Raw genomic sequence first — 56,172 nt, 5'->3', positions numbered from 1 at the left:
CCGTGCGCACCGCCGCCGGCAGCAGCGGCGTCCGCTGGGTGAAGTGGAACAAGGCACCCCTGACGAAGACCTCGTCCAGCCGGTCCCGGACCGTCGCCCGGCCCGACGACGGCACGCGGCTGCGCGTCCTCGACCGCGGCACGCACCGCCTCAAGGTGCGCACGCCCGCGGGCAAGGTCGGCTGGGTGTCGAAGAAGGCGGTCACGGCGACCAAGCTCAAGGACGTGTCCGGCACCCGCTACACCAAGGGGAAGGTCACGCTGACCAAGGACATCGGCTCGGGCTCGAAGAAGGTCACGAAGGCGCGCCTCGGCACCAAGGTCACCGTCCTGGCCCGCACCACCGGCCGGGACAGCAACCGCGTCAAGGTGCGCGTGCCTGGCGGCAGGACGGGCTGGATCTCCACCAGCCGCATCTCGAAGCGGAACGTGTGGGGCCAGCTCGCGCGCTGCGAGTCCGGTGGCAACCCGCGCACCAACACGGGCAACGGGTTCTACGGCATGTACCAGTTCACCGGCCGCACCTGGCACGCCGTCGGCGGCAAGGGCCTGCCGCACCGCCACGGCAAGTCCGAGCAGACCAAGCGCGCGCAGATCCTGCAGGACCGTGCGGGCTGGGGCCAGTGGCCGCACTGCACCCGCAAGCTCGGCCTCCGCTGACCACGACAGGTGGTGGTCAGCCGGCCAGGACCGCCTGCATCGCCCGGGACAGGTACCAGGGGTCGACGACGGCGGTGAGCTCGCGCGCGGAGTGCATCGACAGGATGGCGGCGCCGACGTCGACGACGCGGATGCCGAGGCGCGTCGCGGTGATCGGCCCGGTCGTGGAGCCGCAGGGCACCGTGTTGTTCGAGACGAACTCCTGGCTGGGCACCCCGGCGGCGGCGCACGCGGCCTGCCAGCGGGCGGCCCCGTGCGCGTCCGTCGCGTAGCGCTGGTTGGCGTTGATCTTGAGGATCGGGCCGGCGCCCGCGTGCGGGTGGTTGGCCGGGTCGTGCCGCTCGGGGTAGTTCGGGTGCACCGCGTGCCCGACGTCGGACGACACGCACAGCGACGCGGCGAAGGCGCGGGCCCGCTCGTCCTCCGACGCGCCCAGACCGGCCGACACCCGCCGCAGCACGTCCTCCAGGAACGGGCCGGCGGCGCCCGAGCGCGACCCGGACCCGATCTCCTCGTGGTCGAACGCCGCGACGACGCCGATCCCCGCGAGGTCCTCGGGCGCGACGGCGAGCAGCGCCGCGATCGCGGCGTGCGTCGAGAGCTGGTTGTCCAGGCGCGGCGACGCCCACAGCGCCTCGCCGATGCCGAAGGCGCGCGGCGGCTGCGTCTCGGCCAGGACGACGTCGTAGCCGAGGACGTCCGCGGCGTCGACGCCGTCGCCGGCCGCCGCGGCGAGCTCCGCCAGCACGTCGGACTGCGACACGTCGCCGAGCCCGACCACGGGCTGCGTGTGCCGCTGCTTGTCGAGCGTCAGCCCCTCGTTCGCGGACCGGTCCAGGTGGATCGCGAGCTGCGGGATGCGCGCGATCGGGCCGGTGCGCACCAGGTGCTCGACCGTGCCCCCCGAGCCGTCCGACGTCACCAACCGTCCGGCGAGCTCCACCTCGCGGTCCAGCCACGAGTTGAGCAGCGGCCCGCCGTACACCTCGACCCCGGCCTGCACCCAGCCGTCGCGGCCGGTGGTCGGCCTCGGCTTGAGCTTGAACCCGGTGGAGTCGGTGTGCGTGCCGAGGATGGTGAACGGCGTCGTCGCGCCCGCCGTCGGCGGCACCGCGACCGCGATCGCGGAGCCGTCGCGGACGACGACGTAGCGTCCGCCCGGCACGACGTCCCACGCGGCCGTCTCGTCCAGGCGCACGAAGCCGGCGTCCTCCGCGCGGCGGGCCACCTCCCGGGCGGCGTGGTACGACGACGGCGAGGCGGAGACGAACGCCCCCAGGTCCTCGGTGTGGGCGCGGGCGGCTGCGGGGACGACGTCGGGCATGACCGTCATCCTCCCACGCGGCCGGTCGTCAGTCGCCGCGCGGCGGCCCCAGGTACCCGTCGACGAACTGCATCCAGCCGCCGTCGCCACGGACGACCAGCCGCCAGCCTTCGTAGTCCGGTCGCGGGCCGTCGTTCCACTCCTGCGCCTCGCGTTCGGTGAGCGCGCCGGCGTCCACGGCGTCCCGCCAGTCCTGGGCGGTGGCCTGGCACAAGCCCCCGTCCATGCGCGGCCAGGCGTACGCCCGGTCGACGTCCTCGCTGCTGTCCGCTCCCATCTCGCAGGGCGTCGTGCCGGACAGCAGCCGGCCGAGGATCGCGTAGACGTCCTCGTCGTCCTCGGCCCCAGGCAGCCCCAGGAGCTCGGCCGGCGGCTGCCCGCCCCAGTTCAGCTCGTGCCGGTCGGCGGCCTCGGCGAGTGCGGTGAGCCCCTGGTCGTCGCAGTTCACGGCCGCCTCGAAGAGCGTCAGCACCGTGTCCCGCACCGGTCCGGGGAGCTCCGCGACGTCCGGCGCCGGAAGGGTGAGACCCGCCGCCGAGCAGGTGCCGTCCCCGGACGAGGGCTCGGCCTCGGAGGCGGCCCCCGGAGCGACGAGCGTCGCGCCGTCGGCATTCACGCGGACGTCGAGCCAGGGGCCGGCGACGACCACGGACTCCCGGAAGTCGTCCGACCACACGACGTCGTAGGGCGTGACCTGGTACTCGCCTGCGGGCAACGATGTGGCGTGCGCGGTCGTGCCCTCGGCCTCGCCGTCCGGCGCGCACGTCGTGAGGGTGGAGTCCTCGGCCGTCCGGTCGAGCCTCCCGGGCCGGACCTCGACCGGGTCCTCGGTCATGTCGATCCCGAGGTCGACCACCTGCCCGTCCTGCGCCCACAGCAGGGACGGGCCGACGAGGACGCCGTCCTCGGGCGGGGTCTCGTCGACCACGGTCCAGGTCGGCAGGCGGAGGATCGCCGGCTCGTCGGTAGCGGGACCGCCCAGGTGCGGGTCGTCCCCGGCGACGAGGATCTTGTAGCCCTCCGCCCGGGTGGTCGGCACGTCGTCGGCCGCCATGCCGCACGTCAGCCCGGTGCCCTCGAGCCAGCCCGGCTGGTACCCCGGCCGGATCAGGTCGGCGGCGCGCGCGCCGTCCGCCCGTGTGTCGTCGCCGGACGGCGAGGGCGACGGCGACGGGCTGGTCGCGGGGCCGGGCAGGGGCTGCGGCGCGTCGGGCAGCAGCGCGGCGCCGCCCAGCACGAGCCCGGTGGCGACGGTGAGCGCGGTGGCGCCGATGCCGGCCTGCTTGGCGGTGCGCCGGCGGCGTACGCGGTGCCGCACCGATCCCATCACGTCGTCGAGGGCCGACGCCGACGCCCCCAGGCCGGCGAGGGCGTCCAGCTCGCGGCGCAGCGTCTCGTCCGTGCGGGCGTCCGCCCAGCCGTCCCGCGCGTGGTGCGTGCTCATCGTCCGGCCCTCCGCCCTGCCGTGGTGGTCGTCGTGGTCGTGGTGCCGCCGGTGCCCGCGCGGCCAGCGGGGCCCGTGGCGCGCAGGTCGCCATCGTCGGCCACGCGCAGCACGTCGCGCAGCGTCGCCGTCGCGTCGGCGAGGTAGCGCTTGACGGTGCCCTGCGCGAGGCCGAGGGCGTCGGCCACCTGCGGCACGGTGAGGTCCTCGAAGTAGCGCAGGACCACGCACGCCCGCTCACGCGGGGCCAGGCGCCCCAGCGCGGCGGCGACGTCCGCCCGCGCCGTCGCGCCCGAGGCGGCGCCGCGCACCCGGTCGTCGCTGGCCACGAGCGGCCGCGCCGCCGCCCACCGCTTCGTGCGCCGGTGCTCGTCGAGGAAGAGGGTCAGGATCGCGCGCCGCACGTACGCCTCGCTCGTCCCGCCCCCGTCGAGCGGGTGCACGCCCGCCCCGCCCCGCGCCTCTCCGGAGCCCCGGCGCAGCCGCGCGAACACCTTGACCAGCGCGTCCTGCACCAGGTCCTCCGCGAGCCGCTGGTCCCCGCAGAGCACGTAGGCGTACCCGACCAGGGCACGGCCTCGCGCCCGTGCGAGCTCGGCGAGCTCGTCCTCCCAGCGACTCATCGTGCGACCACCAGTCCCTCCCGTGCCGTCCTCACCCGCTGGGACGGCCGGGGGACGGGAATCGTTGGGGTCAGGATTCCACGGTGGTTCGTGACGGCCGTCACATGTGGGTAGACTCCCCGGCATCCCGCCGTCAACGGCGACGGCGGGACCTTACCGACGGGCGGTCACCGCCGTCCCGCCGGGTCGAGGAAGCACGTCAAGGAGGACGGATGCTCACGTTCGGTTCCAGCAGCATCACGATCGTCGCGGTCATCGCCGTCATCGCGCTGGCCGCGCTCGTGTGTGCGGGCACCCTGCGGCGGCAGGTGCTCGCCGCCCCCGAGGGCACGCCAGGCATGCAGGAGATCGGGCGGGGCGTCCAGGAGGGGGCCTCCGCCTACCTCAACCGCCAGTTCCGCACGCTCGCGATCTTCGCCGTCGTGGTGTTCGCCCTGCTCTTCCTGCTGCCGGGCGACGGCGGGGTCCGGGTGGGCCGGTCGATCGCGTTCCTGTTCGGGGCCGCGTTCTCCGCGGCCATCGGGTACCTGGGCATGTGGCTCGCCGTGCGCGCCAACGTGCGGGTGGCGGCAGCCTCGACCCGTCCCGACGGGCGCGCGGAGGGTGCGCGGATCGCGTTCCGCACCGGTGGCGTCGTGGGCATGTCCGTGGTCGGGCTCGGGCTGCTGGGGGCGGCGCTCGTCGTGCTCGTGTACCGCACGGAGGCGCCGGCCGTGCTCGAGGGCTTCGGCTTCGGCGCCGCGCTGCTGGCCATGTTCATGCGGGTCGGCGGCGGCATCTTCACCAAGGCGGCCGACGTCGGCGCCGACCTGGTCGGCAAGGTCGAGCAGGGCATCCCCGAGGACGACCCGCGCAACGCCGCCACCATCGCGGACAACGTGGGCGACAACGTCGGCGACTGCGCCGGCATGGCCGCCGACCTCTTCGAGTCGTACGCCGTCACCCTGGTCGCCGCGCTCATCCTCGGCAAGGCCGTCATGGGGGAGCAGGGCCTCGTCTTCCCGCTGATCGTCACCGCCGTCGGCGCGTTCGTCGCGCTGCTGGGCGTGCTCGTGACCCGCGTGCGGGGCAGCGAGAACGGCCTCAAGGCCATCAACCGCGGCTTCTACCTGTCGGCCGTCGTCGGGGCCCTGCTGGCCGCGGTCGCCGCGTTCGTCTACCTGCCGTCGTCGTTCGCCGACCTGTCCGGCACCGCCGAGCTCGGCGAGGTCACCGCCGACCCGCGCGTGGTCGCGTCGCTGGCCGTCGTCATCGGCGTCGTGCTCGCCGGGATCATCCTGTGGATCACCGGCTACTTCACCGGCACGACGTCGAAGCCGACGCTGCACGTCGCGGCGACGTCGCGCACCGGCGCGGCCACCGTGGTGCTGTCCGGCATCGGGGTGGGCTTCGAGTCCGCCGTCTACACCGCGGGCGTCATCGCCGCCGCGATCTGCGGCGTCTTCCTGCTCGCCGGCGGCTCGCTCTGGCTGTCCCTCTTCCTCGTGGCGCTCGCGGGCTGCGGCCTGCTGACGACCGTCGGCGTCATCGTCGCGATGGACACCTTCGGGCCGGTGAGCGACAACGCGCAGGGCATCGCCGAGATGTCCGGCGACGTCGACGAGGAGGCCGCGCAGATCCTCACCGACCTCGACGCGGTGGGCAACACGACCAAGGCCATCACCAAGGGCATCGCGATCGCGACGGCGGTGCTCGCCGCGACCGCGCTCTTCGGCTCGTACGCCGACGCCGTGTCGACGGCGCTGGGCGAGGTCGCGGAGCGGGGTGCGGGCCTGGTCCCGGCGATGCTCAGCTTCGAGATCGTCTCGCCGGTGACGCTCGTGGGCGTGATCCTCGGAGCCGCCACCGTGTTCCTCTTCTCCGGCCTCGCCATCGACGCCGTGACCCGCGCGGCGGGCGCGATCGTCTTCGAGGTGCGCCGCCAGTTCCGCGAGCACCCCGGGATCATGACGTACGAGGAGCGGCCCGAGTACGGCCGTGTGGTGGACATCTGCACCCGCGACTCGCTGCGCGAGCTCGCCACCCCCGGCCTGCTGGCCGCGTTCGCCCCGATCGCCGTCGGCTTCGGCCTCGGTGTGGGGCCGCTCGCCGGGTTCCTCGGGGGCGCGATCGGCGCCGGGGTCCTCATGGCCGTCTTCCTCGCCAACTCGGGCGGCGCCTGGGACAACGCGAAGAAGATCGTCGAGGACGGCGCCTACGGCGGCAAGGGCTCCGAGGCGCACGCCGCCACCGTCATCGGCGACACCGTCGGCGACCCGTTCAAGGACACCGCCGGCCCCGCGATCAACCCGCTCATCAAGGTGATGAACCTGGTGTCGGTGCTCATCGCGCCCGCCGTGGTGATGCTGAGCGTGCCGGCCGACGCGAACCAGGCGGTGCGCATCGTCATCGCCGTGGTCGCGGCGGGCATCGCCTTCGGCGCGGTCATCATGTCCCGCCTCCGCGCGGCCCGCGTGGACCGCGAGCAGGCGGACGAGGCGGCGAGCGTCCCCGCGCGGTAGACCGCGCCCGGACGACGAGACGGAGAAGCTCGCGGAGGGCTACTGGCCGGTGCGGCCGTCGATGCACTCCCGCAGCAGGTCGGCGTGCCCGGCGTGGCGGGCGTACTCCTCGACGAGGTGCTCGAGGATGTCGCGCACCGTCGAGGTGGTGCCGTCGAACGGGACGACCCGCCCCATGTCCGCGTCGGTCAGGGTCGCGAGCCACTCGTCGGCGGCCGCCGACTCGCGCCGCCAGGCAGCCCACGCCTCCGCGACGACGTCCGGGTCCGCGACGGCGCCGTCGAAGTCCCAGTCCGGGCCGCCGTCGGCGACGTAGAGCTTCGGCAGGTCCATCGCGCCCTGCAGGACTCGGCGCGACCAGGAGTGCTCCACCTTCGCCAGGTGCCGCACCAGCCCCAGCAGGGACAGGGTCGACGGCGGAACGGAGCGGCGGGCGAGCTGCTCGGCGTCGAGCCCCTCGCACTTCATCTCGATCGTGGCGCGGTAGGACCGCAGGTAGGACCAATGGGTCTGCAGCTCGCCGACGGGGTCGGCCCACTGCTGGCGAGGGTCGTCCTCGGGGTCCACCCACAGGTCGGGGAACCGGCGTGCCTCGGGCGTGGGGGCGGGATCAGTCATGGCGACATCCGACCTCTTCGGGGGAGACGCACGCAAGCGGATAGTCCCCGTCGCCTGGCGTCCCCGGTGAACATCGTGTTTCCGGCCGTGCCGACGCCCCCGGGTCACGACATGCTGGTCCGGGACCGGCGCTCGGCGTCGGCTCCCGGGCGGGACGACGGAGTCCACGCCGACGACGACGAGAAGGAGACCCATGAAGCTCCCACGCACCGTCGCGGTGCTCGGCACCCTCACCCTCCTGGCGACGACGCTCGTCGGCACCGCCGCCGCCGACGACCGCCCCGACCGCCCGGGCCGCGGCCCCGAGCGGGACGCGACCGCGGTCGGGGCGGCGTCGTTCGCCGAGCTCGCGCGCACGGCACAGCGCTCGGGGCCCGGCCACGGCGGCGGGACGACGAGCGGCGCGATCGACATGCCCCGCGCCTACCCGTCCCAGCCCGACCTGACCGTGTACCCGCCGGAGGACGACGACGCGACCGACCTCAACGGCACGATCAGTCACGCCGAGATCGCCCCGCGGCTGACGGCCCTCATGGCCTCGAGCGACCGGGTCTCGACCCAGGTGGTGGGTCGCTCCACGGCGGGTCGCGACCTGTACCTGGTGACCGTGACGGCGCCGGAGTCCCGCCGCGAGACGGCGCAGCAGACCCGCTGGCGGGAGGAGATCCGCACGTCCCCGGAGCGGGCCGCGGCCGACCGCCGCCTCGCCGAGGGCTACAAGACGCCGCTGTGGATCAGCGCCAACATCCACGGCAACGAGTGGGAGGGCACCGACGCCGCGATGCAGGTCATCGACGACCTGGCGACGTCGGACGACGCGGCCACCGCAGCCCTGCTCGAGGACCACCGGCTGTACTTCTCGCTGACGCTCAACCCCGACGGGCGCACCCTCGGCACCAGGGCGACGAGCCTGAGCCTCGACGCCAACCGTGACATGATCACCGGGGCGACTCCGGAGTCGCGGTCCTTCGTCGCGACGGCGCAGGCGCTCCAGCCGCTCTACGCGGCCGACTTCCACGGGTACACCGGCGTGCTGCAGGTGGAGCCGTGCGGGCCGCCGCACGGCGAGAACTACGAGTACGACCTGTTCATCCCCCACGGGTACGCGATCGCGCGCCAGGTGGAGGACGACGTGGTCGCGGCCGAGATCCCCGGGAACACCTACTACGACCCGGCCACGGACGAGGCGGTCGACGAGAACACCGGCTTCATCAAGATCCCGTACCGCGACACGCCGTCCGGGTGGGACGACTACCCGCCGATCTTCACCGCCCAGTACGCGGCCTTCCACGGCGCCACGACCAGCACCGTCGAGCTGCCGAAGGGCCGCACCGGCCCGGCCACCACACCCGAGGACGCCGCCATCAACACGGCGGTGGCGAAGCGGACGATGACCTCGATGATCGACTACGTGGCCGGCCACGACGACGCCATGCTGGCCGACCAGATCGAGGCGTTCCGCCGCGGCGCGGCCGGGGAGCCGAAGGACGCGCTGACGGTCGACGACGTGGCGGCCGTGCCCGGACCGGACGAGTGGAAGCAGCACTGGGACGTGGTCGACGACCAGGACCCGGTCGACCTGCCGCGCGCCTACGTGATCCCCGTCGGCGACGGGCAGCGCTCCGCCGCCGACGCCGAGGCGCTGGTGGACCAGCTCCTGTTCCACGGCGTGGAGGTGGGCACGCTGACGCGCAGCACCCGCGTCGGCGGCACGACGTACCCCCGCGGGTCGTTCGTCGTCGACCTGCACCAGCCGCTGCGCGGCCTGGCGAACGCCCTGCTCGACCTGGGCACCGACATCTCGGCGAAGGTGCCGTCGATGTACGACATCTCGGCGTGGAGCCTGTCGTCCCTGTGGGGCGCGACGGTCGACAGCGTCGGGTCGACCACGGACCGGCCGGTCGGGAAGGTGGTGCCGCTGCGCGGTGAGCCGTCGGACGCGCGGGTGCCGCACGGGGCGCGCCACGTCGCGTTCGACGTCGCGGGGGTCGAGGACTACCGCGCGCTCAACGCGCTGCTGGAGGAGGACGTCCCGGTCTGGCTCCTGGACGACGGGCGTGCCGTCGTCGGGCGCGCCGACGGCCGGACGGTCCGCGAGGTCGCGCGCGAGCACGACGTCCCCTTCGAGGCCGCGACCCGGCAGGAGCTGCGCCGGCTCGACGAGGCGGCGGAGCTCGACGACCTCACGGTCGCGTACGCCGGCACCCAGGACGACCTGCTGTCCCTGACCGAGCTCGGCTTCGACGACCTGGTCCGGGTGTCGGCCGGCGGCATCGAGGCCGGCGCGGCCACCGGAACGACGGGGCTCGAGGACGCCGACGTCCTGTGGGTCGGGTCGTCGCTGACGCTCCCGGCCGGGAGCGCGGGCCGGGCGGCCGTGCAGGGCTGGGTGGACGACGGCGGCTCGGTCGTGGGCCGCACGGCGGCCGCGTTCGCCGTCGCCGAGACGTACGGGCTCGTGGAGGGCTCGGCGGTCACGGGCAACCGGTCGGGCAACGGGATCGTCGACGTCGACACCGCGGATTCGTCGTTCCTGTCCGCGCACCCGCAGGACCAGGCGTTCGTCTACCCGGCGACCTGGTTCACCGACCTCGGCGAGGGCACCACGGCCGAGCAGTCCTACGACGCGGACCGGCCGCTCCTCGCCGGCCACTGGGCGCCGTCGGACACGGGGTCCGGCGGCCCCGACGCGGCGGCGGGCCAGGCGGCCGTGGTCTCGGGCGAGGCGCAGTCGGGCGCGCGGGCCGTCGTCTTCGGCACGTCGGTGTTCTTCCGCACCCACCCGAAGGGCGGTCTGGGCCAGGCCGCCCAGGCCCTCTTCTGGGCGACCTCCGGCGACTGACCCGCACCTGCCGCCCGGGCCGACGCCCGGGCGGCAGGTCCGGGCCGAGGATCAGGCCGCGCGGCCGCGGCGCAGCACGCCGGCCGTGACCCCCGCGCCGACCCCCACCGCCGCGGCGATCCCGAACGCCCACCACAGCTGGGTGCGCAGTGGCACCAGCAGCGCATCGACGGTGTCGTCCAGCACCTGGCGTCCCGCCTCGCCGACGTCGAGCCCGGCGAAGCCCGCCTGCACGGCCTCCGGCAGCAGCACGAGGAGCACCAGCATCGCGACGGCGGTCAGTGCTCCCGTGGCGGCGACCGTGCGCAGGCGCCGGCCCGGCCGGGCGGCGAGTGCCGCCAGCACGGCGAGCAGCACCGTCGCCGGCAGCGCCCAGGGGGTCCACCGGTCCAGGACGGCGACGGCCGACTGGGCGGTGGCGAGGTCGTCGGACGCGTACAGGACGACGTCCGCGCCGGTCGACGCGAAGCCCTCGGGGACGGGCAGCCCCCGGTCGCGCAGCGCCTGACCGATCGACTCCAGGAACGGGTCGAGGGGCAGCGTCACCACGCCGTCCGCGGCGTCGACGACGTCGCTCTCGTCGCGCAGCACCGCCACGGTCGCGGCGTGCCCCTGCCGGGTGGCCTCCTCCCACGCGGGCGGGAAGGCGTCGGAGCGGACGAAGAGGTCCGCCACCTCGCCGATCACGGGCCGCAGCGCGCCGGCGAGCACCCCCGAGTCGATCTGGCCGACCACGGTGCCGGTCAGCACCTCGGCGACGGCGTCCTGCGTGGTGATCTCGTCCGCGAGCGGCGCCGTCGCCGCGACGTACGCCTCGGTGTCCAGCAGCGTGCCCTCGACGTACCGGGCGGGCACCGTGACCACCGCCGCCAGCACCGCGAGCAGGACCAGGACGCCGCTGAGGAAGCTCCGCACACCCGCCATGGTCGGCACGCTACGCGGCCCCGGGCGGGGCCACAGCGCGGGCTACAGCCCGGTGCGCCCGTCGATGCACTCGCGCAGCAGGTCCACGTGGCCCATGTGCCGGGCGTACTCCTCGAGCACGTGCAGCAGCACGTCGCGCGCCTCGACGGTGCCGCCGTCATAGGGCACCTCGCGGCCCAGGTCCTCGCCGGCGAAGCAGTCGTCGGCGACCTCGACGGCGCGGTGCCAGGCGTCCCACGCCTCCTCGACGCAGGTCGCGTCCGGGAGGGCGCCGTCGAAGTCGACGTCGGGGTAGCCGGGCAGCTCGAACGGGCCGCGCTCGTCGCGGCTCTGCAGCACCCTGCGGAACCAGTGGTGCTCGACGTTCGCGAGGTGCCGGACGAGCCCGAGCAGGGAGAGGGTCGACGGCGGCACGGCGCGGCGCGCGAGCTGGGAGGCGTCGAGGCCCTCGCACTTCATGACCAGGGTCATGCGGTAGCGGCAGAGGTACTCCCAGAGGGTCTCCTTCTCACCGACCGGGTCGACGCCCGTCGCTCGCGGGTCATTCTCGGGATGCACCCACAGGCCGGGCGTGGTAGAGGTCACGCGCGTAATCTGGCCGAACGCCCGCCACGGGTCAAGCGGCGCCCTCCCACCTGCGGCGACGTTCCGGCGCCGGGCGCTCTCCCGGTACCCTTCGGCAGCATGAGGGCCAGGACGAGACGCGCTTCCGGCGCCTCGCGCGGCCTGGTCGGTCGCCTGAGGCGACCGGTGCCGGGGCCCTGGCACCGTCGGTCCTCCCTCGCCGCGGCGGGCGCGCTGTCCCTGCTCCTGGGGCTCGGCGTCGGGGTGGCGGCCGGCTTCGTGGCGGACGCGGGCGCCCCCGCGGAGGCCGTCCTCGCGGCCGGCCCGCCCGACGAGTGCCCGGTGGTGCAGGCCGCATGGTCGCGGTCGGCGTCCCTGCAGATCGGGATGACGGCCGACGACCCGGCCACGCTGCGGCGCGGCTTCGTGGGTGCCCGCGACGCGCTCGCCGAGGTCCGTCCGCCCACGGAGGTGCGGGACGACTGGCTCACCGTCGCGACCTACGTCGGCGCGGTCGCCGACGAGATCGAGGCGGCCGGCGAGGACGAGGTCGCGTCCGCCGTCGCGGACGCGCTCGCGGACCTGGACACGGCGGCGATGACGGCCGCGTCGAACCGCGTCACGACCTACCTCAAGGCCGGCTGCGGCGCGGCCGACGCGCCGACCGACGCGCCGACCGACGCGGAGGGTGACGCGGGGGACGACACGGACGACGACCCCCAGGGCGACGTGCCCGCCGGCTGAGCGGTGATTTCCGCGCGCGCGGGCGGGTGACGCACCATAGGGGGATGCGCCGTGCCCGCCTCCTGCCCCGCCAGCTCCCGGTCGTCGTCGTGGGGATGCTCGTGACGGGCGCCGCGCTGGCCGGCTGCGGGCAGTCCGACGGCGGCGCGGAGCCGGTCGCGGAGCCCGCCCCGGCGGTCTCGATCCCGGGCGACCTCTCGATGGGCGTCGAGGGCGAGCCGAGCCGGTCGAAGGACTCCGGGTCGGCGTCGCCCGACCCGAGCGCGGACGCGACGGACGGCGGCAAGGACGAGTCCGGCCTCGACCACGAGACGTGCGCGGGGCTGCAGCAGGCCTGGTCCACGACGAACCGCGCGCTCGTGGACCTCAGCCCCGAGCATCCGCGCGCGCTGGTGCAGAGCTTCCGCACCGCGGACGAGGCGATGGCCGCGGTGGAGGCGCCCGAGGGGGTGGCGAAGCCCTGGGGCGTAATGGCCGACTACCTGGGCAGCGCGGAGACGGCGTTCGACGACGTCGACGAGGACGACGCGGACGCGGTCAGCTCCGCGATGGCCGGTGCGATCACGGCCGACGACACCGCCGCCGCCACGGCCGCGGCCAAGGACATCACCGTGTTCCTGTCGACGGAGTGCGCGGGCCGATGACGACGCGCGGCACTGCCTCGACACCTGCCTCGGCGCCTGTGCCCGGCGCGGCGGGGCACGCCGCGCCCCTGGTCGACGCGCTGCGGTCGGGCCTGACGGCGGCGGGCTACACCGTCGACGGCGTGGGCGAGGTGCTGGGCGAGGTCGCGTCCGCGGCGCTGCACCGCGAGCAGACCGTGCCCGCCCGCCGCGCCCTCGCGGACGTCGCCGCCGCGCACGAGCCGCGCGCGGCACTGGCCCGCCTCTTCCTGCTCGGCGACGACGTGCCGCGCGCGGCGCTCGACCGCGCGCTGCCCGGCCTCGGCACCGCCGGCGCCGCGCGCCTCGGCCTGGTGGCCGCCGCCGGCGAGGGTGACGACGACGCCGTACGCGCCGTCGTCGACCTGCGTCCGTACGCCGCCGTCGACGCGGCCGGCGACGCCTCGTGGTGGCTGGCGAGCGACCTCGCCGAGCTGGCCACGGGCGGCCGACTCGCGACCGACCACGTGCTGGGCGCCGGCGGCGCCTCGACGACGCTGGCCCAGGTCACGGCCCGCACGCCCGTGGGTCGCGTGCTCGACCTCGGCACGGGTTGCGGCATCCAGGCGCTGCACGCGGCGCGGCACGCCCGCCACGTCGTGGCGACCGACCTGTCCCGGCGGGCGCTGGGCTTCGCCCGGTTCAACCTCGTGCTCAACACCCCGGCGGAGGGGGTCGATGTCGCGCTGCGGCACGGGTCGATGCTCGACCCGGTGGCGGGGGAGAGCTTCGACCTCGTGGTCTCCAACCCGCCGTTCGTCATCACCCCGCACGCCGGCGCGGCGGGCGCCGCGGTGGCGGAGGCGCTGGGCGACTACGAGTACCGCGACGGCGGCCGCTCGGGCGACGACCTGGTGCGCGACCTGGTGCGCGACGTCGGCGGCGTGCTCGCGCCGGGCGGCGTCGCGCAGCTGCTGGGCAACTGGGAGCACCGCCGCGGCGAGCCGTGGGACGAGCGGGTGGGTGCCTGGCTCGACGCGGCCGGCCTGGACGGCTGGGTGATCCAGCGCGAGGTGCTCGACCCGGCCGAGTACGCGGAGACGTGGATCCGCGACGGTGGCACGACCCCCGAGCGCGAGCCGGGCGCCTGGGCCGCCGCCTACGGCGCGTGGCTCGACGACTTCGCGTCCCGCGACGTCGAGGCCGTCGGCTTCGGCATCGTCACCCTCCGCCGGCCCACGGGCGGCGCGCGCCCCACGCTGCGCCGCCTCGAGGAGCACACCGGGTCCGTGCACCAGCCGCTCGGCGCGCACGTCGCGGCGTCGCTCGCGGCGCACGACTGGCTCGAGGCGCGCGACGACGCCGCGCTGGCCGAGGCCCACCTCGTGGCGGCGGACGACGTCACCGAGGAGCGGTTCCACACGCCCGGGCAGGCCGACCCGAACGTCGTCGTGATCCGGCAGGGCGACGGGCTGGGGCGCGGGGTGCACGCCTCCACCGGCCTCGCGGCCTTCGTCGGGGTGTGCGACGGCGAGCTCGCCGTCGGGCAGATCGTCGGGGCGCTGGCCGCGCTGCTCGACGTCCCCGCCGACGACCTGCGCTCCGAGCTGCTGCCCGCCGTCCGCGGCCTGGTGCGCGACGGCTTCCTCCGTCCTGCCGACTGACCTCCTGCCGGGCCGACCTCCCCGCCTGGGAGCCTGCCGTCCGTGGGCTGTGCCACATGGGGAGCTCTCCCCGTCGTGCCGGGGCGCGTGAGCGACGCCGGTCGGTCACCATGGTCACCATGCGCAACCGACTGACCATGACCCGTGCCGCCGCCGTGGCCGCCGCCGCCCTGCTCTCCCTCGGCCTGGCCGCCTGCAGCGGCTCGGGAGACTCGGGTTCCGGCGAGGGCACGCCCGCCGCCGAGGAGCAGGCGGCCGAGGAGAGCCCGGCCGAGGAGAGCCCCGCCGAGGAGGCCCCGGCCGACGAGGCGGCCGGCGGCGACGTGTGCGGCGCCGTCCAGGCCCTCACCGAGGCGTCCTCGGCGATGGGCGACGTCGACCCCGCCGACCTGCAGCCCACCGTCGACAAGCTGGAGGAGCTCACCACCACGCTCGAGGGCGTGGGCGAGCCGCCCGCGGAGATCGCCGACGACTGGGAGACGCTGACCACGTCGTTCCGCACCGCGACGGACGGCCTGAGCGCCGCGGCCGAGGACCCCACCGACGCCGAGGCGATGACGAAGCTGCAGGACGCCATGTCCGCGATGACCGGCTCGGAGTTCCAGGAGTCCGCTCAGGCCGTCGGCACGTACGCCGGCACCCACTGCTGACGCCCTCCGAGGCCCGGGGCGGTCGTCAGCCGATGACGACGGCCGCCTCCGGGCGCCGGTAGAGGCGCTGGCGGTCGCGCATCGCGAGGCCGGTGCCGAGGGTGATGGGCCCGAGCCGGCCGAGGAACATCAGGGCCACGAGCACCAGCTGGTGCCAGGGCTGCATGTCCGCGGTGATCCCGGTGGACAGGCCGGTGGTGCTGAACGCCGAGATCACCTCGTACAGCACCTGGTCCAGCGTGAACAGGCTGGTGGAGAGCGTGATCGCGAGCGTCGGCACCACCACGGCCGCGACGCCGACCAGCGCGACGGTGAGCGCCTGCCGCTGGGTGCTGGGCGTGAGGCGTCGGTCCCAGAGCGTGGCGTCGGGGTCGCCGCGCAGCTCCGACCAGATCGCGACGGCGAGGACGGCGAACGTCGTCACCTTGATGCCGCCGGCGGTGCCGCCCGACCCCGCGCCGACGAACATGAGCATGTCGGTGAAGAACCAGGTGCCGTTGTTGGCCTGCGACAGGTCCACGGAGTTGAAGCCGGCGGTGCGGGGCATCACCGCCTGCGTGAACGCGGCCAGCACCTTCGCCGGCGGGTCGAGCGGGCCGAAGGTGCCGGGGTTGCGCCACTCGGCCGCGAGGAAGAACAGCGTGCCCACCACCAGCAGCACCGCCGTCATCAGCACGGTGAGCCGCGTGTGCACGCTCCAGCGCGACAGCCGGGCGAGGTCGGTCGGGCCCTCCTCGGTCCGGCGGGTGCGGTGCAGGCGCCACAGCTCGAGCAGCACGGGGAAGCCGAGGCCGCCGATGATGATCGCGGCGCAGATCGGCAGGCACACCCAGGGGTCGGCGACGAACGGCACGAGGTTCTGGCTGTAGATCGAGAAGCCTGCGTTGTTGAACGCGGACACGGCGTGGAAGACGCCCGACCAGACGGCGTGGCCGAGGGGCTCGTCGTAGGCGGCGGCGAACCGCGCCGTCAGCACCGCGGCCACCACCAGCTCCGTCACGACCGTGAACCGCAGCACCCCGAGCAACACGCGTCGCACGTCGCCCATCCCGACGGACCGCGTCGACTCGGTCGCCACCAGCCGGGTGCTGAGCCCCAGGCGACGGGTCAGCAGCAGGCCGAGCAGCGACGCCAGCGTCATGACCCCGAACCCGCCCACCTGGATGAGCAGCAGGATCACGACCTGCCCGAACGGCGTCCAGAACGTCTCGGTGTCGACGACGGCGAGCCCGGTCACGCAGGTTGCGGACGTCGCGGTGAACAGGGCCTCGACGAAGCTCGCGTTCCTCCCCGTGGCGCTGACCGGCAGGCTCAGCAGGGCCGTGCCGGTGGCGATCGTCGCGAGGAAGGCGAGGGTGACCACCTGGGCCGGGCGGCGGCGCAGGCTCGCGGGCGACGTGGGGGAGTTCGCGGGCACCCGGTGCGGGCGCAGCCACGGGATCGGGTGCACAACGGATCAGTGTGCACCCGCGCGGCAGCCTGGGCGCGCCCTGGCCGGGGGCTGGTCGTCCCCGTAGCGTGTGGTGCGCCGGGCAACCGTCCGGTACCTGACGGAAGGAATTCTCCGATGAGACGCACGACCTTCAGGACGATGGCCGCCACGGCCGCCGGGCTCACGCTCGCGGCGACCGCGGCGACGGCCCAGGCCGCCGGTCCGGACCCCGACGACGACGTCGCGGGCGCGGACCGATACCCGGCGGGGCTCCTGCAGGCCATGACGGACGACCTCGGCGTGTCGAGGGAGCGCGCCGTCGAACGGCTCGACTTCCAGGACGACGCCGCGGCCGCGCAGGAGCGGCTGCGGGAGCAGCTCGGTGACGACTTCGCCGGCACCTGGCTCGACCCGGAGCGGGACCGGTTGTACGTCGCCACGACGAGCGGTGCCGCGGACGCCGCGGTGCGGGCGGCGGGCGGCCGGGCCGTCGACGCCCGGTACTCGCTCGACCAGCTCGAGGGCTGGGCCGCAGACCTGGGCGACGACGCCGCCGCGGCCGCCGGCGTGACCGGCTGGCACGTGGACGTGCGGGACAACACGCTCGTGGTCGAGACGCTGGCGGGCTCGGACGCCCGGGCCGGCGTCGACGACGCGCTGGCCGCCGCGGGCGTGCCGAGCGGCGCCGTCACGGTGAGCACGACGACCGAACGGCCGCGCGTGCTGGACGACGTCGTCGGCGGCAACGCGTACTACATCGACGGGGCGTCGCGCTGCTCGGTGGGCTTCGCCGTCACCGACGGCTTCGTCACCGCGGGGCACTGCGGCTCCGCGGGCGACCCGACGTCGCAGCCGGAGGGGACGTTCGCCGGGTCGAGCTTCCCCGGCGACGACTACGGGTACGTCCAGGTGGGGCCCGGCAGCACGCCCGTCGGTGCCGTGAACGACTGGGCCGGCGGCCAGGTCGCCGTCGCGGGTGCCGAGCCGGCGCCGGTGGGGGCCCAGGTGTGCCGCTCGGGATCCACGTCGGGCTGGCACTGCGGCACGGTCGAGGCGCTCGACGTCTCGGTCTCCTACGCCGAGGGCACGGTCGACGGGCTCATCCGCACCGACGTGTGCGCGGAGCCGGGCGACTCCGGCGGCTCGCTGCTGGCGGGCGACCAGGCGCAGGGCGTGACGTCGGGCGGCTCCGGCGACTGCACGTCCGGCGGCACGACGTTCTTCCAGCCCGTGGGCGAGATCCTCGACGCCTACGACCTCACCCTGGTGACCGGCTGACCGCCGCGGGGTTCTCTATCCCGCGGGGACGACGCGCGGGGCGGCCGGCCCGGCGAGGACGGCGGCGAGGATCGCCTCGATCGCGAACGCCGTCTCCTGCGCGAGGTCGACGGCGTCCGGGTCCAGGAGCCACTGCACCTGCAGGCCGTCCATGACGCCGATGACGGCGCTCGCGGCGCTGCGGGCCCGGGCCTCCTCGAGCGCCACGCCGCGCTCCTGCGCCACCTGCAGGAGGGCCGTGGCGATCTCGCCGCGCAGCACCGTGAAGCGCTCCGTGACCCACGCGGCCGCCGGGTGCCCGTCGGTGACGGACTCGCCGGTGAGCACCGAGTAGGCCTGCACGATGCCGCGCCGGTCGGCGTTGATCCGCGCGGTGGTCATCAGGTGCCGGAACAGGTCGAGCCCGCCGGGGATGTGCTGCCCCTCGAGGTGCTCGACGTCCACCCGGTCGCGGTACTCCAGCACCGCCCACAGGAGCTTGTCCTTGCTGCCGAAGTGGTGCAGCACGCCCGCGTGGGTGATGCCCACCTGCTCCGCGACGTCGACGAGCGACCCCGCGTGGTAGCCCTTCGAGCCGAACACGCGCGTCGCCGCCGCGAGGATCTCCTCGCGCCGCTCCGCCTTCGAGGGGCGGGTCCGTCGCGGGGTGCTGCCGTCTGCCATGGCGTCACCATACTGTGACCTTGCGCTACTTACTTACCTGTCAGTAACTGTGCTTCACTGGGCGCAGTCGACGCCGACCAGGACGAGGGAGTACCGCCGCGTGTCATCGCAGACCGCTGTCACCAGTACCGACGCCAGTACCGACGCCAGTACCGACGCCAGCGCCGACGCCAGCGCCGACGGGCAGATCGACGCGCTCGTCGCGCTCCTCGGCGTCGACGAGAAGGCCGCCCTCGTCGTCGGCGCGTCCATGTGGGCGACCCGCGCCGTCGAGCGGATCGGGCTCGAGCCCGTCGTCATGTCCGACGGTCCCGTGGGGGTGCGCGACCCGTACGGCCGCGGCACCTCCGCGATGCTGCCCGCGCCGTCGGCGCTCGCGGCCACGTGGGACGTCCGCCTCGCGCGCCGGGCGGGGGAGCTGTTCGCGGCCGAGGCCCGCCGGCACGGGGTCGACATGGTCCTGGCGCCGCAGGTCAACCTGCAGCGCACGCCCGTCGGCGGTCGGCACTTCGAGTGCTACTCCGAGGACCCGCACCTCACGGCCGAGGTCGCCGTCGCGCTCGTCGGCGCGGCGCAGGACCGGGGCGTCGGGATGTGCGTGAAGCACTACGTGGCCAACGACTCCGAGACCGACCGCACCCGCTACCTCGCCCGCGTCGACGAGCGGACGCTGCGCGAGGTGTACCTGGCGCCGTTCGAGCGGCTCGTCGCCGCCGGTGCGTGGAGCGTCATGGGCGCGTACAGCGGGGTCGACGACGGCAGCACCGCCGCGCCCGCCCTCGAGCACCGCCCCCTGCTCACCGGCGTGCTCAAGGACGAGTGGGGTTTCGACGGTCTGGTCGTGAGCGACTGGGTGGCCACGCAGTCGGTGGCCGCGGCCGCGCGCGGCGGGCTCGACCTGCAGATGCCCGGCCCGGACGGGCCGTGGGGGGACGGCCTGCTCGACGCCGTCCGGTCCGGCGAGGTGACGGTCGCCGAGCTCGACGACAAGGTGCGCCGGTTGCTGCGTCTCGCGCACCGCGTCGGGCGGCTCCCGCTGCCGGGCGGCGGCGGCGCCGTCCCGGCGGCCGCGGCCGAGGACCCGGCGCCGCTGCTGCGCGAGCTCGTCGCCCGCTCCGTCGTCGTGCTCAAGGACGACGACGGCATGGTGCCGTTGGTCGACGCGGACGACGGCGCCGTCCCGCTGCGCGTCGCCCTGCTCGGCGCGCACGCGATGGAGCCGTTCTTCCAGGGCGGGGGCTCGTCGTTCGTGGTGCCCGACCGCCTCACCTACCCCGCGGACGCGCTGCGCGACGCGCTCCCGGCGCGAGCGGTCGTGGACGTGGTCGCAGGGTCGCGCGTGCTGCGCAACCCGCCGGCCGTCGACCTCGCCCGCTGCACCGACCCCGTGACCGGCGCGCCCGGCGTGCGGCTGGAGTGGCTCGGGGCCGACGGCACCGTGCGCCGCGCCGAGACCCGGACCGCCTGGGACGGCTGGTGCGCCGACGTCGGCCCCGACGACGCCACCCTGCGGCTCACCGCCCACGTGCGCACCGACGAGCCGGGCACCCACGAGCTGGGGGTCGGCACGGTGGGCGTGCACCGGGTCACGGTGGACGGCCGGACGGCGTCCGCGGGGGACGTCGTCGTCGACGAGGACGTCATCCTCGCCTCGGGCCACAACCACCCCCTCGCCGCGACGCTGGCCGTCGAGGGCGGCGCCGGCGGCGCCCTGCTGGAGGCGGAGCTTCAGGTGGTGCACCCCGTCGGCTACGACCGGTTCGTGCGCGGTGCGCTGGTGCACCGTCTGCCCGGCCCGTCGGCCGAGGACGAGCTGGCGGCCGCGGCCGCCGCGGCCCGGGAGGCGGACGTCGCCGTCGTCGTCGTGGGCACCACGCCCGAGGTCGAGTCCGAGGGCTACGACCGTGCCGACCTGGCGCTGCCCGGCAACCAGGACGAGCTGGTGCGGCGCGTGCTGGCCGCCAACCCGCGCACGGTGGTCGTCGTCAACGCGGGCGCGCCCGTGCTGCTGCCCTGGTACGACGAGGCCCCCGCGGTGCTGTGGGCCTGGCTTCCCGGCCAGGAGGCGGGCACCGGGCTCGCGGACGTGCTCACCGGCGTCACCGAGCCGTCCGGCCGCCTGCCGTGGACGCTGCCCGCGCGCGCCGAGGACGTCCCGGTGCCGCACGCGATCCCCGTCGCCGGCGTCGTCGAGTACGCCGAGCGGCTCGACGTCGGCTACCGGGCCTGGGAGCGGCGGCTCGGTGCCGGCACGGGCCCCGGTGGCCCGGCGCCCGCCGCCCCCTTCGGCCACGGCCTCGGCTGGACGACGTGGGACTACGAGGCCGCGGGCCTCGCCGCCCCCGGGCTCGCCCCGGGCGACGCGGACGTCGTCGTGCGCGTGACGGTGCGCAACAGCGGCGCGCGGCCCGGGCGCGAGGTCGTGCAGGTCTACGTGACCCCGCCGCCCGGCACGGCGGACACCGATCCCGCACGGCCCGTGCGCTGGCTCGGCGGCTTCGCCGTCGTCGACGCCGCGCCGGGGGAGCGCGCCACCGCCGAGGTGCGCGTGCCGCGCCGCGCCCTCCAGACGTGGGACACCGCCGCCGGCGGCTGGACCACCCCGCCCGGCACCTACCGGCTCACCGCGGGCCGGTCGGTGCGCGACCCGCGGCTCGACGTCGACCTCGTCGTCGCGCCCGACACCCAGTCCTGACCATCCAGCACCGATCACCCGATCACCCACCCAGCGCCCCGCCATCGGCGGCGGGGCTCGTGCAAGGAGGCACACCGTGAGAATCCGCAAGCTCAGCACGGCGGTCGCGAGCGCCGCGGTCGTGGCCATGCTGGCCGCGGCGTGTGGCGGCGGCACCGGCGGGAACAGCCCGTCCGCCTCTTCCGGCGGCGTCGGCACCGAGACCCTGACCGTCGGCATGCCCAACGGTGTGCAGACGGAGAACCAGTCGCCGTTCGCGACCGGCTCGTCCGCGCTCTCGCTCGGCTACGCGTTCGTCATCTACGAGCCGCTCATGATGCGCAACCAGGCGAAGCCGTCCGAGGACCCGCAGCCCTGGCTGGCCGAGAAGATCGAGTGGAACGAGGACTACACGCAGGCAGTGATCACGCCGAGGTCGGGCGTGACCTGGTCGGACGGCGAGGACTTCACCGCCGACGACGTCGCGTTCTCGATCCAGCTGCGCATCGACCACGAGGGCCTCAACGCGGCCGCGCTGCCGTACGACAAGGTCGAGTCCGACGGGACGACGGCGACGGTGTCGTTCACGGCCCCGCAGTACGTCAACCAGTCCAAGCTCTACGACCTGCTCATGGTCCCGGAGCACCTGTGGAAGGACGTCGAGGACCCGACGACCTTCACGAACACCGAGCCGGTCGGGACCGGCCCGTACACGCTCGAGTCGTGGACGCCGCAGGCCGCGACCGTCACGGCGCGCGACGACTACTGGGGCGGCCAGCCCAAGGTCCCCGAGATCCGGTACTCGTCGTACAACGACAACAACGCGCTCACCACGGCCCTCACCACCGGCGAGGCGCAGTGGGGCTGGACGTTCATCGCCGACTACGAGAACGTCTACATCGCGCAGGACCCGGAGCACTACCACCAGTACGCGGCGGCGGGCCTCGGCATCGACGCGCTCTTCCTCAACAACGAGAAGAAGCCGTTCGACGACGTCGCCTTCCGCCGGGCGCTCAACATGGTGATCGACCGGCAGGAGCTGGTGGACGTCGCCACCTCCGGCGTCAACCCCCCGCTGACCAACGCCACCGGCCTGCCGCTGCCCGCCGGCGAGCCGTACCTCTCCGACGCCTACGCGGACGCCGACCTCGCCGTCGACGTGGAGGGGGCCAAGGCGCTGCTGACCGACGCCGGCTACACCTGGGAGGGCGAGAAGCTCGTCGACCCGGACGGCGAGAAGGTCACCTTCGAGCTCACCGACCCTGCCGGCTGGAACGACTACCTCACCGCGCTCGACCTCATCAAGAACGCGGCCGCGACGCTCGGCGTGGACGCCACGGTCAACCCGGTGAACCAGGACGGCTGGTTCGCCGACGTCGTCCCGCCGGGCGACTTCCAGGCCACGCTGCACTGGACCGACGGCGGCGCCACCCCCTGGGACATGTACTCCGACCAGTTCGACGGCGCGCAGTACAAGAAGCGCGGCGAGCCGGCCACGTGGAACTTCGGCCGCTTCCAGGACGACGCCGCGACGAAGGCGTTCGCCGACTACGCGGCCGCGACCGACGACGCCGCGCGCGAGGCCGCGATGGACACCATCCAGCAGGTCTACGTGGAGCAGGTGCCGGCCATCCCGATCTGGTCGCGACCCGCCACCGCGCAGTACTCCTCGCTGAACTACGTCGGCTGGCCGTCGGAGGACGACCCGTACAACCAGCCGCAGCCCACCGGGGTCCAGGCGGCCCAGATCGTCATGCACCTGGAGCCCGCGTCCTGATGTCCCTCCACACCACCACCCCCGGGGCGCCGGCCGGCGCCCCGGGGGGCACCCCCCGCACCGACCCCGGCGCGCCCGTGCTCGAGGCCGTCGGGCTCACCAAGCACTACCCGGTCAAGGGCGGCGGCCGAGGCTCCGGGCGCGGCGCCGTCGTGCACGCCGTCGACGGCGTGGACCTCGCGCTGCACGCCGGTCGCGTCGTGGCCCTCGTCGGCGAGTCCGGCTCCGGGAAGTCGACCGTGGCGCGGCTGCTCGCCCAGCTCCAGCCCGCCACCGCCGGACGGCTGCTGCTCGGCGGTACCGACGCGCGGGCGCGCGGACGGCGCGCCTTCCGCCGCTACGTCAACCGCGTCCAGATGATCTTCCAGGACCCTTTCGCGTCCCTGAACCCGGTGCATCCCGTGCGGTACACGCTCACCCGGGCGCTACGCATCCACCGCGGCCGCCTGCGCGGGGACGAGCTGGAGCGGGCGCTCGCCGAGCTGCTCGAGCGCGTGCACCTCACGCCCGCCGAGCGGTACGTCGACAAGTACCCGCACGAGCTGTCCGGCGGGCAGCGCCAGCGCATCGCCATCGCGCGGGCGCTCGCCGCCGACCCGGAGGTGCTGCTGGCCGACGAACCGATCTCGATGCTCGACGTGTCCATCCGGCTCGGGATCCTCAACCTGCTCGCGGACCTCCGCGACCGGCTGCACCTGGCCATCCTCTACATCACGCACGACATCGCCTCCGCGCGGTACTTCGCCGACACCACCCTCGTGATGTACGCGGGGCGGGTCGTGGAGTCGGGGGACAGCGAGTCGGTCACCCAGGACCCGAAGCACCCGTACACGCGGCTGCTCCTGGCGTCGGCCCCCGACCCCGAGGACATCGCCGAGCGGCCCGCGGGCGCCCCGCGCGGCGAGCCGCCCAGCCTGGTGCGGCCCCCCTCGGGCTGCCGCTTCCACCCGCGCTGCCGGTTCGCCACCGACCTGTGCGCTGCCGAGGCGCCGCCCCTGCTCGACGTCGGGCACGGGGCGGGCGGCGAGCCGCGGCAGGCCGCCTGCTGGGGCTACGCCGACCGCGCCGACGCCCCGGCCGTGCCGCGGACCGCCATGCCGACGGGAGGGGACGCATGAGGTTCGTCCTGCGCCGCGCGGCCTTCTACCTGTTCACCGCCTGGGCCGCGATCACCATCAACTTCTTCGTGCCGCGCCTGCTGCCGGGCGACCCGGTGACCGCCCTCATGGGGCGCATGCAGGGCCGGATCGACTCGAACGCCGAGGAGTCGCTGCGCGTCCTGTTCGGGCTCGACCAGGACATGTCCCTGTGGGACCAGTACGTGCACTACTGGCAGATGCTGCTGCACGGCGACCTCGGGCTGAGCTTCACCCACTTCCCGACACCGGTGGCCGACATCGTCACGCAGGCCCTGCCGTGGACGGTCGGGCTCGTGGGCATCGCCACGGTCATCGCGTTCCTGCTCGGGACGGCCGTGGGCACCGGCATCGGCTGGCGGCGCGGCACCTGGGCCGACTCGCTGCTGCCGATCACGACGTTCTTCTCCGCCGTGCCGTACTTCTGGCTCGGTCTCATCGCCATCGCGGTGTTCGCCGTGAACCTCGGCTGGTTCCCGTCGAACGGCAGCTACGACCGCGGCATGGTGCCGTCGCTGAGCTGGGAGTTCGTCGGCTCGGTGATCTACTACGGCACGCTGCCGGCGCTGACCATCGTCGTGTCGTCGATCTCCGGCTGGATCCTCGGGATGCGCAACATGATGGTCACCGTCTCCAGCGAGGACTACGTCACCGTGGCCCACGCCAAGGGGCTGCCCGCGCGGGCGGTCGTCGTGGGGTACGCGGCGCGCAACGCGATCCTGCCGCAGGTCTCCAGCTTCGCCCTGGCCCTCGGCTTCGTCGTCGGCGGCACGCTCGTCATGGAGATGGTCTTCAGCTACCAGGGCATCGGCTACACGCTCTACCAGGCGGTCTCCACCCACGACTACCCGCTGATGCAGGGCTGCTTCCTCGTCATCACGCTGTCCGTGCTGGTCGCCAACCTCGTGGCCGACCTGGCGTACGCGGCGCTCGACCCCCGCACCCGGCAGGAGGGCTGACATGGCCACATCGACCACCGCGATCGAGGTCGCGGCACCCACGGAGCCCGACGATGTCGCGCAGGGCGTCGCGCGCCCCGGCCGGCGCCCGCGGCTGCTGTTCCTGCGCAACTCCAAGGCGCTCGTCGGCATCGTGATCCTCGTCTTCTTCGGGATCCTTGCCGTCGTCGGGCCGTGGATCGCGCCCTACGACCCGGACCAGGTGAGCACAGCGCTGCTGCAGCCGCCGTCCGGCGCGCACTGGCTCGGCACCGACCACACCGGGCGCGACATCCTGTCCCAGATCATCGTCGGCACGCGCGGCGTGCTCGTCGTCGGGCTGGTCGCCGGGCTCGGGGCCACCGCGCTCGGCGTGATCGTCGGCGTGACGGCCGGGTTCGTCGGCGGCCTCGGCGACGAAGGGCTCTCGGCGCTGTCGAACGTGTTCCTCGTCATCCCGCAGCTGCCGCTGATCATCATCATCGCGGCGCAGCTGCCCAGCGCCGGGGGCATCACGGTGGCGCTCGTCATCGGCGTCACCGGGTGGGCCTGGGGCGCGCGCGTGCTGCGCGCCCAGACCCTGTCGCTGCGCAAGCGGGACTTCGTCGAGGCCGCGCGGGCCACGGGCGAGCGCACGTGGCGCATCGTGCTGGCCGAGGTGCTGCCCAACCTCACGGCGATCATCGCGGCGGGCTTCGTCGGCACCGTGACGTTCGCCGTCCTGAGCCAGGTGACCCTCGCGTTCATCGGCATCACGCCGGTGAGCGAGTGGAACTGGGGCACCATCCTGTTCTGGGCCCAGAACAACCTTGCGCTGCAGCGCGGCGCGTGGTGGTGGTTCGTCCCCGCCGGCCTGTGCATCGCCCTGCTCGGCATGGCGCTCACGCTGATCAACTTCGGCATCGACGAGCTGGTCAACCCGCGCCTGCGCAGCACCGGCATGCACGCCCGCACCCTGCGCCGCCGCGGCATCCGCCCGCGCGTCGGCTTCACCCCGGTGGTGAGGCCGACGGGGCCCGGGGTGCGCGACGTCGGGCGCCCCGCCCTGCACCACGCACCGCACACCGAGGAGGAACGATGAGCGAGCCCGTGCTGGAGATCCGCGACCTGCACGTGGACTACGGCTTCGGCGACGACCCGACGCACGTGCTGCGCGGCGTCGACCTCACGCTGCACCGCGGCGAGGTGCTGGGGCTGGCGGGGGAGTCGGGCTGCGGCAAGTCGACCCTCGCGTACGCCGCGACCCGGCTGCTGCCGCCGCCCGGCCTCATCACCGGCGGGGAGGTGTGGCTCACCGACCGCGACGGCCGGCGCAGCGACGTCCTCGGCCTCACCGACGCGCAGCTGCGCGCCGCCCGCTGGCGCGACGTCGCCATCGTGTTCCAGGGCGCGATGAGCTCCCTCAACCCGGTCTTCCGGATCGGGCGGCAGCTCACCGACGGCATCCGGGCACACCGGCCCGGGCTGTCGCCCCGGGACCTCGAGGCGCGGGCCGCGGAGCTGCTCGAGATGGTCGGCATCTCCGCCGACCGCCTCCGCGCGTACCCGCACCAGCTGTCCGGCGGCATGCGGCAGCGCGTGATGATCGCGATGGCGCTCGCCCTGGAGCCGCAGGTGCTGCTCATGGACGAGCCGACGACGGCGCTCGACGTCGTCATGCAGCGGCAGATCCTCGAGCAGATCATGGAGCTGCGCGACCGGCTCGGGTTCTCCGTCGTGCTCATCACCCACGACGTCTCCCTGCTGGTCGAGGTCGCCGACCGCATCGCGATCATGTACGCGGGGGAGATCGTGGAGGAGGCCACCGCGCAGGAGGTCTACCGCAGGCCCCGGCACCCCTACTCGTCGGGGCTGCTCGGGTCGTTCCCGCCGTTGCACGGCCCCCGGCGCGAGCTGTCCGGCATCCCCGGCGCCCCGCCCGACCTGCAGCGGCTCGGCGCCGGCTGCCCCTTCGCGCCGCGCTGCCCGCACGCGATGGACGTGTGCCGGCAGGTGCGCCCCGTGCTGGGGCCGCCGAGCACGGGCGAGGACCGGCGCGTCGCGTGCCACCTGCACGACGCCGACCTGGTGGGCGCGGGCGCGTCGTCCGGCCTGCCGCCGGAGCTCGCCCGCTGAACCCTCCGTCGCCGCCCGCGGCGGCCTGCGCCCGCCGACGAGATACCCCAGGGGCGTATGAAGTTCGGCAAACTGGGCAAAAGGTGCCCTTGGAGGGCTAGATCGGCGCCTGACCTGCCGCTATGTTCCACGCAGTCTCGACGGAGGGTGGTGTGCGCGTGGGCGCAGGAGTGCGGCGGAGGCTGGGGGCGATCGGCGCGATGCTGACGCTCGCCCTGATGTCGACCGGGCTGGCGGTGCCGACGGCCGTGGCCGACGTCGAGCAGGACAGCACGGTCGTCGCGCCCGTCCACGAGCGGTGGTGGCGGGGGCAGGACATCACCCTCGAGGTCAGCGTGACCCGGGACGGGGCACCCGGCGTCGGGCAGGTCTCCTGGCTGGCGGCCGGCTCGGGTGCACGCGCACCGCTGACGGACGGCCGGGCCACGATCGTGATCTCGAGTGCCGACCTCAGACCCGGCCCTCTCCGCGTCGTCGCGGGGCATGTCGACACGTCCGCGGGCGTCGACCCGGAGACCGGGCAGTACCCCGTCCGCTCGACCGGCTCGGTCGTGGTCGAGGTCGTCGAGCCCACGAGCCCCGTGCTGAGCGCGACGGAGTGGTACTACGGCGACGCGCACGCGCTCCGCTTCGACCTCACCGGCACGGACGAGCCGAGGGAGGGCGCGGTGACGGTCGACCTCGGCGGCGGCGTGGAGCGGTCGGCGCCGCTGGTCGACGGTGTCGCCGCGTTCGCCCTCGACGGCACGGAGGTGCCCGGCTGGCGGACCCTCCGGTTCCAGCACACGACCGCCGCGGGGGACCCCGTGTCGAGCTGGGGTGCCCGGGTGCACGCCACGAGCAAGCCGGTCACGGTGAAGGCCACGGTGCCGTCCTCGGTCCGCTACGGCTCCGACGTCGTCGTGCCGGTGCGGGTCACGTCCACGCTCGGGACGCCCGGTGGGCGCGTGTCCGTCACGCGCAGCAGCGACGGGAAATCGCTGGCCTCCGCCGCCGTGGTGGGCGGGAAGGCGACGCTGCGGTTCCCGGCGAGCCGGCTCGCGTTCGGCGACTCGTTCCTGGCGGTCGAGTTCGACGGCGCCCCGGAGTACGAGGAGCGCGTCGACCGGTGGCACGCGCTCGACGTCCGCCCGCGCGCCACGTCCGTCGCGGTGTCGACCGGGAAGACGTGGACCTACGGCAAGGGGCGTCGGATCGCCGTGACGGTCTCGTCGCCCGGCGCCACGCCGACGGGCCGGGTCGAGCTGTGGTCGTACGGCAAGAAGCTGCGCACCGGCACGCTCGCCAAGGGGAAGGCGTCCCTGTACGTCCCCGCCACCCGGGTGGAACCGCACGGCGGCGACAGGCAGTCCATGGTGGTCAAGTACGTCGGGCCGTCCACCTTCGAGCGGTCGCAGCGGTCCTGGAGCCAGAAGGTCGCCGAGGCGCGGCCGAAGGTCACCTTCCGCATGGACCGTCGATCCTTCCCCGCCGACTGGTCGGACCGGCGGTCGGTCCGCGCGACCGTCACGGTCACGACGGCGGGCCTCCCGGAGCGGGGCCGGCTGTGCCTCTGGACGCGCGACCCGCAGTCGCGCCACTCCAGGTGGGCCGGCTGTTGGACCAACTGGTCGTGGAAGGTCGACGACGGGCGGCGGACCATCCGGGTGCCCGGGGTGCTGCTGGCGGGCTCGCCCGGGAAGTCCTTCATCAAGGTCGAGTACATCCCCAAGGACCCCAACGTCCGCCAGGTCTTCTCCAACACGGTCACCCTGCGGCACACCGCCCCGTAGCGCTGAGAGGTCCCCACCCCGCGCATACGTTTCCGACACACCGGAGTCGGTAGCGTGGTCCCGTGCTCACGGAGACGCGCCCTCAGACGCCGCCGACCCCCTCGCAGGGGACGGCGGGCGTCGGTGCGCCGATCCTGCCGGTCGGCGCGTGGCGCGGACCGCGGGCCGTCCCGCAGGCGCGGACCGCGCCGCGGGTCGCGGCCGCGGTGGTCGCCGTCCTCGCCGCGCTCGGGGTGTGGCTCACCTGGCGGCTCTTCGTCGGCACCACGGCCGGCCAGCGGGTCGACGAGCTCGCGTTCCTCGGCGCCACGCACGGCCAGGGTCGCCTGTGGCGCGTCGCCGAGCCGGTGCTCGACGTCGTCTCCGTGGCCTTCGTCGTCGCGGGGGTCGGGGCGGCGATGCTCGTCGCCCTGGTGCGGCGCCGCTGGGCGCTGGCGCTGCAGGTCGCGGTGCTCGTGGGCGGTGCGAACGTCACCACGCAGGTGCTCAAGCACGGCGTCCTCGACAGGCCCGAGCTGCTGCCCGGGTGGACCGGGCCCAACACGTTGCCCAGCGGGCACACCACCGTCGCCGCGTCGGTGTCGGTCGCGCTGCTGCTCGTCACGCCGCGGGCCTGGCGACCGGTGGTCGCGATCCTCGGGGCCGCCTACACGGCGGCCACCGGCGTCTCGACGCTCGTGGGGCAGTGGCACCGCCCGTCGGACGTCGTCGCCGCGCTGCTCGTCGTCCTGGCGTGGGGGGCCGCCGTGTGCGCATTCACGCCCGCGTCGTCGACGGACGAGCCGCGCCGCCCGGGCGGGTCGTACGCGGCGCCCGCGTCGTACGTCGTCGCGGGCCTGCTGCTGGCCGCGTCGGCGGTCGGCGTCGTCGTCTCCGGGGGCACGCTGGTGGGGCTCGTCACGAACGGCGACCCGGTGCCCCTGTCGCCGGACCTCACCGCGTACGCGGCGGGCGCCCTGGGCGTGCTCGCGGTGACCGCGGCGGCGTTCGCGGCGCTGCTCGTGCTCCGCCAGCTCACCGCGCAGCCCCGCCGCACGTCTCGGTAGAGTGCCGCCCGGCGGCCGTGTCGGGGAAGTGACGAGCAGATGTCGTACCGTGACATGACCGGTCGGCCGGCCACCATCACCACCTCGGCAGCACGCCGCCCGCACCGCCGCAGCACCAGGGAAAGCAGGAACGGATGCCCCAGCCACGCAAGCTCGTGATCGTCGAGTCGCCCACCAAGGCCCGCAAGATCCAGGGCTACCTCGGTGACGACTTCGAGGTCGAGGCGAGCGTCGGGCACATCCGCGACCTGCCGCAGCCGCGCGACCTGCCGACGGACATGAAGAAGGGCCCGTACGGCAAGTTCGCCGTCGACGTCGACAACGGCTTCGACCCCTACTACGAGGTGCACGCGGACAAGAAGCAGAAGGTCCGCGAGCTGAAGAAGGCCCTCAAGGAGGCCGACGAGCTCTACCTCGCCACCGATGAGGACCGCGAGGGCGAGGCCATCGCCTGGCACCTCATCCAGGAGCTCAAGCCCAAGGTGCCGGTCAAGCGGATGGTGTTCCACGAGATCACCCGCGAGGCGATCCTGCGGGCGCTGGAGAACACCCGCGAGCTCGACGAGGACCTCGTCGACGCGCAGGAGACCCGCCGCATCCTCGACCGCCTGTACGGCTACGAGGTGTCGCCGGTGCTGTGGCGCAAGGTGCGCCAGGGCCTGTCCGCGGGCCGCGTGCAGTCCGTCGCGACGCGGCTCGTCGTGGAGCGGGAGCGCGAGCGCATGGCGTTCGTCCCCGCCGACTACTGGGACGTCACCGGGCAGTTCGCGCCGACCGAGGGCGACGACGCCGGGCAGGCGTTCCGCGCCCGCCTCACCGGCCTCGGGGCCGACCGCGTGGCGTCCGGCCGGGACTTCGACGACCGCGGCCGCCTCAAGGTGCGCACCGGTGTGGTCCAGCTCGACGAGGCGTCGGCGCGCGCCGTCGTCGCGGGCCTCGCGGACGCCGCCTTCGCCGTCCGGTCGCTCGAGACCAAGCCGTACTCCCGCAAGCCTGCCGCCCCCTTCACCACGTCGACGATGCAGCAGGAGGCCGGCCGCAAGCTCCGCATGAGCGCGCGCCAGGCGATGCGCACCGCGCAGGCGCTGTACGAGAACGGCTACATCACCTACATGCGGACCGACTCGCCGTCGCTGTCCGCGGAGGCGACCGACGCCGCGCGCCGGCAGGCGGCCGAGCTGTACGGCCCGGAGTACGTGCCGGGCGCCCCGCGCCTGTACGCCTCCAAGAACAAGGGCGCGCAGGAGGCGCACGAGGCGATCCGCCCCGCGGGCGACTCGTTCCGCACCCCCGCCCAGGTGGCCCGCGAGATCTCCGGCGACCAGTTCAAGCTGTACGAGCTGATCTGGAAGCGCACCGTGGCCTCGCAGATGGCCGACGCCAAGGGGTCGACGGCGTCCGTGCGCCTCGCGGCCTCGCTGGCCGACGCCGCGGGCGGGCTCGCGGGCCGCGACGCCGTGTTCTCGGCGTCCGGCACCGTCATCACCTTCCGCGGCTTCCTGGCCGCGTACGAGGAGGGCACGGACGTCGCCGAGGGCGACGGCGCCGGCGCGTCGGGCAAGGACGCGCGGCTGCCGCGCATGGCCGAGGGCGACCCGCTGCGCGGCGACGACCTCGCCGCCGAGGGGCACTCGACCACCCCGCCCGCCCGCTACACCGAGGCGTCGCTGGTCAAGGCGCTGGAGGAGCTCGGCATCGGCCGCCCCTCCACGTACGCGGCGACGATCTCGACGGTCCAGGACCGCGGCTACGTGCGCACCAAGGGCCAGGCGCTGGTGCCGACGTGGCTCGCGTTCGCCGTCGTGAGGCTGCTCGAGGAGCACTTCCGCTGGCTGGTCGACTACGACTTCACGGCCGAGATGGAGGCCGACCTCGACCAGATCGCGTCGGGCAGCCGCGACCGCGTGGCGTGGCTGACGCGGTTCTACTTCGGCGACGGCTCGGGCGACAGCACCGGCTGGGGCCTGCACGAGCTGGTGGAGAACCTCGGCGAGATCGACCCCGTGGCGATCAACTCGGTCGAGATCGGCGAGGGCATCCGCGTGCGCGTGGGCCGGTACGGCCCGTACGTCGAGGACCTGGGCGCCGAGGTGGCGGAGGGGGAGAACCCGCCGCGCGCGTCCATCCCCGACGACGTCGCCCCCGACGAGCTCACGGTGGCGAAGGCGCGCGAGCTCCTGGCCGCGGGCGCGGAGGACGGCAAGGTGCTCGGCACCGACCCGGTGTCCGGGACCGAGATCATCGCGAAGAACGGCCGCTACGGCCCGTACGTGACCGAGGTGCTCGACCTGCCGGAGATCGACCCGAACCTGTCGGCGGCGGCGCAGAAGAAGGCGAAGGCCGCTCAGCCGAAGCCGCGCACCGGGTCGCTGCTGAAGTCGATGACGCTCGAGACGGTGACGATCGACGACGCCCTGAAGATCCTGTCGCTGCCGCGCGTGGTCGGCACCGACCCGGAGTCGGGCGACGAGATCACCGCGCAGAACGGCCGCTACGGCCCGTACCTCAAGAAGGGCACGGACTCGCGGACCATCGCGTCGGAGGAGCAGCTCTTCACGATCACGCTGGACGAGGCGCTGAAGATCTACGCCGAGCCCAAGCGCGGCCGGGGCGCCCGCGCGGCCACCCCGCCGCTGCGCGAGCTGGGCGACGACCCGACGAGCGGCAAGCCGATCGTGGTCAAGGACGGCCGCTTCGGCGCGTACGTCACCGACGGCGAGACCAACCGGACGCTGCCTCGCGACCTGACACCCGAGAGCATCACGCCCGAGCGGGCGATCGAGCTCCTGGCGGAGAAGCGGGCCGCCGGCCCGGCCAAGAAGCGCACGACGACGCGCAAGCCGGCCGCGAAGAAGCCCGCGGCGAAGAAGTCCACCGCCAAGAAGTAGCGCCCCGCCACGAGGGCGGGGGTCAGTCCTTGCGCTCGACGAGGTACACGTGGCCGTCGGGGCGCGTGACGCGCTGCAGCGAGCTGCGGAGCGCGGCGTCCCGGGCCAGGTCCTCCGCGCTGGGCGGGATCGGCGGCGTGCGCCGGATGGACGCGGGCCCGAAGAACCGCAGCAGGCTCTCCGTGACCTTCATGCCCCAGGTCCGGTCGTCGTCCTCGCGGCGTGCCATGACACTCCCTCGTAAAACTTGGTGCGCCAACCATTGGTGCGCCAACTATATGTCGAACCGTAGGGTGGGCGCATGGACCTGCCCGCCGACCCGCTGCGCCTCGAGGCGCAGGTGTGCTTCTCGCTCTCCGCGGCCGCCCGGGCGATGGTGTCGATCTACCGCCCGATCCTCGAGCCGCTGGGTCTCACCCACCCGCAGTACCTCGTGATGCTCGGGCTGTGGCAGGACGACCGCGCCGGCGCGACGACGACGGTCACCGGGCTGAGCGCGCGGCTCCTGCTCGACCCGGGCACCCTCTCGCCGCTGCTCAAGCGGCTGGAGCGCCAGGGGCTGCTGGAGCGGCGCCGCGGCTCCGGCGACGCGCGCGTCGTCGAGCTGCACCTCACCACCCCCGGCCGCGCGCTGCGGGACCGGGCGGAGGAGGTGCCGGCGAAGGTGGTCGCGGCGAGCGGGCTGAGCCTGGTCGAGCTGGAGCAGGTGCGCGACGTCGCGAACCGGGTGGTCGCGGCGTCGCTCGGCGCCCCCGCATGAGATCGAGACGCCCCGCCGAGGTCGAGGCGGGAGGCTCGAGGTCGAAGTCCGTGACATCGACTTCGAGCGCTCGCCTCGACCTCGCGCCCCGGCGGGTACCGTGTCGGCCATGACCGACGTCACACCCGCCTCGTTCGCGCCCGGCCTCACCACCGACGACCTCGCCGGGACGGTGCCCGACCCGCGGACCGCGCCGGCCGTGCGCTGGGGCGTGCTCGGTGCCGGCAACATCGCCGGGTCGTTCTCCGACGGTGTCCGGCAGCACACGGCGGCGGCCGTCGTCGCGGTGGGCTCGCGCGACGTCGCCAAGGCGGAGGCGTTCGCCGCCGCGCACGCCCCGGGCGCCCGGGCGCACGGCGACTACGACGCCCTGGTGACCGACCCCGACGTCGACGTCGTGTACGTCGCGACGCCGCACTCGCACCACCACGAGCACGCGCTGCTGGCGATCCGCGCGGGCAAGCACGTGCTCGTCGAGAAGGCCTTCACCCAGGACGCGGCGCAGGCGCGCGAGGTGCTCGACGCCGCCCGCGAGGCCGGCGTCTTCGTCATGGAGGCGATGTGGACGCGGTTCCTGCCGCACGTCGCGGCGCTGCGGGGCGTGATCGCGCGCGGCGAGATCGGCCGCGTCGTCGGCGTGATCGCCGACCACGGCCAGCAGTTCCCCTTCGACCCGGCCCACCGGCTCTACGCGCCCGGGCTGGCCGGCGGCGCGCTGCTGGACCTCGGCGTCTACCCCGTCTCCTTCGCGCAGGACCTGCTCGGCGCGCCCGAGACCGTGACCGCCGTCGGCGCGCTCACCGAGACGGGCGTCGACGGCCAGATCGGCATGGTGCTCGGCTACCCCGGCGGCACGCAGGCCACGCTGTCCACCACGCTGTGGGCGCGCACCGCCAACACGGCCGTGATCTCGGGCACCGAGGGGCGCATCGAGGTGGCGCGCACGTTCTACGCGCCCACCTCGTTCACCGTCGAGAGGCACGACGGCGCCACCTGGGCGTACGACGGCTTCCGCGGCGAGGGCAAGCAGTACCAGGCGGCCGAGGTGGCCCGCCGGATCGCGGCGGGGGACGTCGAGAGCCCGCGCATGTCGTGGGACGGCACGCTCGAGGTCATGCGCACCATGGACGACGTCCGTCGCCAGGTGGGCGTCGTCTACCCGGGGGAGTGACCGGGGGGCTCGCGCCCGTCAGCGCAGGTCGCCCGGCACCAGACGGCGGCCGGAGACCTCGCTCGGCGTGATGCGGACCCAGATGGTCTTGCCGTCCTCGAGGTAGCTGACGAGTCCGGTCGCGCGGGCCTCCTCCAGGTCCTCCTCCCGCTCGAGGACCTGCGCGCGGCCCTTGACCACGACGCTCCACGCCCCGTCGTCGCCGATCTCGTCGGCCTCGAACGCGACGCGGGGGCTGATCGTCACCTCGGCGAGCTTGGTGCCGGGCTGGGTGCGCAGGAAGATGCGCTGGCCGGCGACCGCGAAGCTCACGGGGAAGATCTCGGGCTCGCCGGCCACCGACGTGGCCAGCCGGCCGGTCTTCTGCCCGGCGAGCAGCGCCCAGCACTCTTCCTCGCTGAGCACGGTCTGGGAGGGTTGCGGCTGGGTGGACATCGAACCTCCTGCGTGTCGAGGGATCACTGCCATCGTGCCCCCGCACCGAGCCGGGCGCTACGGCGGGCGGCGGTGTCGTCGGTCACGGCTAGGGTGTCGGGAGTGAGCAGCGCACCCGGGTACTTCGTCTCGTTCGAGGGCGGCGACGGCGCCGGCAAGACCACGCACGTGCGCCTGCTGGGCGACTGGCTGCACGAGGTCACCGGCCGTGAGGTGGTCGTGACGCGCGAGCCGGGCGGCACGGACCTGGGGGCCACGCTGCGCCGGGAGGTGCTGCACGGCGAGGACCTGGACCCGCGCACGGAGGCCCTGCTGTACGCGGCGGACCGCGCCCACCACGTCGCCACGGTGGTGCGGCCGGCGCTCGGGCGCGGGGCCGTCGTGGTGACCGACCGCTACCTCGACTCCTCGGTGGCGTACCAGGCCGGAGGCCGGGAGCTGTCGGAGGAGGAGATCGAGGCGCTCTCCCTGTGGGCCACGGCCGACCTGCTCCCCGACGTCACCGTGCTGCTGGACCTCGACCCGCTGGTCGGGGCCGCCCGGTTGTCGGGCGAGCCGGACCGGCTGGAGAGCGCGGGGGACGAGTTCCACCGCCGCACCCGCGACACGTTCCTGCGCCGGGCCGCCGCCGACCCCGAGCGCTGGGTCGTGGTGGACGCCTCGGCGAGCCTGGACGACGTGCAGGCGCAGGTGCGCGTCGACGTCGCCGCCCGGCTCGACCTCACGCCCGTGGTCGAGGAGGCCGCGGCCGCGCAGGACGCCGACCGGGACACGCAGAGCTCGGCCGGGGAGGGGCGCGAGTGAGCGTGTGGGACGACGTCGTCGGGCAGCCGGACGCCGTCGCCACCCTGCTCCGCGCGGCCACGGACCCGGCCGCGATGACGCACGCGTGGCTGCTCACCGGCCCGCCCGGCTCGGGCCGGTCGGTCGCGGCCCGTGCGTTCGCCGCGGCGTTGCAGTGCACCGGTACGGACGGCGAGACCGGCGGCTGCGGGAGGTGTCACGCCTGCACGACGACGCTCGCCGGCACGCACCCCGACCTCACGGTCGTGGCCACCGACAAGGTCGTCATCACCATCGACGAGGTGCGCGACCTCATCATGACCGCGGCGCGGACGCCGTCGTCCGGCCGGTACCGCGTGATCGTCGTCGAGGACGCGGACCGGATGGCCGAGCGCACCACGAACGTGCTGCTCAAGGCGATCGAGGAACCCCCGCCGCACACCGTCTGGGTGCTGTGCGCCCCGAGCGCGCAGGACGTGCTGCCCACCATCCGCTCCCGCTGCCGTGGCGTCGTGCTGCGGGTGCCGCCGGCCCGGGACGTGGCGGACCTGCTGGTGCGCCGCGACGGCGTCGACCCGGCGGTCGCGCTCACGGCCGCCCGCGCCGCGCAGTCGCACGTCGGGCTGGCGCGGCGCCTCGCCCGCGACGCCGACGCGCGCGAGCGCCGTGACGCCGTCCTCCAGATCGCGCGGCGCATCCGCGGCGTCGGGGACGCCGTCCTCGCGGCGGGGGAGCTCGTGGACGTCGCGAAGGCCGAGGCCGTGGCGGCCACCGCCGAGCGCGACGCCGTCGAGAAGGCGGAGCTGATGCGCGCCCTCGGCGTGCAGGACGGCGACACCCTGCCGCCCCGGCTGCGCTCGCAGCTCAAGCAGCTCGAGGACGACCAGAAGCGGCGCGCCACGCGTCGGCAGCGCGACGTGCTCGACCGGTCGATGGTGGACCTGCTGTCCCTGTACCGGGACGTGCTCGTGGTGCAGCTGGGCGCCACGGTCGAGCTCGTGAACGCCGAGCACGACGGCGCCGTGCGCGCGCTCGCGGCGGACTCGACGCCCGAGCAGACGATCCGCCGGATGGACGCGATCGGCGTCGCCCGCGAGCGGCTCGAGGGCAACGTGGCGCCGCTCCTGGCGCTCGAGGCGATGGCCGTCGCGCTCCGCCCCCAGGGCTGACCACCCCGCGCGTGTCCCTGCGGCGACAGTTGCCTCATCACCCCTTCATGCGGTGAGGTGTTCCGCGGCGGGGGCCATGGTGGCCCCGCGACCAGACTGGGGGTTGGCATGAGGATCCTGCTGCTCGTCTCGGCGTTCAACGGGCTCACGCAGCGCGTGTGGGGGCACCTGGCGGACCGGGGCCACGACGTGGGCGTCGAGCTGGCGCCGGCGTTCGGCTCGCCGGAGGAGCTGACGGCGCGGGTCGAGGAGATCGGCCCGGACCTGGTCCTCGCGCCCTTCCTCAAGCACCGCGTGCCCGAGGACGTGTGGCGGCGGTGGACCACGGTCGTCGTGCACCCGGGCCCCGTGGGGGACCGCGGCCCCTCCTCCCTGGACCACGCGATCCTCGACGGCCGCGACCGCTGGGGCGTGACCGCCCTGTCCACGGTGGAGGAGATGGACGCCGGCCCCGTGTGGGCGACGTCGACGTTCGCGCTGCCCACGGGTCAGCAGGCGCCGATCGCCAAGAGCGCCCTGTACAACGGGCTCGTGGCGGACGCCGCGCTCGCGTGCGTCGAGGAGGTGCTGCGCAAGGTCGCGGCGGGGGAGGAGCCGACGCCCGCCGACCGCCTCGAGCGGGAGGTGCCGGGCACCGGCGAGCTGCCGCTGCTGCGCCGGGCCGCGTTCGAGCTCGACCTGTCCCGCCCCGCCGCCGAGCTGGCGCGCACGATCGCCGCGGCCGACGGCGCGCCCGGCGCCCCCGCGACGCTGCGGGGCGCGCGCTTCTGCCTGTTCGACGCCGTGGCCGTCCCCGAGCCGGTGGACCCGCTGGCCGCCCCCGGCACGGTGGTGGGGCGCGACGAGGACGCCGTGGCGATCGCCACCGGTGACGGCACGCTGTGGGTCGGGTACGCCGCGACCCTGGCCGAGAAGCGCGGCACCAAGCTGCCCGCGTCGTGGGTGCTCGACGTCGCCGGGGTGCCCTTCCGCCCGGCGCCGGCCGCCCTCGCGGAGTCCGTGTACGAGCGCGACGGCGACGTCGGCTACCTCACGATCCGGTCGTACAGCGGCGCCATGCACACCGCCCAGTGCCGCCGGCTGACCACGGCCGTGGAGAAGGCGCTCACGGAGGACACCCGGGTGCTGGTGGTGCGCGGCACCGAGCACGCGTTCTCCAACGGCATCCACCTGGGCGCGATCGAGGCGGCCGCCGACCCGGCCGCGGAGGCGTGGGCCAACATCCGCGCCATCGACGACCTGTGCGAGGCGATCGCCTCGGCCGACCAGCTCACCGTGGCCGCGTTCACCGCGAACGCCGGGGCCGGCGGCGTGATGGCGGGCCTGTGCGCGGACGTCGTCGTCGCGCGCGACGGCGTGGTGCTCAACCCCTACTACGACATGGGGATCTTCGGCTCCGAGCTGCACACGTGGACCGTCGCGTCCCGGCTCGGCGAGGTCGACGCCGACCGGCTGCTCAGCGACAAGCTGCCGGTGTCGGTCGCGGAGGCGGCGCGGACCGGCCTGGTGGACGCCGTGGGCCCGCGCGACCCGGCGCGGTTCGCCGGGTGGCTGGCCGATCGCGCCGCCGCGCTGGCGACGCCGGAGGGCCGCGCGGAGGCCGCCGCGGCCGCCCAGGTGCGTGCACCCCGTCGCCCGCTGTCGTACTACCGGACCATCGAGCTCGCCGAGATGGCGCGGGACATCTTCGACGACCGGCGCGGCTTCGCGGCCAAGCGGCGGGACTTCCTGCGCAAGGCGGCCCCGCAGGAGACGCCGGAGCGGTTGCGTTTCACGGACGTCCGCGAGACGGTCGCCCCGTGACGGCTCGCCCCCTCCGCGCTCTCCGCGGCCCGCTGCTGGCGGGCGCCGCGGCCGCTCTCGCCGTGCTCGTGACGGCCTGCGCGTCCGGTGGTTCGCCGGGAAGCGGGCCGACGTCCGGGTCGCCCGCCCCGGCGTCGCCGTCGTCGAGCCCGTCGCCCAGCCCGTCCGTCAGCCCGGCACCGTCCGACGGCGCGGCCGCGCCGGCGCCCGGGGAGCACGCGCGCGGCCTGCCCGAGGGCGCGGAGGGGACGTTCGACAGCCCCGCCGGCGTCGCCTGGTCGCCCACGCCCGGCGTGCTGCTGGTCGTGACGTACGGGTCGAGCACGTGCCCGCGCCTGGCCGAGGCCGAGGCCGGCTGGGACGACGCGCACGAGGCGGTCGTCGTCGGCATGGTCGAGCCGGAGCCGGGCCCGTGCACGATGGACTACGCCCCGACGACGAGCGCCGTCGCCGTCCCGCCGGACGCCGACGCGGGGACGCCCGTGACCGTGCGCCTCGGCGACCTGGGCGAGGTCGAGGTGTCGCCGCGTGCGAAGGACGCCACCGCGGGCCCGGTGGCCTGGGTCCCGGCCGCGGGCTGAGCGCGTCGGGGCAGGGTCTGCGGCGACGGTAGGTTGGGCGAGTGATCTCCGACGAGCGCCGCCCGACCGCCCGCCGCACCACCCCCCGCCCGAGCCTCCGCCGCACGAGGCGTCTTCGTTCCGCCGTGCGTGGCCTGTCCGTCGTCGTCGCCGGGGCGGTGCTGCTCGCCGGGTGCACGGCGCCCGCCAAGGAGCAGTCGCCGGTGGGCTCGGCCTCCGGCCCGGCGGCGTCGCAGGCGCCGGACGGGTTCGAGCAGTACTACGGGCAGGCGCTCGAGTGGGAGGACTGCGAGGACGGCCTGCAGTGCGCGACGGCGTCGGCTCCGCTCTCCTGGCAGGACGCGGACGCGGGCAGCATCGAGCTGTCCCTGGTGCGCAACCCGGCGGACGGCAAGGACCCGGAGGGCTCGCTCCTGGTGAACCCCGGCGGGCCGGGCGCGTCGGGCGTCGACTTCGTGCAGAGCGACGCCCAGTCCGACGGGTCGATCTTCGGCAAGCGGCTGCAGGACGCGTTCGACATCGTCGGCTTCGACCCGCGCGGCGTGCAGCGCTCCACGCCCGTGGCGTGCTTCGACGACGCCCGCAAGGGCGAGTCGTTGGCCAAGGACTTCGACCGCAGCACCGACGCCGGGCTGCAGGCGATGCAGGAGGAGTACGAGGCGTGGAACGCCGCGTGCGCCGAGAACTCGGGCGAGGTGCTCGGCCACGTGGACACGCAGAGCGCAGCGCGCGACATGGACATGCTGCGCGCGGTGCTCGGCGACGACGCCCTGAACTACCTCGGGTTCTCCTACGGCACCCAGCTCGGCGCGACGTACGCAGGGCTGTTCCCGGACCGCGCCGGCCGCCTCGTGCTCGACGGCGCGATCGACACCACGCTCAGCTCGGAGGAGATCTCCCACGGGCAGGCCGTCGGCTTCGAGAACGCCCTGCGGGCGTACGTGCAGGACTGCCAGGCGGGCGCGAGCTGTCCGCTCACCGGTGCGGTGGACGACGGCATGCGGCAGATCCGGCAGGTGCTGGACCATGCCTACGAGCGGCCGTACGAGACGTCGAGCTCCGGCCGCACGGTCACGCAGAGCCTCGCGTTCTACGGCATCGCCGTCACCCTCTACAACCAGGGCAGCTGGCCCGCGCTCACCCAGGCCCTGGACGAGGCGATCAACCAGGGCACGGGCAACGCGCTGCTCTACCTCTCCGACCAGTACTTCGACCGGAACGCGGACGGGAGCTACGCCACCAACTCGGAGGAGGCGATGCGCGCCGTGAGCTGCCTCGACGACCGGGCCACCACGGACGTCGAGCAGATGCGGGCGGACGCCGCCGCCATCGAGAAGGACGCGCCGACGATGGGCTCGTTCTTCGGCTACGGCGGGCTGACCTGCGCCGGCGCGGAGTACCCGCAGGTGAAGCAGGAGTTCGACCTGCACGCGAAGGGTGCCGCGCCGATCCTCGTCGTCGGCACCACCAACGACCCTGCCACCCCGTACGTCTGGGCCGAGGGCCTGGCGAGCACCCTCGACTCCGGGGTGCTGCTCACCTACGAGGGCGAGGGGCACACGGCGTACCAGCCGTCCCGGACGTGCGTGGCCGACGCCGTCGAGTCCTACCTCGTGGACGGCGAGGTGCCGGCCGACGGCGCGACCTGCTGAGCGCCCGTGCGCGACCAGTGCCGCAGGGCCAGCACGCCCAGCGCGGAGATGACGACCAGCCCGACCACGTAGAACACGGTCGACCAGGTGGAGGCGTTGTCGGCCGCGGCGGGCAGCAGCTGGCCGTACGCGAGCTCGTAGTGCACCCCGCCGGTGACCTTGATCGCGAGGTACGCGGAGATGAAGCCCATCGAGTCCCACAGGGCGTGCAGCGCGACCACGGTGAGGTAGGCGAGCAGCACGCCGCCGGTGAACCGGTACCTGCCGGCGGCCGACGCCGCGCCGAAGATCGCCGCGCCCAGGATCGCCGTCCAGAGGACGTGGCCCACCGGCGTCAGCAGGCCGCGGACCGCCTCCGTCTGCAGCAGGGAGTTCAGGTCGATCTGGCCCAGGCGGGTGAGGCTCGCGTTGAAGGCGTAGCCCGCGGACTCGAAGGCCGCGAACCCGGCGCCGACCGTCGCGCCGAGCAGCGCTCCCGTGAGCCCGGTCTTGTGCGCCACCCGGGCGCCGACCACCAGGAACACCGCGATCTTCACGGCCTCCTCGATCGCGCCCACGCCCACGTAGATCCACACCGAGGGCGACAGGTGCGACTCCAGGATCGACGCGCCCAGCACGCCGAAGATGCCGCCGAAGAAGAACGCGCCCAGCAGCAGCATGATGTCGATCGAGCCGTGGGCCTTCTCGACGACGAACAGCACCACGCTGAACGGGACGAGGAAGCTGCCGAGCAGGATCACCGTCGGGATGAGGTTCGAGTTCTGCGTGCTGAACGTCACGGCGGCGGTGACGGCCCACAGCAGGATGCCGAGGACGAGGGTCTTCCACCACCACCCTCGGCCTGTGGTGATGACGGTGCTCTGCGACGTCGTGGGCTGCATGGGCACGAGTATGCGGAGGTCAGCGCGTGCTGTCGCGCGGAACCGGCCGGCCGTTTTGGAGCCGGGCCCGGGCGTCAGGTACTGTAGGCGCGCTCGTTGATCCGGTTCCGTACCGGCGCACGGCACGCCGCCTTAGCTCAGTCGGTAGAGCGATTCACTCGTAATGAATAGGTCATCAGTTCGATTCTGATAGGCGGCTCAGGTCACGAAGGCCCGGAACCTCGCGGTTCCGGGCCTTCGTCGTCCCGTCACGCGCGGGATGGCGGCGCTCGTCGTGCCGCTGTTCCTCCCGTCGAGGACGCCGAGGTGGAGGCCCCGCTCGGTCGTGAAGGTGCGAGCACCGGGTCGGCCAGGTCGTCCCGCCCCCTGTCCTGCGGCGTCGTCCGATCCCTCCTGATGCGGTCCCGATCCCCCGCCATGAATCGAGACTCGCTGAGTCACGGTCGAACCTGGCCAGGGTGCGGGCATCGCGGCCCGGAGCGACGGTAGGAGCATGGCCACGGTGAAATTCGTGGCGTCGACCAGGTGCCTGGTGTGCGGTCAGGGGATCGCGGTGGCGGTGGTGCATGCGGAGCCCGGCTCCAGCAGCGCCGCCAGCCACACGATCATCGCCAACACCGGGTGGCACCTCCCGTGCAGGGGGCACGAGGACGTGGTGGAGGAGCTCTCCGCCCAGTGTCCCGAGTGCGAGGACCGCTGACCGCGGACCCGCGCGAGGGGATCGACGCAACCGGCGGCGCGACGCAGATGTCGTGCCGCGGGGCGCGGCCGTGCCAGGGTCAGGGCGTCCCGTGCGACGACGTCGGACGGTAGGCCGTGCCGAGGCCGCCGGAGAGGGTGGCGAACAGGCCGGCGACGGCGCCGCCGACGGCGGTGACGGTCTGCGCGGCGTCCGGCGCCACGGCGGCGGTGATGGTGGACGCGGCGGTGGCGAGCGCGCCGACGACGAGCGCGACGACGTACGCGTAGGTGCGCAGCCGGGGCGACACCGTGGCGTGCCCGGTCCCGCCCGAGACCACGGGCGCGGGCGGCGCGGACGTGGGGACGGGCGCCGGGACGGGGGCCGACGACGCCGGGGCGGCCGTCGTCGCGGCGGTGGCGGATGCGTCGATCGCGGACATCGGAGGGCTCCTCGGTGGTGCGTCGGGCCGGGCGCACCGGCCCCTGCTTGGAACGACGCGCGCGACGGCCGTCTGATACCCCACCGGAACGAGCAGGGCGAGACCCCTACCGCACGAGGCAGGGCCGCTTCGGGTCGAACTCCCAGCCCGGCACGAGGTACTGCATCGCGACGGCGTCGTCCCGCGAGCCCAGCCGGTGCTCGCGGTACAGCTCGTGCGCCTCGGCCAGGCGGTCGGGGTCGAGCTCGACGCCGAGCCCGGGGGTGGTCGGCACCCGGATCTCGCCGTCGACGATGCGCAGCGGGTCGGTGGTGAGGCCCTGGCCGTCCTGCCAGATCCAGTGGGTGTCGAGCGCGGTGATCTCGCCGGGCGCCGCGGCGCCCACGTGCGTGAACATGGCCAGCGAGACGTCGAAGTGGTTGTTGGAGTGCGAGCCCCACGTGAGGCCGAGCTCGTGGCACAGCTGCGCGACGCGGACGGACCCGGCCATGGTCCAGAAGTGCGGGTCGGCGAGCGGGATGTCGACGGCGTCGGACCGGATCGCGTGCCCCAGCTCGCGCCAGTCGGTGGCGATCATGTTGGTCGCCGTCGACAGCCCGGTGGCGCGCCGGAACTCGGCCATCACCTCGCGGCCGGAGAACCGGCCCTCGGCGCCGCACGGGTCCTCGGCGTACGCGACGACGCCCCGCATCCGGCGCCCGAGCCGGACGGCGTCGTCCAGCAGCCAGCCGCCGTTCGGGTCGAGCGTGATCCGGGCGTCGGGGAACCGCTCCTTGAGCGCGACGACGGCGTCGACCTCCGCGTCGCCGGCCTGCACGCCGCCCTTGAGCTTGAAGTCGCGGAAGCCGTAGCGCCCCCGCGCGGCCTCGGCGAGCCGCACGACGGCGTCGGGCGTCGTGGCGGCCTCGCGGCGCAGCCGGGACCAGGCGTCGGGCCCGTCGGGCTCGCGCAGGTAGGGCAGGTCGGTGGCGTCCGGGTCGCCCACGTAGAACAGGTAGCCGAGCATCGGGACGGCGTCGCGCTGCTGCCCCTCGCCGAGCAGCTCGGCCACCGGGACGCCGAGGGCCTGCCCGTGCAGGTCGAGCAGGGCGGACTCCAGCCCGGTGACGGCGTGCACGGTGGTGCGCAGGTCGAAGGTCTGGTTCCCGCGCCCGCCCGCGTCCCGGCCGGCGAACCTGGCCGAGACGCCACGCAGCACGGACCGGAACCGTGCGACCGGCCGGCCGACGACGAGGGCCGCGGCCTCCTCGACCGTCGCGCGGATCTTCTCGCCGCCCGGCACCTCGCCCAGCCCGGTCCGGCCCTCGGAGTCCTCGACGACCACGACGTTGCGGGTGAAGAACGGCGCGTGCGCGCCGGACAGGTTGAGCAGCATGGAGTCGTGCCCCGCGACGGGCACGACCTGCACGCGGGCGACGGTCGGGGCGCTCATCGGACCTCCTCCGCACCGGCGGCGGGCCGGAGCACGCCGTCGACGCGGCGCGTCAGGCGCCACGGGTTGTCAGGCCGTACGGGCTCCGGCAGCAGGAACTCCGGCAGGTCCTGGTAGGCGACGGGCCGCAGGAACCGCTCGATCGCCAGCGTCCCGACGGATGTCGTGCGCCCGTCCGAGGTCGCGGGGAAGGGGCCGCCGTGCACCATCGCATGGCCCACCTCGACGCCCGTGGGCCAGCCGTTCGCGAGGATCCGCCCGGCCGTGCGCTCCAGCGCGGGCAGCAGTCGGACGGCGGTGGCGCGGTCGGCCTCGGTGAGGTGCAGGGTCGCGGTGAGCTGCCCCTCCAGGCGGCCGACGGCGGCGAGCAGCTCGTCGTCGTCGCCGTACCGGACGACCAGGGACGCGGCGCCGAAGATCTCGTCCTCCAGCACCGGGTTGGCGAGGAAGGTGGCGACGTCGGCGACGAAGACGGACGGCGCGGGCGCGTTGCGCGTGGCGCCCGGGGCGCCGGTACCGGCGACGGCGACGCCGTCCTGCGCGGCGAGGGCGTCCACGCCGTCCTGCCACGCCCGCGCGATGCCGGCGGTGAGCATGGTCTGCCCGGCGGCGGCCTCGGCGGCCCGGCGGACGGCGTCGACGAACGCGTCGCCGTGCGCGGAGCGCGGCACGAGGACGATGCCGGGTGCCGTGCAGAGCTGGCCGGACGACCCGGTCACCGACGCCAGGTACGCCGCGGCGAGGGCGTCGACGTCGGCGCCTCCGTCCGGGTCGAGCGCGCCAGGCAGCACGATCACGGGGTTGACCGAGCTCATCTCGGCGTAGACGGGGATCGGCACGGGGCGGGAGGCGGCCGCGGCGACGAGCGCGAGACCGCCGGAGCGGGAGCCGGTGAACCCGACGGCCCGGACCACGGGGTCGCTCACGAGCGCCCGGCCCACCTGCGCGCCCGGGCCGTAGACCAGGGAGAAGACGCCGGGGTGCAGCCCCTCGGCGGCGACGGCGTCGGCGACGGCGCGGCCCACCAGCTCGCCGGTGCCCGGGTGCGCGCCGTGCGCCTTGACGATCACCGGGCAGCCCGCGGCCAGCGCCGAGGCCGTGTCCCCGCCGGCGACGGAGAACGCGAGCGGGAAGTTGCTGGCGCCGAACACGGCGACCGGGCCCACGGGGACCTGGCGCTGGCGGATGTCGGCTCGCGGCAGGGGCGTGCGGTCCGGCCGGGCCGGGTCGACGCGGACGCCGCGGTGGTCGCCCTGGCGCACGACGGCGGCGAACAGGCGCAGCTGCCCCGTGGTGCGGGCGAGCTCGCCCGTCAGCCGGGCCTCGGGCAGGCCGGTCTCCCGCATCGCCCGCGCGACGATCGCAGGGCCGGCGGCCTCCAGGTTCTCGGCGACGCGGTCGAGGAAGCGGGCGTGCGGCTCGGGGGCGAGCGCGGAGAAGGACGCGACGGCCTCCTCCGCGGCGGCCGTGGCGTGCGCGAGCTGGTCGACGGAGAGGAGCGAGTAGGCGGGCTCCAGCGCCTCGTCGGTGGCGGGGTCGTGGGCGACGGCCGTGCCGGCGGCGCCGACCAGCGGCTCCCCGGCGACGATCGAGTGCCCGGCGAGGACGGCGGTGACGGTCATGGGGTCCCTCCAGGGGTGCGCGGGTGGCGGGAGTCGGCGGTCAGCGGGCGAGGACGACGTCGGTCGGGCGGACGCCGGCGGCGTCGACGAGGGCGCGCAGGTCGTCGACGTCACGCTCGGTGAGGTCCTGCAGCGGGGGACGGACGCTGCCGAGGTCGCGCCCGACGGCCCGCAGGCCGCCCTTGACGATCGAGACGCCGTACCCCTTGGCCCGGTCGCGGATGTCGAGGTAGGGCAGCACGAAGCGCGTGAGCTTCTCGGTGACGGCGGCGCGGTCGAGGTTCCGCACGTCGCGGTAGAACTCGAGCGCGAACTCGGGCACGAAGTTGTACATCGCCGAGGAGTAGGTGCTCATGCCGAGCTGCAGCAGCGGCAGCGCGAACGTCTCCGCGGTGGGCAGGCCACCGAGGTAGAAGAGGCGGTCGCCGTTGGTGGCGACCACGCGCGTGAGCTGCTCGATGTCGCCGAGGGCGTCCTTGAAGCCGATGAAGTTCGGGTGCCGGTCGGCGAGCCGGGCGACGGTCTGCGCGGAGTACACGGCGTTGGCGCGGTTGTAGACGATGACGCCGACGCTCGTCGCGGCGCACACCGCGGAGGCGTGCTCGAGCAGGCCGTCCTGGTCGCAGTCGGTGAGGTACGGGGGCAGCAGCAGGACGCCCTCGGCGCCTGCCTCCTCGGCCGCCCGCGCGTTCTCGACGGCCTGGGCCGTGTTGCCGGCGGCGCTGCCGAGTACCGGCGTCGCGCCGTCGGCCGCCTCGACGGCGAGCTCCACGACGCGCGCGGTCTCGGCCGGCGTGAGGCTGAAGCCCTCGCCCGTGCCGCCGGCGGCGAAGAGCCCGCCGATCCCGAAGCTCGTCTGCCACGCGATGTGCTCGGCGTACCGGGCCGCGTCGACCTCGCCGTCCGCGGCGAACGGGGTGACGGGGAACGACAGCAGGCCCTCCTTGAGGGTGGCGGCGAGCTCCGAGGGTGAGTACGTGGCCACGATGGCCCCTCCTGGTGACAGACGTCGGCGGTGACAGTTCGTCGGACAACCTAAGAAGGGTTCACGATGCCTGTCCAAGCCCGGAATGGCATCGGTTCATGCCGTGCGGGTATCGCCGGGGGCTCCCGGGCGGGGATCAGTCGTGCACCGCCCGCAGGTGGCGCAGGAACTCGTGCAGGGCGGGGTTCTTGGAGCTCCGGTCCCACAGCGCGTGCAGCTCGACGACGGCGTGCGGCACGTCGGCCAGGTCGCAGAAGCGCACGCCCGGCAGGCCGAGCAGCCGGGCCGACTCGGGCACGAACGCGACGCCGCGCCCGGCCCCGACCAGCGAGCACATGGTGAGGATCTGGCTCACCACGTGCACGACGTTCGCGTGCTCCACGTCCACGTACCGCACGACCATGTCGTAGAAGTACCGCGCCTTGGTGGGGTGGTGGCCGATGAGCGGGACGTCGCGCAGGTCGGCCGTCCGCACGGGCCGCCGCAGGGTCGCGAGGGGGTGCCCCTCGGGCACCACCAGGACGAGATCCTCCGACAGGAGCAGGTGCGAGTCGAGCCGCGGGTCGTCGAAGGGCGGGCGGCCCAGCGCGAGGTCGAGCTCCCCGCGCCGGATGGCCTCGAGCTGCTCCACCGTCACGAGCTCCTGGAGGTCGAGGTCGACGTCGGGCATGACCTCGGCGATCTCCTGCACCAGGGTGCCGAGCAGGCTGAACCCCGTCGCCGCGGTGAACCCGAGCCGCAGCACGCCGGCGCGGCCCGCGGCGATCCGGCGGGCGAGGGCGGGCGCGGCGTCGGCCGACGTGAGCAGCCGGCGCGCCTCGGAGAGGAAGACCGCGCCGGCGGTGGTGAGCTCCACGTGCCGGTTGTCCCGCTCCAGCAGGGCCACGCCGACGGCGTGCTCGAGCTTCTGCACCTGCCGGCTCAGCGGGGGCTGCGTCATGCTCAGGCGCTCGGCGGCGCGGCCGAAGTGCAGCTCCTCCGCCACGGCCACGAAACAGCGGACCTGGTCGAGCGTGTAGGCGGTGGTCATCCCGGTGCGCTCCTCGCCCGTCAGGGGTGTGGTGATTGATGCCCTCGTTGGATCAAGCCATGCAGATTGAGGCTTAGACAGGCATCGTATGGCTCCCTAGAGTCGTCGCCCGACCGGACTTGCCGCGGCGCCGACGCTCGCGCCGCTCGATCGAGATCTCAACGAGGAGAGCCGTGATGAGACTTGCCCACCGCCGTGCCGTCGCCGGTGCCACCGCCGCCGTCGCCGCGCTCACCCTCGCCGCCTGCGGCGGCAACGTCGCCGGGGGGACGGGCGGCACCGAGGCGTCGTCGGAGTTCCCCTCCGGCCCCGTGACCCTCACCGTCGGGCAGGACGCCGGCGGCTCGACCGACCTCATCGCCCGGGCCCTCGCGGACGGCATGTCCGGCGACCTCGGCGTCTCGGTGCCCGTCGTGAACCGGGCCGGCGCGAACGGCGCCGTCGCCACGCAGGAGGTGGCGGGCAAGCCCGCCGACGGCTCGAACCTCGTGCTGCTCAACGCCTCGCTCATCACGATCACGCCGCTCGCGGTCTCCGAGGGCGAGGCCGTCTCGCTCGAAGACGTCGACGTCCTCAAGGGCCTCTCCCAGGACGACTACGTGCTGGTCGCGAGCAAGAAGTCGGGCTTCGAGGACCTCGACGACCTCCGGGCGGCGTCCGGCGAGGTCACCTACGGCACGACGGGCGTCGGCACCGGCTCGCAGCTCGCCCAGGCGGTGCTCTTCGCCCAGGCCGGGATCGAGGGGACGAGCGTGCCGTTCGACTCCGGCTCGCCCGCCCTGACCGCCGTCGTCGGCGACCAGGTGCAGGTCGCGACCATCCAGCTCGGCGAGGCCAAGCCGCAGATCGACGCCGGGAACGTGGTGCCGCTGCTCGCGTTCTCCGCCGAGCGCAACCAGTTCCTGCCCGACGTGCCCACCGCCGTCGAGGAGGGCTACGACGTGCCCGTCTCGCAGTACCGGGCGCTGGCCGCGCCGAAGGGGCTGCCGGAGGACGTCAAGGCGCGGCTCGTGGAGTCCGTCGACGCCGCCGTGGCCGAGGACGCGTACACGTCGTTCAACGAGAACAACCTGCTCACGCCGCACGAGATCAGCGGCGAGGAGGTCGTCGAGGAGTGGACGGCGCTCGCGGAGAAGTACCAGGACCTGACCGCGGAGTACGACATCTCGCTCGCCGAGTGAGCGACGACCCCGCCGGAGGAGACCGATGATGACCGCCCCGCACCCACCGGACCCCGAGCCCACCGTCGAGCCGGCGGTCGAGCCCGAGGCGCACGACGACGGGCCGCCCCCCGCCGGGCTGCTCGCCAACCTCGGCGCCGGCCTCGTCACCCTCGCGCTCGGCGTCGGCGGTGTCGTGGTCTCCCTCGCCCTCGGCGTGGGCACGCCCGCGCAGCCCGGCTCGGGCATGTGGCCGCTCGTGGTGAGCGTGGGGCTCGTCGTCCTCTCGCTGGCACAGCTCGTCGTGGGCCGGGCCGGCGGGGACGGCGAGCGGTTCACGCGCCACTCGTGGATGCCGCTGGTCGGGCTCGCGACGCTGCTCGGCCTCGTGGCCCTGCTGCCCGTGATCGGCTTCGAGATCCCGTCCCTGCTGCTCAGCCTCGTGTGGATGCGGTTCCTCGGCGGGGAGTCGTGGCGCACGTCGGTCGTGTGCTCGCTGGGCGCGGTCGTCGCCCTGTACCTCGTGTTCGTGGCCGCGCTCGGCACCAACGTGCCGCACCTGTTCTGACCCGCCCGTTCCGACCCTCTGAAGGAGACGTCTCGTGGACAACCTGCAGAACGTCATGGCCGGGTTCGAGGTCGTGCTGGAGCCCACCAACCTGCTCTACTGCCTGGTCGGGGTGCTCATCGGGATGCTGATCGGCGTGCTGCCGGGCCTCGGCCCGGCGGCGACGATCGCGATCCTGCTGCCGCTCACCTACGGGATCGAGCCGGTGACGGCGATCATCATGCTCGCCGGCATCTTCTACGGCGCCCAGTACGGCGGCACCATCACGTCGGTGCTGCTGCGGCTGCCCGGCGAGGCGAGCTCCGTGGTCACGGTGCTCGACGGGCACGCGCTGGCCCGGCAGGGCAAGGCCGGCACGGCGCTCGGCATCGCGGCCATCGGGTCGTTCGTCGGCGGCACCGTCGCCATCGTGGGGCTCACGTTCCTGGCGCCGGTCGTCGCGAGCTTCGCCCTCGACTTCGGCCCGCCGGAGTACGCCGCCCTCGCGCTGCTCGGCATCCTGCTCGTCTCGACCATCGCGTCCGGCGCGCGGGTCAAGGCCCTGGTGGCCGCCGCGCTCGGCCTGCTGCTCGCCACCGTGGGCCGCGACGCCTTCACCGGCACGGAACGGTTCACGTTCGGCAGCCTCGACCTCGCCGACGGGATCGACTTCGTGCCCGTCGCGATGGGACTCTTCGGGCTCGGGGAGATCCTCTACAACCTCGAGGAGCGGCACCGGGCCGTGCACGCCCCGGGCAAGGTGACGAACGTGTGGCCGTCGCGGTCCGACCTGCGCGAGTCGTCCGGCGCCGTGACGCGCGGGTCCGTGCTCGGCTTCTTCCTCGGCATCCTGCCGGGCGGCGGCGCGACCATCGCGTCGATGGCGGCCTACGCGGCCGAGAAGAAGCGGGCCAAGGACCCGTCGCGCTTCGGCAAGGGCGCCATCGAGGGCGTCGCGGGCCCCGAGACGGCGAACAACGCCGCCGCCACCAGCTCGTTCATCCCGCTGCTCACCCTCGGCATCCCGGCCAACGCGACGATGGCGCTGATGTTCGGCGCGCTGCTCATCCAGGGCATCACGCCCGGCCCACAGCTCGTCGACCAGCACCCCGAGCTGTTCTGGGGCGTCGTCAACTCGATGTACGTCGGCAACATCCTGCTGCTGATCATGTCGATCCCGCTGGTGGGCGTCTTCGTGCGCATCCTGCGGGTGCGGGCCGCGATCCTCGCCCCGATCACCGCGCTCATCACGATGATCGGCGCGTACACGATCAACAACTCCGTCTTCGACGTGCTGCTCGTCGTCGTCTTCGGCGCCGTCGGCTACCTCATGAAGAAGTTCGGCTTCGAGCCCGGCCCGCTGGTGCTGGCCTTCGTGCTCGGCTCCCTGCTGGAGGAGAGCGTGCGGCGCTCGCTGCTGCTGTTCGGCGGCGACCCCACCGGGTTCGTCACCCGCCCCATCTCCGCCGTGCTGCTCGCCCTGTTCGTCGTCGTCGCGGTCTGGCCCCTCGTGCAGTCCGCCCGTCGCCGTCGGCCCGCGCAGGCGCCGACCCCCGACCGAGAGGAAGCGTCCGTATGAGCATCGTCGTGGGATACGTCCCCACCCCGGTGGGGGAGGCCGCCGCCACGGCGGCCATCACCGAGGCCCGGCTCCGGGGCGAGGACCTGCTCGTCGTGAACTCCGCGCGCGAGGGGTCGCTCGTCGAGACGACGGTCGCGACGGACGACGACCTCGACCGGGTGCTCGCCGCGGCGTCCGACGCCGGCGTCGCCGCCCGGGTCGTGCGCGGCACGCACCGCGACGACTTCAGCGACGAGATCCTCGAGCTCGCCGAGCGGCACGACGCGACCCTCATCGTCATCGGGCTGCGCCGCCGCAGCCCGGTGGGGAAGTTCATCATGGGCTCCGTCGCGCAGCGCATCCTGCTGCAGGCCGAGCACCCCGTGCTGGCGGTCAAGCCGTCGTCGTAGCCGTGCTCACCGCGGGCGCGGGGCCGCCAGCTTGTCGAGGACGACGAGGTAGCGGCACGACGACCGCGTCGCGTTGACGAAGGTGCAGTCGGCCGGGGCGCCGAGCTGGAGGCAGTCGCCGGGGCCGAGGTCGTGCACCTGCTCTCCCTCGACGAACCGCAGCGCGCCGTCGAGCACCCAGATCTGCTGGTCGACGAACCGGTACGACTCGGCGGGGTAGGTCACCTCGGCGCCGGGCGGGAGCTCGACCTCCACGAGCTCCAGCGCGGCGCTCGCCGGCGGGGACACCGCGCGCCGGACGTACCCCGTCCCCGCATCGGTCCACGTCGGCTGCTCCGCCCGCCGGGCCAGCCGCCTCGTGTCGCCCTCGGCGCGGGCCACCAGCTCGGACAGCGTCATGCCGAGCGCGGCGGCGAGCCGCCCGAGGAGCGCGGCGGTGGGCTGGGCGTCCTCGCGCTCGATGCGGGAGATCATCGCGCGCGAGACGCCCGACGCCTCGGCGAGCGCGGCGACGCTCAGCCCGCGGTCGGCCCGGGCAGCCTGCAGGGCGTGGGCGAGGGCGGCGCCGAGGTCGTCCGTCACGCGCGGCCCGCGAATACGATAGTGAACACGATCGCTACTATATGCGCATGATCCTCCGCGACGCCGTCCACTCCGACCTCGATGCCCTCCTGGAGATCCACAACGCGGCCATCCGCACGTCGACCGCGATCTGGACGGACGACGAGGTGCCGCGCGGCGAGCGGGAGGAGTGGTTCGGCGCCCAGGCGGCGGCCGGCAACCCGATCCTCGTGGCCGACGACGACGGCACCGTCGCCGGGTACGCCACCTATGCGCAGTGGCGCGCCAAGGTCGGCTACCGCCACACGGTGGAGGACTCGGTCTACGTGGCCGAGGGATACCAGGGCCGGGGGCTGGGCCGGGCGCTGCTGGTCGAGCTCGTCGCCCGTGCCCGCGCCGCCGGGCACCACGTCATGCTCGCCGACATCGAGGCCGGGAACGCCGCGTCCGTCCGGCTGCACGAGTCGCTCGGGTTCGCCCCCGTCGGGCGGCTGCCCGAGGTCGGCACCAAGTTCGGTCGGTGGCTGGACCTGGCGATCCTCGCCCTGCCGCTGGGCGGCACGCGGGCGGGCTGAGCCCGCGGTCAGCGGCCGCCCGACTCCGCCAGCAGCCGGCGCCGGGAGCCGGCCAGGTGCACGCGCATCGCGGCCGCGGCGGCGAGCGGGTCCCGGGCGGCCAGGGCGTCGAGGATCGCGCGGTGCTCCTGCGTGACGGTCGCGAACCGCCCTGTCGTGCCGTCCCCCGTGCCCGCGGACGGCGCGGCGGAGGAGCCCAGGCGCCCACGCGGCATCGCGATCATCTGCGGGCCGAGGCGGTCCAGGGCGTCCAGGAGGTACCGGTTCTGCGCCGCCTCCGCGACGAGCCGGTGGAACGCGAAGTCGTGCTGCATCGCCGTCGCCGGGTGCCCCGGGGTGCCGTCGAGGTCGCGCAGGCGGGCGGCGAGCGCGTCGAGGTGGGCGTCCGAGCGGCGCTCCGCGGCGAGGGCGGCCGCCTGCGTCTCGACGCCCAACCGGAAGTCGATCAGGCCGAGCCGGTCCTCGAGCGAGCGCGCGACGGGCACGTCGTCGCCGTCCCCGGCGGGCGGCGCGAGCGCGTAGCTGCCGCTGCCGCGCCGGGTGTGGACCAGCCCCTCGAGGTTGAGGCGGGCGATCGCCTCGCGCACGACGGTGCGGCTGACCTGGTGCTCGACGGCGAGCGCGGTCTCGCTGGGCAACTTCTCGCCGGGGGCGATGTCACCGTCGACGATCCGCGCCCGCAGCGCGGCGACGAGCGCGCCGCTCAGGGTCGGGGGCATGGGCTCATGCTTCCATCATCCGGCGCACCCCGGCCGGCGCGTCCTGACCGGGCCTCACCGCGACCCGACCAGCACGCTGTCCGTGGTCCACGCCCGCGCCTGCTCGGTGAGCGTCACGCCGAGCCCCGGGCGGTCGGGCACGAGCATCCGGCCGTCCTTCGTCTCCAGGCGCTCCTCGAACAGCGGGTCGAGCCAGTCGAAGTGCTCCACCCATGGCTCGCGCGGGTACGTGGCCGCCAGGTGCAGGTGGATCTCCATCGCGAAGTGGGGCGCGAGGTCCAGCCCGGCCTGGTCGGCGAGGGTGAGCAGGCGGAGGAACTGCGTGATGCCGCCGACGCGCGGGGCGTCGGGCTGGATGATGTCGCACGCCCGGGCGGCGATGAGGCGCTCGTGCTCGGCCACCGACGCGAGCATCTCGCCGGTCGCCACCGGCGTGTCCAGGGCGGCGGCGAGGGCGGCGTGGCCCTCGGCGTCGTAGGCGTCCAGCGGCTCCTCGATCCACACCAGGTCGTACGGCTCGAGTCGCCGCCCCATGCGCAGCGCGGTGGTGCGGTCCCACTGCTGGTTCGCGTCGACCATGAGCGGGACGTCCGGGCCGAGGTGCTCGCGCACGGCCTCGACGCGGGCCAGGTCGGCGCGGGTGTCCGGCAGGCCCACCTTGATCTTGATGCCCCCGATGCCCTCGGCCAGCGACAGCGATGCCCGGTCCTTCACCTCGTCGATGCTGGCGTGCAGGAAGCCGCCGGAGGTGTTGTAGGTGCGCACCGAGTCGCGGTGCGCGCCGAGCAGCTTGGCCAGCGGCAGGGCCGCGCGCTTGGCCTTGAGGTCGTAGAGCGCGATGTCGATCGCGGCGAGGGCCTGCGTCGCGACGCCGGAGCGGCCCACGGACGCTCCCGCCCACAGCAGCTTCGTGTACAGCCTGGCGATGTCGTTGGGGTCCTCGCCGAGCGCCGCGTCGGCGACCTCCTTGGCGTGCGCGTACTGGGCCGGCCCGCCCGCGCGCTTGGAGTAGGAGAAGCCGAGACCCTTGTGGCCCTGCTCGGTGGTGATCTCGGCGACGAGGAACACGACCTCGGTCATCGGCTTCTGCCGCCCGGTGAACACCTTGGCGTCGGAGACGGCGGTGGCCAGCGGCAGCGTGAGCGTCGAGAGCTGCACGGACCGGATGGCGTCGGGCTGGTAGGGCAGCTGGTGAGACATGGCGCTCCTTCGCGTCTGCGGGCCGCCGTCGCGGCCGGCCCGGGGTCGTCCCCGGGCTCGTCCCCGGCGACCCGAGTGAGCATACAAGTATGAAACCTGTATGACTAGAAGCGACGGGGGCGCCGCCACCACATGGTGAGCACCGCCTCGGCCGGCGCCTCGCCCAGCGCGCGGTACCCGTGCCGGGAGTCGGCGGTCCACTGCAGGGACTCGCCGACGCCGAGCTCGACGGTGGCGTCGAGGGGGCCGACCTCGGCCCGGCCGCGGGTGACCAGCAGGTGCTCGGTCACGTGGGCGCCGTGCGCCTCCGAGCGGTGCATCGGACCGCGGTCGAGCCGCAGCGCGAAGACCTCCACCGTGACCTCGTCCTCCTGCGTGGCGGCCAGCAGCCGGGTGTGGATGCCGGGGGAGGACACCTCGGCCCCCGCGCGTTCGGCGAGCAGCCACGACATCGGGACGTCGAGGGCTCCGGCGAGGGCGTAGAGGGTAGCGAGGTTCGGGTTGCGCGACCCGCCCTCGATCTCCGACAGCGAGCCCTTGCCGATCCCGGCGGCACGGGCGAGGGCCCCGAGGGAGAGCCCCCGGACGGCGCGGGCGGAGGTGAGGCGCTCGCCGATGAGCGCGGAGAGCTCGGCGGATCGCACGGCGTCATCCTAGCGTTCTGTTTGCGGAACGCGGCGGGCCGGGCCTACCGTTCCGTTCGTGGAACGTTCGCTCGCGCAGCCGGTCGGTGTCGGGATCGTCGCCGCCCTCGTCGGCTTCACCAGCTCGTTCGCGGTCGTCGTCACGGGCCTGCGGGCGGTCGGTGCCACACCGGAGCAGGCGGCGTCCGGCCTCCTCGTGCTGTGCGTCGTCCAGGGGCTCGGGATGATCTGGCTCAGCCGCCGCCACCGCGCGCCCCTGACCCTGGCGTGGTCGACGCCCGGCGCCGCCGTCCTCGCGGGTGCGGGCGGGGTCGCCGGCGGGTGGCCCGCCGTCGTCGGGGCGTTCGTCGTGTGCGGCGCCCTGATCGGGCTCACCGCGGCGTGGCCCGCGCTCGGCCGGCTCGTCGCGGCCATCCCCGTGCCCGTGGCCCAGGCCATGCTCGCGGGGGTGCTCCTCTCGCTGTGCCTGGAGCCGCTGGTCGCCGTCGCGGC

51 protein-coding genes and 1 tRNA gene (2 of these 52 only partly in view) are annotated in these 56,172 nt (G+C 74.5%); 32 read left to right on the top strand and 20 right to left on the bottom strand.

Going from position 1 to position 56,172, the window contains the following annotated elements:
* Window positions 1-659, top strand: the 3' portion of a protein-coding gene (locus tag ACQP6G_RS16765; protein ID WP_429765936.1) for a transglycosylase family protein. Its footprint begins 133 nt before the window's first position; only the last 659 of its 792 coding nucleotides appear in the window; the start codon falls outside the window, past its left edge; the stop codon is at window positions 657-659.
* 16 nt (window positions 660-675) lie between these two features.
* On the opposite strand, the gene ACQP6G_RS16760 is transcribed toward ACQP6G_RS16765, so the two are convergent.
* From ACQP6G_RS16760 to ACQP6G_RS16750, 3 genes are read right to left on the bottom strand one after another with little or no spacing between them, the layout of a single operon-like run.
* Window positions 676-1,983 carry a M18 family aminopeptidase gene (locus ACQP6G_RS16760; RefSeq protein ID WP_429765934.1) on the bottom strand — a complete coding sequence of 436 codons (1,308 nt, stop codon included), beginning with the start codon at window positions 1,981-1,983 and terminating at the stop codon, window positions 676-678.
* A 28-nt stretch (window positions 1,984-2,011) separates the two neighbouring features.
* A complete protein-coding gene (locus ACQP6G_RS16755) occupies window positions 2,012-3,427 on the bottom strand; it encodes a hypothetical protein (protein WP_429765932.1) in 1,416 nt (471 codons plus the stop codon).
* Window positions 3,424-4,050 carry a sigma-70 family RNA polymerase sigma factor gene (locus ACQP6G_RS16750; RefSeq protein ID WP_429765931.1) on the bottom strand — a complete coding sequence of 209 codons (627 nt, stop codon included), beginning with the start codon at window positions 4,048-4,050 and terminating at the stop codon, window positions 3,424-3,426. The genes ACQP6G_RS16755 and ACQP6G_RS16750 overlap by 4 nt, the downstream gene beginning before the upstream one ends.
* Window positions 4,051-4,262: 212 nt before the next feature.
* Here ACQP6G_RS16750 and ACQP6G_RS16745 point away from each other — a divergent pair, with 212 nt between their 5' ends.
* Window positions 4,263-6,551 (top strand): sodium-translocating pyrophosphatase, encoded by a 2,289-nt coding sequence (locus ACQP6G_RS16745; RefSeq protein WP_429765929.1) that lies wholly within the window; start codon window positions 4,263-4,265, stop codon window positions 6,549-6,551.
* A 39-nt stretch (window positions 6,552-6,590) separates the two neighbouring features.
* Here ACQP6G_RS16745 and ACQP6G_RS16740 read toward each other — a convergent pair whose 3' ends face one another.
* Window positions 6,591-7,169 carry a DinB family protein gene (locus ACQP6G_RS16740; RefSeq protein WP_429765928.1) on the bottom strand — a complete coding sequence of 193 codons (579 nt, stop codon included), beginning with the start codon at window positions 7,167-7,169 and terminating at the stop codon, window positions 6,591-6,593.
* A gap of 193 nt (window positions 7,170-7,362) precedes the next feature.
* Between ACQP6G_RS16740 and ACQP6G_RS16735 the strand changes: the two genes are divergently transcribed.
* Window positions 7,363-10,011, top strand: coding sequence for a M14 family zinc carboxypeptidase (locus ACQP6G_RS16735; RefSeq protein WP_429765926.1), 2,649 nt, complete (start codon window positions 7,363-7,365; stop codon window positions 10,009-10,011).
* 51 nt (window positions 10,012-10,062) lie between these two features.
* Here ACQP6G_RS16735 and ACQP6G_RS16730 read toward each other — a convergent pair whose 3' ends face one another.
* Entirely contained in the window at window positions 10,063-10,935 is an 873-nt protein-coding gene (locus ACQP6G_RS16730; RefSeq protein ID WP_429765924.1) for a hypothetical protein, read from the bottom strand.
* Between the two features lie 42 nt (window positions 10,936-10,977).
* On the bottom strand, window positions 10,978-11,520 hold the full coding sequence (locus ACQP6G_RS16725; protein WP_429765923.1) for a DinB family protein: 543 nt from the start codon (window positions 11,518-11,520) through the stop codon (window positions 10,978-10,980).
* 165 nt (window positions 11,521-11,685) lie between these two features.
* On the opposite strand from ACQP6G_RS16725, the gene ACQP6G_RS16720 reads away from it, so the two are divergent.
* The 4 genes from ACQP6G_RS16720 (at window position 11,686) to ACQP6G_RS16705 (ending at window position 15,159) form a co-directional block, all read left to right on the top strand.
* Entirely contained in the window at window positions 11,686-12,243 is a 558-nt protein-coding gene (locus ACQP6G_RS16720; RefSeq protein WP_429765921.1) for a hypothetical protein, read from the top strand.
* 44 nt (window positions 12,244-12,287) lie between these two features.
* The gene (locus tag ACQP6G_RS16715; RefSeq protein ID WP_429765919.1) at window positions 12,288-12,887 is read left to right on the top strand and encodes a hypothetical protein; all 600 of its coding nucleotides are present in this window, start codon (window positions 12,288-12,290) and stop codon (window positions 12,885-12,887) included.
* 38 nt (window positions 12,888-12,925) lie between these two features.
* A complete protein-coding gene (locus ACQP6G_RS16710) occupies window positions 12,926-14,509 on the top strand; it encodes a DUF7059 domain-containing protein (RefSeq protein ID WP_429765918.1) in 1,584 nt (527 codons plus the stop codon).
* Window positions 14,510-14,628: 119 nt separating this feature from the next.
* Window positions 14,629-15,159, top strand: coding sequence for a hypothetical protein (locus tag ACQP6G_RS16705; protein WP_429765917.1), 531 nt, complete (start codon window positions 14,629-14,631; stop codon window positions 15,157-15,159).
* A 25-nt stretch (window positions 15,160-15,184) separates the two neighbouring features.
* Here the strand turns inward: ACQP6G_RS16705 and ACQP6G_RS16700 are convergent, their stop codons facing one another.
* Window positions 15,185-16,609 carry a TrkH family potassium uptake protein gene (locus tag ACQP6G_RS16700; RefSeq protein ID WP_429765916.1) on the bottom strand — a complete coding sequence of 475 codons (1,425 nt, stop codon included), beginning with the start codon at window positions 16,607-16,609 and terminating at the stop codon, window positions 15,185-15,187.
* A 117-nt stretch (window positions 16,610-16,726) separates the two neighbouring features.
* On the opposite strand from ACQP6G_RS16700, the gene ACQP6G_RS16695 reads away from it, so the two are divergent.
* A complete protein-coding gene (locus tag ACQP6G_RS16695; protein ID WP_429765915.1) occupies window positions 16,727-17,869 on the top strand; it encodes a S1 family peptidase in 1,143 nt (380 codons plus the stop codon).
* Window positions 17,870-17,884: 15 nt separating this feature from the next.
* Here the strand turns inward: ACQP6G_RS16695 and ACQP6G_RS16690 are convergent, their stop codons facing one another.
* The gene (locus ACQP6G_RS16690) at window positions 17,885-18,532 is read right to left on the bottom strand and encodes a TetR family transcriptional regulator (RefSeq protein WP_429765913.1); all 648 of its coding nucleotides are present in this window, start codon (window positions 18,530-18,532) and stop codon (window positions 17,885-17,887) included.
* 100 nt (window positions 18,533-18,632) lie between these two features.
* On the opposite strand from ACQP6G_RS16690, the gene ACQP6G_RS16685 reads away from it, so the two are divergent.
* The 9 genes from ACQP6G_RS16685 (at window position 18,633) to topA (ending at window position 32,878) form a co-directional block, all read left to right on the top strand.
* On the top strand, window positions 18,633-21,227 hold the full coding sequence (locus ACQP6G_RS16685; protein ID WP_429765912.1) for a beta-d-glucosidase: 2,595 nt from the start codon (window positions 18,633-18,635) through the stop codon (window positions 21,225-21,227).
* Window positions 21,228-21,303: 76 nt separating this feature from the next.
* The gene (locus tag ACQP6G_RS16680; RefSeq protein ID WP_429765910.1) at window positions 21,304-22,983 is read left to right on the top strand and encodes an ABC transporter substrate-binding protein; all 1,680 of its coding nucleotides are present in this window, start codon (window positions 21,304-21,306) and stop codon (window positions 22,981-22,983) included.
* On the top strand, window positions 22,983-24,101 hold the full coding sequence (locus tag ACQP6G_RS16675) for an ABC transporter ATP-binding protein (protein ID WP_429765908.1): 1,119 nt from the start codon (window positions 22,983-22,985) through the stop codon (window positions 24,099-24,101). The genes ACQP6G_RS16680 and ACQP6G_RS16675 overlap by 1 nt, the downstream gene beginning before the upstream one ends.
* Complete coding sequence (locus ACQP6G_RS16670) at window positions 24,098-25,078, top strand: ABC transporter permease (protein ID WP_429765906.1); 981 nt, start codon at window positions 24,098-24,100, stop codon at window positions 25,076-25,078. The genes ACQP6G_RS16675 and ACQP6G_RS16670 overlap by 4 nt, the downstream gene beginning before the upstream one ends.
* A gap of 1 nt (window position 25,079) precedes the next feature.
* Window positions 25,080-26,138, top strand: coding sequence for an ABC transporter permease (locus tag ACQP6G_RS16665; protein WP_429765904.1), 1,059 nt, complete (start codon window positions 25,080-25,082; stop codon window positions 26,136-26,138).
* Window positions 26,135-27,172, top strand: coding sequence for an ABC transporter ATP-binding protein (locus ACQP6G_RS16660; protein WP_429765902.1), 1,038 nt, complete (start codon window positions 26,135-26,137; stop codon window positions 27,170-27,172). Before ACQP6G_RS16665 ends, ACQP6G_RS16660 begins: the two co-directional genes overlap by 4 nt.
* A gap of 158 nt (window positions 27,173-27,330) precedes the next feature.
* On the top strand, window positions 27,331-28,944 hold the full coding sequence (locus tag ACQP6G_RS16655; protein ID WP_429765901.1) for a hypothetical protein: 1,614 nt from the start codon (window positions 27,331-27,333) through the stop codon (window positions 28,942-28,944).
* A 62-nt stretch (window positions 28,945-29,006) separates the two neighbouring features.
* Entirely contained in the window at window positions 29,007-29,990 is a 984-nt protein-coding gene (locus ACQP6G_RS16650; RefSeq protein ID WP_429765900.1) for a phosphatase PAP2 family protein, read from the top strand.
* Window positions 29,991-30,124: 134 nt separating this feature from the next.
* The gene (gene topA, locus ACQP6G_RS16645) at window positions 30,125-32,878 is read left to right on the top strand and encodes a type I DNA topoisomerase (protein ID WP_429765898.1); all 2,754 of its coding nucleotides are present in this window, start codon (window positions 30,125-30,127) and stop codon (window positions 32,876-32,878) included.
* A 22-nt stretch (window positions 32,879-32,900) separates the two neighbouring features.
* Here topA and ACQP6G_RS16640 read toward each other — a convergent pair whose 3' ends face one another.
* Window positions 32,901-33,107 carry a hypothetical protein gene (locus ACQP6G_RS16640; protein ID WP_429736341.1) on the bottom strand — a complete coding sequence of 69 codons (207 nt, stop codon included), beginning with the start codon at window positions 33,105-33,107 and terminating at the stop codon, window positions 32,901-32,903.
* 72 nt (window positions 33,108-33,179) lie between these two features.
* Between ACQP6G_RS16640 and ACQP6G_RS16635 the strand changes: the two genes are divergently transcribed.
* Together ACQP6G_RS16635 and ACQP6G_RS16630 are read left to right on the top strand one after the other, a co-directional pair.
* Entirely contained in the window at window positions 33,180-33,638 is a 459-nt protein-coding gene (locus ACQP6G_RS16635; RefSeq protein WP_429765896.1) for a MarR family winged helix-turn-helix transcriptional regulator, read from the top strand.
* Window positions 33,639-33,747: 109 nt separating this feature from the next.
* The gene (locus ACQP6G_RS16630) at window positions 33,748-34,809 is read left to right on the top strand and encodes a Gfo/Idh/MocA family protein (RefSeq protein ID WP_429765895.1); all 1,062 of its coding nucleotides are present in this window, start codon (window positions 33,748-33,750) and stop codon (window positions 34,807-34,809) included.
* Between the two features lie 18 nt (window positions 34,810-34,827).
* Here ACQP6G_RS16630 and ACQP6G_RS16625 read toward each other — a convergent pair whose 3' ends face one another.
* Window positions 34,828-35,244 (bottom strand): pyridoxamine 5'-phosphate oxidase family protein, encoded by a 417-nt coding sequence (locus ACQP6G_RS16625; RefSeq protein WP_429765893.1) that lies wholly within the window; start codon window positions 35,242-35,244, stop codon window positions 34,828-34,830.
* Between the two features lie 102 nt (window positions 35,245-35,346).
* Between ACQP6G_RS16625 and tmk the strand changes: the two genes are divergently transcribed.
* From tmk to ACQP6G_RS16600, 5 genes are all read left to right on the top strand, one after another.
* The gene (tmk, locus tag ACQP6G_RS16620; protein ID WP_429765891.1) at window positions 35,347-36,048 is read left to right on the top strand and encodes a dTMP kinase; all 702 of its coding nucleotides are present in this window, start codon (window positions 35,347-35,349) and stop codon (window positions 36,046-36,048) included.
* Window positions 36,045-37,196 carry a DNA polymerase III subunit delta' gene (locus ACQP6G_RS16615; protein WP_429765889.1) on the top strand — a complete coding sequence of 384 codons (1,152 nt, stop codon included), beginning with the start codon at window positions 36,045-36,047 and terminating at the stop codon, window positions 37,194-37,196. The genes tmk and ACQP6G_RS16615 overlap by 4 nt, the downstream gene beginning before the upstream one ends.
* A gap of 108 nt (window positions 37,197-37,304) precedes the next feature.
* Window positions 37,305-38,999, top strand: coding sequence for an enoyl-CoA hydratase-related protein (locus tag ACQP6G_RS16610; RefSeq protein ID WP_429765887.1), 1,695 nt, complete (start codon window positions 37,305-37,307; stop codon window positions 38,997-38,999).
* On the top strand, window positions 38,996-39,580 hold the full coding sequence (locus ACQP6G_RS16605) for a hypothetical protein (protein WP_429765886.1): 585 nt from the start codon (window positions 38,996-38,998) through the stop codon (window positions 39,578-39,580). Before ACQP6G_RS16610 ends, ACQP6G_RS16605 begins: the two co-directional genes overlap by 4 nt.
* 41 nt (window positions 39,581-39,621) lie before the next feature.
* Complete coding sequence (locus ACQP6G_RS16600; RefSeq protein ID WP_429765884.1) at window positions 39,622-41,232, top strand: alpha/beta hydrolase; 1,611 nt, start codon at window positions 39,622-39,624, stop codon at window positions 41,230-41,232.
* Here ACQP6G_RS16600 and ACQP6G_RS16595 read toward each other — a convergent pair.
* A complete protein-coding gene (locus ACQP6G_RS16595; protein ID WP_429765882.1) occupies window positions 41,187-42,113 on the bottom strand; it encodes a PrsW family glutamic-type intramembrane protease in 927 nt (308 codons plus the stop codon). The two genes, ACQP6G_RS16600 and ACQP6G_RS16595, sit on opposite strands and share 46 nt — an antisense overlap.
* Before the next feature lie 126 nt (window positions 42,114-42,239).
* Here ACQP6G_RS16595 and ACQP6G_RS16590 point away from each other — a divergent pair.
* Together ACQP6G_RS16590 and ACQP6G_RS16585 are read left to right on the top strand one after the other, a co-directional pair.
* Window positions 42,240-42,312: transfer RNA gene (locus ACQP6G_RS16590), tRNA-Thr, on the top strand.
* 294 nt (window positions 42,313-42,606) lie between these two features.
* On the top strand, window positions 42,607-42,813 hold the full coding sequence (locus tag ACQP6G_RS16585; RefSeq protein ID WP_429765881.1) for a hypothetical protein: 207 nt from the start codon (window positions 42,607-42,609) through the stop codon (window positions 42,811-42,813).
* Window positions 42,814-42,892: 79 nt separating this feature from the next.
* Here the strand turns inward: ACQP6G_RS16585 and ACQP6G_RS16580 are convergent, their stop codons facing one another.
* The 5 genes from ACQP6G_RS16580 to ACQP6G_RS16560 all read right to left on the bottom strand — a co-directional run bounded on the left by ACQP6G_RS16580 (window position 42,893) and on the right by ACQP6G_RS16560 (window position 48,303).
* Window positions 42,893-43,234: a hypothetical protein gene (locus ACQP6G_RS16580; protein WP_429765880.1), complete on the bottom strand. Its 342-nt coding sequence runs from the start codon at window positions 43,232-43,234 to the stop codon at window positions 42,893-42,895.
* Window positions 43,235-43,340: 106 nt separating this feature from the next.
* Window positions 43,341-44,666, bottom strand: a complete 1,326-nt coding sequence (locus ACQP6G_RS16575; protein WP_429765879.1) for an enolase C-terminal domain-like protein — start codon at window positions 44,664-44,666, stop codon at window positions 43,341-43,343.
* Window positions 44,663-46,288: an aldehyde dehydrogenase (NADP(+)) gene (locus ACQP6G_RS16570; RefSeq protein WP_429765877.1), complete on the bottom strand. Its 1,626-nt coding sequence runs from the start codon at window positions 46,286-46,288 to the stop codon at window positions 44,663-44,665. Before ACQP6G_RS16570 ends, ACQP6G_RS16575 begins: the two co-directional genes overlap by 4 nt.
* Before the next feature lie 40 nt (window positions 46,289-46,328).
* Complete coding sequence (gene kdgD / locus ACQP6G_RS16565; protein WP_429765876.1) at window positions 46,329-47,273, bottom strand: 5-dehydro-4-deoxyglucarate dehydratase; 945 nt, start codon at window positions 47,271-47,273, stop codon at window positions 46,329-46,331.
* Between the two features lie 136 nt (window positions 47,274-47,409).
* Window positions 47,410-48,303 (bottom strand): LysR family transcriptional regulator, encoded by an 894-nt coding sequence (locus ACQP6G_RS16560; RefSeq protein WP_429765874.1) that lies wholly within the window; start codon window positions 48,301-48,303, stop codon window positions 47,410-47,412.
* A gap of 173 nt (window positions 48,304-48,476) precedes the next feature.
* Here ACQP6G_RS16560 and ACQP6G_RS16555 point away from each other — a divergent pair, with 173 nt between their 5' ends.
* Genes ACQP6G_RS16555 through ACQP6G_RS16540 form a run of 4 tightly spaced genes read left to right on the top strand, consistent with a single transcriptional unit; the run spans window position 48,477 to window position 51,981 of the window.
* The gene (locus tag ACQP6G_RS16555; RefSeq protein WP_429765873.1) at window positions 48,477-49,484 is read left to right on the top strand and encodes a tripartite tricarboxylate transporter substrate binding protein; all 1,008 of its coding nucleotides are present in this window, start codon (window positions 48,477-48,479) and stop codon (window positions 49,482-49,484) included.
* Between the two features lie 28 nt (window positions 49,485-49,512).
* Window positions 49,513-50,031, top strand: coding sequence for a tripartite tricarboxylate transporter TctB family protein (locus tag ACQP6G_RS16550; protein WP_429765872.1), 519 nt, complete (start codon window positions 49,513-49,515; stop codon window positions 50,029-50,031).
* A gap of 55 nt (window positions 50,032-50,086) precedes the next feature.
* Window positions 50,087-51,589 carry a tripartite tricarboxylate transporter permease gene (locus ACQP6G_RS16545; protein ID WP_429766286.1) on the top strand — a complete coding sequence of 501 codons (1,503 nt, stop codon included), beginning with the start codon at window positions 50,087-50,089 and terminating at the stop codon, window positions 51,587-51,589.
* Window positions 51,586-51,981, top strand: coding sequence for a universal stress protein (locus tag ACQP6G_RS16540; RefSeq protein WP_429765870.1), 396 nt, complete (start codon window positions 51,586-51,588; stop codon window positions 51,979-51,981). Before ACQP6G_RS16545 ends, ACQP6G_RS16540 begins: the two co-directional genes overlap by 4 nt.
* Window positions 51,982-51,987: 6 nt before the next feature.
* Here ACQP6G_RS16540 and ACQP6G_RS16535 read toward each other — a convergent pair whose 3' ends face one another.
* Window positions 51,988-52,563, bottom strand: coding sequence for a helix-turn-helix domain-containing protein (locus tag ACQP6G_RS16535; protein WP_429765868.1), 576 nt, complete (start codon window positions 52,561-52,563; stop codon window positions 51,988-51,990).
* 47 nt (window positions 52,564-52,610) lie between these two features.
* On the opposite strand from ACQP6G_RS16535, the gene ACQP6G_RS16530 reads away from it, so the two are divergent.
* On the top strand, window positions 52,611-53,117 hold the full coding sequence (locus tag ACQP6G_RS16530) for a GNAT family N-acetyltransferase (RefSeq protein ID WP_429765866.1): 507 nt from the start codon (window positions 52,611-52,613) through the stop codon (window positions 53,115-53,117).
* 8 nt (window positions 53,118-53,125) lie between these two features.
* On the opposite strand, the gene ACQP6G_RS16525 is transcribed toward ACQP6G_RS16530, so the two are convergent.
* The 3 genes from ACQP6G_RS16525 to ACQP6G_RS16515 form a co-directional block, all read right to left on the bottom strand.
* Window positions 53,126-53,836, bottom strand: coding sequence for a FadR/GntR family transcriptional regulator (locus tag ACQP6G_RS16525; RefSeq protein WP_429765864.1), 711 nt, complete (start codon window positions 53,834-53,836; stop codon window positions 53,126-53,128).
* Between the two features lie 54 nt (window positions 53,837-53,890).
* Window positions 53,891-55,036 (bottom strand): L-talarate/galactarate dehydratase, encoded by a 1,146-nt coding sequence (locus ACQP6G_RS16520; protein WP_429765862.1) that lies wholly within the window; start codon window positions 55,034-55,036, stop codon window positions 53,891-53,893.
* 104 nt (window positions 55,037-55,140) lie between these two features.
* Window positions 55,141-55,680 carry a helix-turn-helix domain-containing protein gene (locus ACQP6G_RS16515; RefSeq protein WP_429765860.1) on the bottom strand — a complete coding sequence of 180 codons (540 nt, stop codon included), beginning with the start codon at window positions 55,678-55,680 and terminating at the stop codon, window positions 55,141-55,143.
* A gap of 58 nt (window positions 55,681-55,738) precedes the next feature.
* On the opposite strand from ACQP6G_RS16515, the gene ACQP6G_RS16510 reads away from it, so the two are divergent.
* A protein-coding gene (locus ACQP6G_RS16510) for a benzoate/H(+) symporter BenE family transporter (protein ID WP_429765859.1) crosses the window boundary here: on the top strand, window positions 55,739-56,172 show its 5' end (the start). 802 nt of this gene lie beyond the right edge of the window; 434 of the gene's 1,236 nt are visible here — the first part of the coding sequence; it begins with the start codon at window positions 55,739-55,741; its stop codon lies off the right edge, out of view.

Source organism: Isoptericola nanjingensis (assembly GCF_050311635.1).
GTDB lineage: Bacteria > Actinomycetota > Actinomycetes > Actinomycetales > Cellulomonadaceae > Isoptericola > Isoptericola nanjingensis.
Note: the sequence above shows the minus strand (reverse complement) of the source record. Positions and strands in the feature narration are given on the sequence as shown.

Bases quoted from the DNA above. Each gene is read 5' to 3' on its own strand.
- ACQP6G_RS16690 (WP_429765913.1), bottom strand. From the start codon at position 18,532: ATGGCAGACGGCAGCACCCCGCGACGGACCCGCCCCTCGAAGGCGGAG.
- topA (WP_429765898.1), top strand. From the start codon at position 30,125: ATGCCCCAGCCACGCAAGCTCGTGATCGTCGAGTCGCCCACCAAGGCC.
- ACQP6G_RS16660 (WP_429765902.1), top strand. From the start codon at position 26,135: ATGAGCGAGCCCGTGCTGGAGATCCGCGACCTGCACGTGGACTACGGC.
- ACQP6G_RS16715 (WP_429765919.1), top strand. From the start codon at position 12,288: ATGCGCCGTGCCCGCCTCCTGCCCCGCCAGCTCCCGGTCGTCGTCGTG.
- ACQP6G_RS16670 (WP_429765906.1), top strand. From the start codon at position 24,098: ATGAGGTTCGTCCTGCGCCGCGCGGCCTTCTACCTGTTCACCGCCTGG.
- ACQP6G_RS16575 (WP_429765879.1), bottom strand. From the start codon at position 44,666: ATGAGCGCCCCGACCGTCGCCCGCGTGCAGGTCGTGCCCGTCGCGGGG.
- ACQP6G_RS16545 (WP_429766286.1), top strand. From the start codon at position 50,087: ATGGCCGGGTTCGAGGTCGTGCTGGAGCCCACCAACCTGCTCTACTGC.
- ACQP6G_RS16595 (WP_429765882.1), bottom strand. From the start codon at position 42,113: ATGCAGCCCACGACGTCGCAGAGCACCGTCATCACCACAGGCCGAGGG.
- ACQP6G_RS16585 (WP_429765881.1), top strand. From the start codon at position 42,607: ATGGCCACGGTGAAATTCGTGGCGTCGACCAGGTGCCTGGTGTGCGGT.
- ACQP6G_RS16610 (WP_429765887.1), top strand. From the start codon at position 37,305: ATGAGGATCCTGCTGCTCGTCTCGGCGTTCAACGGGCTCACGCAGCGC.
- ACQP6G_RS16750 (WP_429765931.1), bottom strand. From the start codon at position 4,050: ATGAGTCGCTGGGAGGACGAGCTCGCCGAGCTCGCACGGGCGCGAGGC.
- ACQP6G_RS16760 (WP_429765934.1), bottom strand. From the start codon at position 1,983: ATGCCCGACGTCGTCCCCGCAGCCGCCCGCGCCCACACCGAGGACCTG.
- ACQP6G_RS16580 (WP_429765880.1), bottom strand. From the start codon at position 43,234: ATGTCCGCGATCGACGCATCCGCCACCGCCGCGACGACGGCCGCCCCG.
- ACQP6G_RS16520 (WP_429765862.1), bottom strand. From the start codon at position 55,036: ATGTCTCACCAGCTGCCCTACCAGCCCGACGCCATCCGGTCCGTGCAG.
- ACQP6G_RS16745 (WP_429765929.1), top strand. From the start codon at position 4,263: ATGCTCACGTTCGGTTCCAGCAGCATCACGATCGTCGCGGTCATCGCC.
- ACQP6G_RS16625 (WP_429765893.1), bottom strand. From the start codon at position 35,244: ATGTCCACCCAGCCGCAACCCTCCCAGACCGTGCTCAGCGAGGAAGAG.
- ACQP6G_RS16550 (WP_429765872.1), top strand. From the start codon at position 49,513: ATGACCGCCCCGCACCCACCGGACCCCGAGCCCACCGTCGAGCCGGCG.
- ACQP6G_RS16560 (WP_429765874.1), bottom strand. From the start codon at position 48,303: ATGACCACCGCCTACACGCTCGACCAGGTCCGCTGTTTCGTGGCCGTG.
- ACQP6G_RS16530 (WP_429765866.1), top strand. From the start codon at position 52,611: ATGATCCTCCGCGACGCCGTCCACTCCGACCTCGATGCCCTCCTGGAG.
- ACQP6G_RS16570 (WP_429765877.1), bottom strand. From the start codon at position 46,288: ATGACCGTCACCGCCGTCCTCGCCGGGCACTCGATCGTCGCCGGGGAG.
- ACQP6G_RS16665 (WP_429765904.1), top strand. From the start codon at position 25,080: ATGGCCACATCGACCACCGCGATCGAGGTCGCGGCACCCACGGAGCCC.
- ACQP6G_RS16640 (WP_429736341.1), bottom strand. From the start codon at position 33,107: ATGGCACGCCGCGAGGACGACGACCGGACCTGGGGCATGAAGGTCACG.
- ACQP6G_RS16635 (WP_429765896.1), top strand. From the start codon at position 33,180: ATGGACCTGCCCGCCGACCCGCTGCGCCTCGAGGCGCAGGTGTGCTTC.
- ACQP6G_RS16735 (WP_429765926.1), top strand. From the start codon at position 7,363: ATGAAGCTCCCACGCACCGTCGCGGTGCTCGGCACCCTCACCCTCCTG.
- ACQP6G_RS16740 (WP_429765928.1), bottom strand. From the start codon at position 7,169: ATGACTGATCCCGCCCCCACGCCCGAGGCACGCCGGTTCCCCGACCTG.
- ACQP6G_RS16675 (WP_429765908.1), top strand. From the start codon at position 22,983: ATGTCCCTCCACACCACCACCCCCGGGGCGCCGGCCGGCGCCCCGGGG.
- ACQP6G_RS16705 (WP_429765917.1), top strand. From the start codon at position 14,629: ATGCGCAACCGACTGACCATGACCCGTGCCGCCGCCGTGGCCGCCGCC.
- ACQP6G_RS16630 (WP_429765895.1), top strand. From the start codon at position 33,748: ATGACCGACGTCACACCCGCCTCGTTCGCGCCCGGCCTCACCACCGAC.
- ACQP6G_RS16755 (WP_429765932.1), bottom strand. From the start codon at position 3,427: ATGAGCACGCACCACGCGCGGGACGGCTGGGCGGACGCCCGCACGGAC.
- ACQP6G_RS16540 (WP_429765870.1), top strand. From the start codon at position 51,586: ATGAGCATCGTCGTGGGATACGTCCCCACCCCGGTGGGGGAGGCCGCC.
- ACQP6G_RS16695 (WP_429765915.1), top strand. From the start codon at position 16,727: ATGAGACGCACGACCTTCAGGACGATGGCCGCCACGGCCGCCGGGCTC.
- ACQP6G_RS16525 (WP_429765864.1), bottom strand. From the start codon at position 53,836: ATGCCCCCGACCCTGAGCGGCGCGCTCGTCGCCGCGCTGCGGGCGCGG.
- ACQP6G_RS16730 (WP_429765924.1), bottom strand. From the start codon at position 10,935: ATGGCGGGTGTGCGGAGCTTCCTCAGCGGCGTCCTGGTCCTGCTCGCG.